The following is a 55,543-nucleotide window of genomic DNA, read 5'->3' on the forward strand; positions in this document are numbered from 1 at the left end:
GTACGAGGGTGCCGGACCGTTGCCCGGCTTCAGCACCTCGCGGACGAGCAGCCGCATCGACCACGGGTCGGTGACGTTGTGGTGCGCCACGAGCAGCAACTCGGTGCCCGCCAGGTAGGCCCAGAGCAGGCAGCGCGCGTCGGGCGGGTAGCGTCCGGCCGCCGCCGCCGACCACACGTCCTCGACGATCCGCAGCGGAACCGGCCCCTCCCCCAGCACCGGGTGCCGGGCGACCACCGCGTCGAGCGCCTGCCGCAGCGCGGCCGAGTCGGGTTCCGCCGGCAGCCGGATCCCGCCCAGCGCGACGAACCGGTCGGCGTCCGCCGGCCCGCCCGCCCAGGACAGGATGCGCTGCCCGAACGGCTGGTCATTCACGTCGTCCTCCTCCGGTGGCCTTCCCGGCCGGTTCGTTGGACACCCGTTCGCGCGATGCGGGCGACCGCGGGGGCACCGCGGGACCGGGAATCGGGGTGGCCTCGTCGGGCACGTCACGGCGCAGCCGCAGCGGTGAGAAGTAGAGCCACAGGCCGGACGCCCAGACGCCGGCCGCCGCGATCCAGAGCGTCGGCCGGACCCCGAGCCAGTCGCCCAGCAGGCCGCCGGTGAGGGCACCCACCGGCATCACCCCGAAGATCACCCACCGGACGGAGGCCGTCATCCGTCCCAGCAGCTCGGGTGGGCACGCCGCTTGCCGGTAGCTGACAGCGGCCGCGTTGTAGACGGCGAAGAGCGCGCCCAGCCCGGCCATGCCCACCGCGTAGGCCACCGGGCCCCAACCGGGCCGGGCGGCCGGTACGAGCAGCACCGTCCAGCCGAGTGCCAGCGGCGCGACCCAGATGATCCGTGCGGTGCCCACCAGGCGCGCCAGCCGCGCGGAGAGCAGGCCGCCGCCGATCCCGCCCAGTGTGGTGAGCGCCAGCACCAGCCCGACCATCTGCTCGCTCAGGCGCAGGTCCCGCACCAGGTAGAGGACCCCCAGGGCGAAGATCATCTGACTGAACAGGTTGAGCGACGCCGACGCCGCCACCAGCCTCGGCATGATCGGATGGCGGAACACGAAGGACAATCCCGCGCCGAGTTCCCGGCGGAAGTCCCGCCGCCGCACCGCAGCCGGTGCTTCCTCCGGACGGCGGATGAAGAGCAGGGACACCGCGTTGACCAGGTAGGCGAGCGCGTCGATGCCCGCCGTGCGCGCCACCCCGAGCGCCGAGGCGAGGACACCGCCGGCGCTGTAGCCGGCGATCTGCGAGACCGAGTACGTGGTGGCCAGCTTGCCGTTGGCGTCGAGCAGCTGGTTGCCGGCGACGACCGCCGGCAGGAAACTCTGGTGCGCGGTCTCGTACAGCACTGTGCACACGCTCGACAGCAGCGCCACGACCCAGAGGTGCGCCATCGTGACCCAGCCGGCCCAGGCGCCGACCGCGACGGTCGCCACCAGCCCGGCCCGGACGAGGTGACAGACCACCATGACCCGGCGTTTGCGCATCCGGTCCACCCACACCCCGGCGGGCAGGGACAGGAACAGGTAGGCCACCATCCGGGTGGCGCTGAGGATGCCGACCTCCACGGCGGAGGCGTCCAGGACGGTGACCGCGAGCAGCGGGATGACCAGCAGCGAAACGGCGTCACCGACCTCGCTCAGCGTCCGGCCCGACCAGAGCACCAGGAAGTCGCGGTTGCGCCACAGGCTCGCGCTCATCGCGCCTCCTCGGCGGCACGCCGCAGCAGGCCGCTCATGGTGACCAGGAACCGCTCGGCGTCGGCTCGTCCGTACCCGTCGCGCATCACGCGCAGGGTGAGCTGCACGGACGGGTACGCCCTGGCGACCAGGTAGAAGCTGGCCCCGCTGTAGGCGCGCGGTGCGAGCCATTCGAGGCGTTCGGGAAGGAGCTCGGTCGGGCCGGGGTCGGCGTCGTCCGGCGCCGGGATGAAGGTGAAGTAGCTGCCGTGGTCGAAGTCCTGGGGCGTCACGGCGAACGGGTCGAAGACGCCGTGTCGCATCGCGCGTACCGCCGCGAGGTTCACCTCCTGGGCCGACTGGCCCAGCGGGCGTTCGGGATCGCCGGCGGCCGTCATGGGCACCCACTGGGTCATCGACGACACCAGCCGTCGTACCGAGGGGTCGAGGCGGTTCGCGGCGAGCTGCCACAGCAGCTGCTCCGGGGTCGCGGTGGTGACGGCCAGCGCCCGCGCGTAGACCGCGAGCAGCAGGTTCGGCAGGGTCACCCGCAGGTGCTGCGCGGCGCGGCGGGCCGCGCCGTACGGGACACCGGTGTGGAAGAGCGCCCGCAGCAGGGGTCCCCGGGACGCCGTTCGCCGCGGTGCGGCGGCGAGGGTCTGCCGGCGGTACTCGCCGGCCGCGGTCAGCCGCTCCCGGAACGCGGCGCTGCGCTGCCGCTCGGCCAGCTCACGTGGTGCGGGCGCGTCGCCGAGAGGTTCGCCGCGCAGCAGGGCCTGGAAGTCGGACTCCAGGATCCGGAGCGCGGCGCCGTCGGCGGCGATGTGGTGGATCAGCAGGTGGACCTGCGGTGGCCCGTCGTCGGGTGTGTGGACCCAGGCCCGCCAGGCCGGCTGAGCGGTCAGGTCGAACGGTTCCCGGGCGGAGGCCGCCGTGCACTCCACGACGGGGTCGCGGAGCACCACCTGGCGTACATTGCCGGGCTCTTGGGCGGGGCGGTAGACGGTGCGCAGCGACTCGTGTCGCTCCGCCAGCGCGGCGAGGGCGTGCCGGGCCTGCTCCTCGGTGGCGGCGGCCGACATCGGCCACACCGCCTCCAGGTTGGACTCCCACAGCTGCTCGGGTGGGCGCACCGCGAGGGCGTTCCACATGGACAACTGGCCCATGGTGAGCGGGTAGGCGCCCTGAATCCGCATGAGGTCCTCCGATGTGCGGGGGGTGGCCACCTCGCGGTGGCCACCCGTCGTTTTCTGCCGCTGTCTCAGCTGGCGCAGTCGCCCTTACGCATCGCCCGCACCTCCTCTCGTCAGTGCCGTCGATCTCCTCCGGTGATGAGGGTGGACCGGAGGCCGATCGCCGAGGTGGTGTAGTCGGGGTCAGGTCCAGCTGACGCCGCGCTTGCCGACGCTGCGCATGGCTCTCCTCCCCTCCTGCGGGGCGGCCCCGTGTCCGCCCGGTGACCTCAGCGTCGGCCGCCGCCGGCCTCCGCGACAGGGCTGCCGGCGATCGAGGTCGTTCGAGGTTGTTCGACCGGCGCCTGGCTCGTCCCCGGTGCGTCGGCGCGCCGGCGGGGCCACAGCGGGGTGAGGGCGAGGACCAGCAGCGCGCCCGAGAGCCCGCTGAACCCGATGACGGTGGTGGCCGGCCAGCGGTCAGCGGCCACACCCGCCAGCACCATCGCCATCCCCTGGAATCCGGCCAGGCCGGTGATGGCCACGCCGAACGCGCGTCCCCGGTACTGCGCCGGCACGGCCCGGCCGAACAACGCGTTCAGTGGGATGGCGAAGGCGCTCGCCGCGCCGGCCAGGAGCAGCAGCGACAGGACCAGCCAGAGCGGCGGGACGAGCCAGACCACGGTCAGCGCCCCGGCGGAGAGGACCGCCAGCGGCAGGATCAGTCGCGCCCGCGCGGCCGGCGGGCAGAGCCGGGTGAGGGCCACGCCGCCGAGTGCCATGCCCGTCGGGGCCGCCGCCAGCAGCAGTCCGACGGTGCCGGGGCCGCCGTCGTACTGGCCGGCCAGCGGCGCCATCAGTCCCTCGGCCGCGTAGGTGAAGGAGCTGGCCGTCCAGAGGACGAGGACGTAGGCGCGCAGCCGTGGATCGGCGAAGATGACGCGCAGCCCGGCGGCTCGGCCGGGAGAGCCCGGAGTCGGCGCCGGCCGCGGCGCGGGACGGCGACGCACCCCGATCATGATCAGCAGGGCGGAGAACAGGAAGGTGCCGGCGTCCACCAGCAGCGCGCCGCGCAGCGACAGCAGCGCCACCAGGCTTCCGCCGGCGGCGAAGCCCACCACCTGCACGATCTGGGCGCAGATGTTGTCCACGCCGTTGGCCACCGGGTAGCGGTCGCCGTCGAGCACCTCGGGCATCAACGCCGCCCGCGCGGCGACGAACGGCGGCCGCAGCAGGTTGACCGCGAAGAGCAGCACCACCAGGGCGGGTGCGGCGAGGCCCGGCAGCGCCGCGAGCGGGATGAGCGCCGCGCGCGCGAGGTCGCACCCGATCAGGACCCGCCGCCGCGGGAACCGGTCGGCCAGGCCGGAGAGCAGCGGCCCGCCGGTGAGCCAGGCCAGGTAGGAGCTGGCGTACGCGGCCGCCGCCAGCGCCGCCGAGCCGGTGCCGGTGTAGACGAGGTAGGCGACGGTCACCGCCGTGAGCTGGTCACCGGCGAGGGAGAGCAGGTAGGCCCCGAACAGGTAGCGGTACTCGCGCACCGCGAAGACCTCTTTGTACGTCGCGGCCCGCTCGCTCATCCCGGCCCCCGTCCTGCCCGCCGCCGGCTGCCCTGACGGCAGTCGGTGCCGACCGTAGCCGGGCGCTCACCTGCTGAGCGGGGCTCGCACGTTCGGGGTCGTTCGGATCCGTTCGGGCGGGCTTCACGAGGTCAGGGTCGGCCGATGGCCGCTCTGCGCCCTGCCGGGGCGCGGCGCTGCTCGCCCGGTTCGCGGTCGACGACGCACTGGGCGTGGTGGCGGTTTCCGGCGGGAGGGCGGGGCCGGTCGAAGGAGGGGCCCCGAGTGGTGCCGGGTTGGGCGCACTGCCGCGCCCGACCCGGCGATCAGCGGCGGTAGATGGTCAGCTCGGACATGTTGGTGTAGCTCAGTGCCGCGAAGTCCAGCGACTGGCCGGGGTTCACGGCACCGCCCGGGGCGTTGTCCTGCTCCCAGTTGGCGTGGCGGAACTCCGGGTCACCGATGGTCTGGAAGAACTGCTGGAAGTTGATGTCGCCCTCGCCGAAGGGCACCATCTCGTGGCCGTTGGCCAGGGCGCTGTTGCGGTTGCCGTCCTTGGCGTGGAAGAGCGGGAACCGCTTGCTCTGGTTGACGACGTTGAGGATCGGGTCGAAGAGGTCGGTGCGCTCGCGGCCGTGCCGGTCGACGTACTTCTGGTGCTTGAACCGGGCCACGTAGGCCCAGTAGATGTCGAGTTCGAAGAAGACGTAGCGCGGGTCGGTCCTGCGGAAGAAGTACTCCAGGCGTCGGGTGCCGGACGACCGGGTGGGGCGGCCGTTGGCGTCCAGCGGTCCCGCGTCGAGCAGGAAGGAGTACGCGGCGTCGTGGTTGTGGGTGTAGAGGCGCAGCCCGCGCTTGCGGGCCTGGCGGCCCAGGTCGTTCCAGACGTCGGCGGCGGCGTCCCAGTCGGAGGCGTAGCTGGAGTTCGTGGGGTCGCTGCCGGTGCCGAGGTTCTTCATGCCGAGCGTCTCGGCGATGTCCATCTGCTCCTCGAAGGTGGCCGGGTTGATGGAGACGTGGCAGCCGTTGGCGACCAACCCGTTGTCGTCGAGGATCTTGCGAATCTCGGCCGGGGTGATCTGCCGGCCGAGGATCGAGCTGTGCTGGGTGTAGCCGGCGAACTCGATCTCCTTGTAGCCGAGTTCGGCGAGCCGGGCGAGGACCCGTTCGAAGCCGTACGGGACGCCACTGTCGTCCGGGGCGGCGGTGATCCGGTCCCGGACGCTGTAGAGGATGATGCCCCGGTTGCGGGCCGGGATCAGCGGCTCGGCCCGGAGCTGGCCGTGGGCGATCGCCGGTTGGTCGGTCTGGAGCACATTCATACCGGCCGCGCCGAGCGCCGCCGCGGCGCCGGCCGAGGCGGCGAGGATGCCGCGACGGGTGAGCTTGCGGCGTACCGCCGGGTCCGTGGGGAGCTCGGGTTCGGTGGTGGGCATGGTCGTCCTCTCCGGCGGCCTGGCCGCCTGCTGGATCGTTTCAATCCCCTCGCCGGCCGTCACCCGCCTCTTCGTTCTGCTGGTGTCGGCCGGATCGGGAACGGGCTCACCGGGGGGGCGCGGAACGTCGTGAGCGGAGCCCCGCCGGCGGGCGCGTCCGTCGCGTATGGGGTCTGACCTGGCGGTCCATGGTCGCCGAATCATGGACCGACTCACGGTAACGGCTACACCACCGGAAGGAAATAGACGCTGATCTCTAACTTTTGCCAAGCTATGCAGAACTTCGGTCCGACCGATGGAAAGCCGCCTGCTCGACGGCCGCGAACCTCCACGGACGGCACCGTGACGCCGTTCCTGCGGCGAGGTGGATGTGCAGGTGGCCGGTCCGCTCGTCGGTGTCGTCTCTCCACCGGCTGCACCTCGGTGCGGGCCGAGACCACCCGGTCGGGGGCTCCCTCGCTGCTCGTGGCGTGGAGGTCGTGTTACTGGTGGCGGGGTGGTCCTGCTACCGCCGCACCCGTCGCGTCGACCACACGCCTGGCTTCCGGGATCGACAGGACGAGCCCTCGTCGCGCACGGTGAGCTTCAGCCTGTGGGCCCTAGGATCAGGAAGATGCGTAAGGTAAGGCTGACGGTTCGGCCGGCGGTCCCGGCCGATGTTCCGGCTCTGGTGGAGTTGCGCCTGGCCAACGCCGAGGCGCACCGCGTTCTCGACCCTGCCGTCTACCGCATCCCCCCGCGTGACGCGGTCCGTCGTCACTTCACGGCCGTGCTGGCCGACGAGTCGGGACCGGACGGGATCCTCGTCGCCGAGGCTCCCGACGGCCGGGTCGTCGGGATGGTCGAGGTGCTGCGGCACTCCGACCCGCCGGAGCACCAGATCCTGAATCCTGAACCGTCGGCACAGGTACACACGGTTGTGCTGCCCGACGTCAGGGGGCTGGGGGTGGGATCGGCGTTGCTGAGGGCGGCCGAGCGGTGGGCCGCGGACCGCGGGATCAGGTACCTCTCGGCCGGTATCCACCACCGAAATGCCGACGCCGTGCGCTTCTACAGCCGACAGGGCTTCACCGACGGCGGCATCTCCCTGGGCCGGCGCCTGGGCTGATCGCGTACCCGGCGGACAGCTGCGCGCGGCGTCGCGCTCTGCGCCTGGCGAGTGAAAGGCGTCATCGCAGTGCGGCGAGCAGCCAACGTTCGCGCTCGGCGCTCAGCCCGGCCCGCCGCGTACGGTCGAGCCCCCGCTCCCACTCCCAGGCCAGCGTGTCCGCGACCAGCTCACGACGCGTCCTGTGCCGCAGCCCGGCGCGGACGGCGGCCTCGCCGCTGCGGGCGGACCAGCCCTCCCATCCCGGCTCCACCAGCCACATCGGCAGCGACTCCGGGCCCATGTACTCCGCCACGCCCTGCTCCCGCAGCCAGCCCGGATCGGCGGTGACGACGGGTCCGGTGTGCCCTGCCTCGGCCCGGCACAGCTCGATCCACTCGGCGAAGGGAACGACCGGACCCACGGCGTTGTAGGTGCCGGTGACCCCGTCGCGAGCCGAGTCGAGCAGCCAGGCGGCGAGGTCGCGGACGTCGATGACCTGCGTCGGCAGATCGGGGGTGGCCGGGACCAGCATCGGACCGTCCGGGTCCCGCGCGGCGCGGGCCGGCCAGTAGCCGGACCGGTCGCTGTGGTCTCCGGGTCCGCCGATCAGTCCGGCCCGCGCGATCAGCAGCCGGTCGCCGACGGCGGCCACCGAAGCCTGCTCGCACGCCGCCTTGGCCTCGCCGTACTGCTCGCGGGTGACGACGTCCCGCTCCGTCGGCGGCATCAGCTCCGCGGACTCGTCCGCGCCAGGCGTGGCGTGGGAGGCGTAGACGTTGCCGGAGGAGACGTACGTCCAGTGCCGGGCACGGTCGGCGAGCGCCCGCAGCGCGCCCCGGACGAAACCCGGCTGCCAGGACACCTCCACCACGGCGTCCCACTCCTGGTCGAGCAGTTCGTCGTAGGCGCCGGCCTCGCGCCGGTCGGCGCGCACGAGGGTCGTCCCGTCGGCCGCCTGCCCGCTCTCGCCCCGGGCGAGGCAGGTCACCGCGTCTCCCCGCTCCACCGCCTGCCGGGCCACCTCGCGGCCGAGCCAGGCCGTGCCGCCGAGTACCAAGATGTCCATGCCGGCACTGAAACACGCTCGGCGGGCTCGCCACCAGGCCGGTTAGCCAGCGGCAGAAGATCTACGCTGCCGGCGAAATCCCGTCGCCGACGTCCTCTTCCATCCGACCGGCGGCGACAGTCACGTGCCGCAGGACGATCGGCGGGACGGTCGCCGGTTGACTTCAACGCCGGTTGAGGTCGAAGACTCCTTGTTGCCGCGATGCGATGAGTCATACAGGAGAGTGATCGGTATGCGGGTGGTGCGGGTGACCCGGTTCGGCGGTCCCGAGGTGCTGGTGCTCGGCGAGGCACCCGATCCGGTGGCCGGCGAGGGCCAGGTCGTGATCGACGTGTCAGTCGCGGGGATCACCTTCGTGGAGACGCAGATCCGGCGGGCTGCCGACAGGTGGCACGACCGACCCGAGCCGCCCTACGTGCCCGGCGGTGTGGTGGGCGGCCGGGTGCGGTCGGTCGGCGCCGGTGTCGATGCAGGTTGGTCGGGACGGCGCGTGTTGGGCCGCACCGGCCAGACCGGCGGATTCGCCGAGCAGGCGGTAGCCGCGGTCGAGGACCTCCTCCCGGTGCCGGACGGGCTGGGCCTGCCCGAGGCCTGCGCGCTGCACCCGGACGGCAGCACCGCGCTCGGGCTGGTGGAGGGAGCCCGGATCCGTCCCGGCGAGTGGGTACTCGTCGAGGCGGCGGGGGGCGGTGTCGGCACTCTGCTGGTGCAACTGGCCCGGTCGGCCGGTGCCCGGGTCGTCGGGGCGGCCCGTGGCGCCCGGAAGCTCGACCTGGTCCGGGAGTTGGGCGCGGATGCGGCGGTCGACTACTCCGAGCCGGGGTGGACGAAGCAGGTGATCGAGGCGACCGGCGGCGCCGGCCCCGATGTGGTCTTCGACGGCGTCGGCGGGGAGATCGGTCGAGCCGCGTTCGAGGTGACGGCGGAGGGCGGACGTTTCTCGGTGCACGGGGCGGCCAGCGGCCGGGCCACGACCGTCGATCCGGCCGAGGCCGAGCGGCGTGGGGTACAGGTGCTCGGAATCGAGCAGCTCTTCGACTTCGGGCCGCACAAGCACCGGTGGGCCGAGCAGGTGATCGCACGAGCGGCGGCCGGTGGGGTGCGGCCGGTCATCGGGCAGACCTTTCCTCTGGAGCTCGCCGCCGAAGCGCACGCCGTGATCGAGGCGCGCAGCGCTCTGGGTAAGACCCTGCTCGCGATCTGACGGCACCCGTACCGGCCGCCGGGGCCGGTCGTGGAAGGGCCGGGCGGCGCTCGCCCGATCGCGGCGAGGGGCGGAACGCCGTCGGCGTTCCGCCCCTGCCTCGTCCCTGGTCTACCGTGCCCTACGGCGGCGGAACGCTCGCCGGGCCCAGAGGTACGACAACAGCGAGATCACCGCGCACCAGGCCACGGCGATGAGCGCGCTGGCGCCGATTCCCGAGCCGAGCAGCAGCCCGCGCAGCGTCTCGGTGACCGGAGTGAACGGCTGGTAGTCGGCGAACCACCGCAGGACGGTCGGCATGGTGTCGGTGGGCACGAAGCCGCTGCCCAGGAACGGCAGCAGGATCAGGAACATGGGCAGGTTGCTGGCGGTCTCGACGCTGTCGCTGACGAGACCGAGCGCGACCGAGAGCCAGGTCAGCGCGAACCCGGCCGCGAGCAGCAGGCCGGCGACGCCGAGCCACTCGAGCGGGGTTGCGGTGGGGCGGAACCCGATGGCCAGCGCGACGCCGAGCAGAACAGCCATGCAGAGCATCGTCTGCGCCAGGCTGCCGAGGACGTGTCCGGTCAGGACGGACGCGCGGGAGATGGCCATGGTGCGGAAGCGATCGACGATTCCCTCCGTCATGTCCATCGCCACGGAGATGGCGGTGCCCTGGGCCGCCCCGGACGCCGCGAAGAGCAGGAGGCCGGGGACCAGGTAGTTGATGTACGCGCCGCGGTCACCGCCGCCGCCGGGAAGCCCGGCGCCGAGCGTCTCTCCGAAGACGTAGACGAAGAGCAGCATGAGCACGACGGGCATTCCGATCAGCATCCCGGTCAGCGAGGGGTATCGCTGCATGTGGCGGAGCTGCCGGCGGAACATGGTCGCCGAGTCGGTCAGGGTGTAGGCGAGGCTGGTCATCGGTGTCCCCCAGGGGTCGCGTCGGGCGCGGCGGCGGTTACGGGCGTGCCGGTGAAGGCGAAGAAGACGTCGTCCAGGTCGGGTGTGTGGATGGAGAGCCGGTCGACCTCGACGCGCGCGTCGTCGAGTCGATCGAGCACGGTGCGCAGCGAACGCACGTCGCCGTCGCTGGGGACCTGGAGGGTCAGGGCCTCGTCGTCGATGTGCGCGGCGGCGAGCGCTCGGGCGGCGGCGTGCAGCGCGGCGGGGTCGGTGAAGCGCAGCAGGATGTGCCCACCGGGTATGCGGCTCTTGAGTTCGTCGGGTGTGCCCTCGACGACGATGCGGCCGTGGTCGAGGACCGCGATCCGGTCGGCGAGTTCGTCGGCCTCGTCGAGGTACTGGGTGGTGAGGAAGACCGTGACGCCGTCGGCGACGAGTCCGCGGATGATCTGCCACATCGCGTGCCGGCTGCGGGGGTCGAGCCCGGTGGTGGGCTCGTCGAGGAAGATCAGCCGTGGCTCGCCGACGAGGGTCATCGCCAGGTCGAGACGGCGCCGCATGCCGCCGGAGTAGACGGAGGCGGGCTTGCGGGCCATCTCGCCGAGGTCGAAGCGCTCGATGAGCTGGGCGATGCGGCGCCTGCCGTTGATCCGGCCGAGGTGGTGCAGGTCGGCCATCAACGTGAGGTTCTCCTCGCCGGTGAGGAGGTTGTCGACGGCGGAGAATTGGCCGGTCACGCCGATCGCCGCCCGCACCGCGTCGGGCTCCTTGGCGAGGTCGTGCCCGGCCACCCGGATCGAGCCGCCGCCGGCGGGCACCAGGGTGGACAGGATGCGGACCATGGTGGTCTTGCCCGCGCCGTTGGGCCCGAGCAGCGAGAAGACCGTTCCCTCGGTGACCACGAGGTCGATGCCGTCGAGGACGACCTTGTCGCCGAACGACTTGCGGAGGCCGGAGACCGAGATGGCCGGCCGCGTGGCGGTGGTGACCGTCATTGCTCCTCCATTGATCAGTGGTTTCGGAAGTGGGCGCGTGCCATCGCCGGTCGGGCCGTGCGGGCTGGACCGGGTTGTGCGGGCGCGGGTCATCGCCAGTCGGGGCGTCAGCCCGCGACCGGATCACACGGTGGTGGGGGGTCGCTCAGGCGCGGTGGATCAGGATGTCGCCGAAGGCGGTGCGGGCACGCACCTCCGCCTTCTCGTCCGTGTCGGCGGGCCCGGCGGTGGCGTTCAGGTCGTTGCGAACCTTGCCGTAGTGGGTGTGCAGGTCGAGCCGGGCCGCGGTGCCGCGGCGGATGCCGACCTCGATCCGCCCGGCCGCGGTGCGCAGCGTCGCCGATCCTCGGACCAGCTCACCGACGCGGATGTCACCGTTGGCGGTGTTGGCCGTGACGGACGCGGCGGCGTGTTCGGCGGCGACCTGGCCGTTGGCGGAGTTGATCCGGAGCTCGCCCCCGGCTTCGCCGATCCAGGTGTCGCCGTTGCCGTTCTTCAGTACCGCCCGCCCGCCCACGGCGCGGACGCTGAGCTTGCCGGAGGCGGTGGTGACCTCGGCGTCGCCCGCCACGGTCTCGGCGATGGCCGCGCCGAAGCCGGTGTGGAGGCGAAGCGCGCCGGTGTCCTCGACCTGAAGGTCACCGGCGCCGGTCTTGAGCCGGCAGTCGGCCAGCGGCCCGGAGCAGTTGACGGCGCCGACGCCGAGCTTCCCGTCGACGCCGGAGCCGGCCGGCAGGTCGATGGTGACGTCGATGGAGCCGATCTTGTTGAAGATGCCGAAGCCGGACTGCTTGGGGCCGCGTACCACGAGGCGGCCGGAGGTGTACTCGACTCGGGTCTGTGCGGCCGCGCGCACGTCGCGGTCGTCGGACTCGTCGGCGGGCCGCACGTGCACGACGGTGTCGGCCCGCTGGCCGGCGGTGATCCGTACGTCGCCGGCGACGAGTTCGACCGACGCCGAGATGGGTCCGGGGGTGTCGAACGAGGGCATGGTGCTCCCCTTTCGGGTAGTCGGTGGGCCGGTGCGTCAGCGCACCCAGCCGGTGAAGCGCTGCCCCCCGGTCACGGGGGCGGAGCGCCGGGGGTTGTCGGGTCCGGGTCGCTGGTGAGGGGCGTCGAGCGCGGCGGCGGCGGCTCGGATCAGCCAGGTGTTGATCGAGACGCCGGCGCCGGCGGCCGCGTGCTCGACGCGCGCCTTGAGGTGTTCGGGCAGGCGGAGGCTGATCCGTACGGTCGCCTCGTCCTCGCCGTCGGTGGGTGGCTGCGGCAGCGGGTTGGGCGGGGGCGCCGCCGGCGACTCGGTCTCGTCGGCCCACTGCTCGGCGGGGGGTGGCGTCACCACGAAGCTCGGTTCGCGGTTGCGCAGACGCAGGTCCACCGAGCCGGGCGCGAGATCGCGGGTGATCTCGGTGGCCGCTTCGGAGAGCGCGTCCAGCAGGGCGAGCCGGATGGCCGACTCCAGCGGCGCGACGAGGCGCTGACCGAGTTCCTGGGCGTCTTCACCGCCGGCCGCTGCCGCCACCGCGAGATCCCGCCGGACCGCTTCCACATACACACCAAGCTCCATGACGCCAGTATGGCATCACAGTGACGCCATAGGCAATGCCAATGACGCCAAGTGACGCCACTGCTGTTCGATCAATCACTCCCGAACAGCTTGTCGCCGACCCGGCGCCTTCTCCGCGCCCTGACAGCACGACCGGCACCTCGGGAAGCCCGTGCGGCCCACCCGTCGGCGATTGGCCGAGCGCGTGGGCCGCGGTCCAGCTGACGCACCCTCAGTCGGCAGGGTGCGCGGCGGGGACGGCATGCTCGGCAGCCCGGCTGACCTGCTCCCAGCTCGCCCAGGTCTCCATTCGCCGCCGCGAGATGTCGAAGGCCAGGTCGTACACCATGCTGCCGAGCAGGAGCCGCAGCGGCGGCTGGTCGCTGTCGACCAGCTTCAACAGCGCCTCGGCGGCCAGTCGCGGTTCGCTGTCGATGGAGCCTTCGGCCCACTGGCGCTCCAGTTCGGCGCGGAGTGGGCCGTAGTCCTCCCTGGGGGTCGTGGCGGTCATGCTGGTGTACAGGTCGGTCCAGTAGCCGCCGGGCTGCACGATGCTGACGGTGACCCCGAAGGTCGCCGCCTCCATCGCGAGGGCCTCGCTCATGCCCTCCAACGCGAACTTGCTCGCGCTGTACAGCCCGGTGCTCGGGAAGCCACCGAGCGCGGCGATGCTGGAGATCTGCACGATATGGCCGGCCCGCTGAGCCCGGAGGTGCGGTAGCACGGCCTGGCTGACCCAGAGCGCGCCGAAGAGGTTGACCTCGAACTGCGCTCGCGCCTCGGCTTCGGTGAACTCTTCGATCATGCCCATGGACATGGCGCCGGCGTTGTTGACGACGATGTCGAGCCGTCCGAAGTGTTCGACCGCGGTGTCCACGGCGGCGAAGACCGCCGTCCGGTCCGTCACGTCGAGGGGCAGGGCGAGGAGCCTGTCACCGTGGCGCTCGTCGAAGTCGTGGCGGCTGACGGTCCGGGCGGCGGCGGCCACCCGGTCACCGCGTTCGAGCGCGGCGATGGCGAACGCGCGGCCCAGGCCGCGGCTGGCGCCGGTGATGAACCAGGTACGCGCAGTGGTGCCGGATGAGGTGCGCATGGTCGATCTCCATCCCTGAGACGAGACGGTCCGTCTCGTTATGGGATGACGATAGGGATGGGCCGCCTCGTCGTCAAGACGATACGGTCCGTCTCGCCTTTGGTAGGTTGTGCGCATGACGACGCAGCACAGAGCGACGCCCAACGCGGGCCGCCGGAGAGAGGCCTCCCGACGCGCCATCCTCACCGCGGCGTTCGACCTGCTCCAGGACGTCGGCTACGCGAAACTCAGCATCGAGGGCATCGCCACTCGCGCCGGCGTCGGCAAGCAGACCATCTACCGCTGGTGGCCGTCGAAGGGCGCGGTCATCTTCGACGCCTTCCTGATGCTCAGCGAGGGCAGCGACGGCGAACCTCCGGCACTGCCCGACACCGGGGACCTGGAGGCAGACCTGACCGCGGTGCTGCGCGCCACGATCGAGGAGTTGAACGATCCCCGCTACGACCAGCCGATGCGCGCGCTGGCCACCGAGATCGCGCACGATCCCGAGCTGGCCGCCGCCTACGTCGAACGACTGGACGGGCCACTGAAGGAGGCCAAGCGACGACGGCTGCGCAGCGCCCAGCAAGCCGGGCAGCTCGCCGAGGATCTCGACCTCGACGTGGCCGTGGAGATGATCTGGGGACCCGTGCTCAACCGGTGGCTGCACCGCAGTGGCCCCCTCACCACCCAGTACACCGACCGCGTCGTGGCCACCGCGCTCAACGGCCTGCGCCCCCGCCCCCGCGGCCATTGAGCCGGGCTCGATCGGGTCGACGTCGAGCGCGTGACGGCCGCCGGCCAGATTAGTACAGCGCTCGGTGTACTATCGGCGGGTGCAGACGCTGACCCACGGGGAAGTCCTCGCCCGATTCGGCCACGCCCTCTCCGACCCGATCCGCGCGCGCCTGCTGCTGGCCCTCGGGGAAGGCCCCGGCTATCCCGCCGAACTCGCCGAACTCCTGAGCACCACGCGGCAGAACCTGTCGAACCACCTCGCCTGCCTGCGTGGCTGCGGTCTCGTCGTCGCCGTACCCGAGGGCCGGCGTGCCCGTTACGAGCTGGCCGACGCCCGCCTGGCCCACGCGCTGGCTGATCTGCTCGGCCTGGTGCTCGCGGTCGATCCGGCCGCCTGCCCCGACTCCGACCGGAAGGGCTGCTGCTGATGGCGGCGCCACCGCGCCCGCTGCCCCTGCTCGGGACGGATCCGGCCCGCCGAGCGGTGCTGGCGCGCCGGATCCGGCTGTTCGTCGCCGCGACCATCACCTACAACGTCATCGAGGCCGTCGTCGCGCTCACCGCCGGCGCCCTGGCCTCCTCCACCGCCCTGGTCGGGTTCGGCCTCGACTCGGTCATCGAGGTGTCCTCCGCGGCGGCCGTCGCATGGCAGTTCGCCGGTCATGACCCGGAGGCCCGCGAGAAGACAGCCCTCCGCGTCATCGCGCTGTCGTTCTTCGCCCTGGCCGCCTACGTCACCGTGGAATCGGTGCGGGCGCTGCTGAGCGGGGCCGAGGCGGAACACTCCAGCGTCGGTCTCGTACTCGCCGCGCTGTCGCTGCTGATCATGCCGCTGCTCTCCTACGCGCAACGGCGGGCCGGCAGGGAACTTGGCTCCCGGTCGGCGGTGGCCGACTCGAGACAGACGCTGCTCTGCACCTACCTCTCCGCGGTGCTCCTCGTCGGCCTCGGCCTGAACAGCCTCTTCGGCTGGTCCTGGGCCGACCCGCTCGCCGCGCTCGTCATCGCGGCCGTCGCCGTCAAGGAGGGGCGGGAAGCGTGGCGGGGTGACGCCTGCTGCGTGACGCCCCGTCCCGAGACCGCGGGCAGCGGGGACTCCGCTGGCTGCCAGCCGGGATGCCGCTGCTGCTCGACCTCGTAGCCGCCGGCCGCGCGCGTCGCGGCGGACGGGTTCACCGGCGCGGGAGCAGCCCGCGTTCGGCCATGAAGGCCCGCAACGTCTCGGAGTCCTCGGCGGACATCAAGCGGCGGGGGATCACGGTCGCCGGCATCTTGCCGACGTACACGATCCAGAACTCCGGGGTGTCCTTCACCTGGACGACCCCGTCCCAGGCGATACCGCCGGACTCCGAACCGCTCCGCATCATGATGTTGTCGTCGGTGATGTCGTAGGCGCCGGCGACGGCGTAGCGACCGGAGCGGCGCCGGGCGCGCAACCGTACCCACGGCGAGTACAGCATCGACAGCAACCCAGCCACGATCAACGCGGTGCACAGCGGCACGATCCGGTCGCCCCACGCAGACCCGCGCGAGGCGGCGAGAGCGATCGCCCCGACCGCCGCCAGCACCGCGCCGATGTATCCGTACTTGCGCAGCCGCACGCTGCTGAGCGCCGCTGCCACGCGGCCCGGGTAGGCGGGGTCGGCCGGGACGTCGAAACGGATGTGCACGCCAGAACGATAGTGCCCCCCATGACGAGCACCGCCGAGGCCGCCTTGAAAAGGAGTTTCCGGGATGGTGTCGTATCAGGGCGTGGCCGTTCGTGGAACCAGTGTGCGGCCGGCTCGGCCGCGGGCACGAGGAGTCGGGAACGGCCCTCGTCCGGGACTGGGAGGAGACGACCATGACGGAGTACCTGATCACCTTCAACGACGAGTGGGTGCCCGAACACACGGCGGAGCAGATACGCGAGAAGGGCGTGGCCGGCCGGGCCGTGATCGCGGAGATGCGAGCCGAGGGTGTCCTGATCTTCAGCAACGGTGGGCTCGACCGGTCCACCGCGGTGTGCAGTGTCGAGGCGGTGGACGGCGAACCCGTCTTCACCGACGGCCCGTACGTCGAGACCAAGGAGCACCTCGGCGGCTTCGCCGTCGTGGACGTGCCCGACGACGAGGCGGCCCGGTACTGGGCCGGCAGGCTCGCGACCGCGCTCGACTGGCCGCAGGAGGTGCACCGGTTCCGAGGCCCCGGGGAGGCCCGGAGCAGCTCCGGAAACGGGTGAGCGTGGTGCCGAGACCCCTGCCGTCCGCCGAGTGACCGCCCGAGCCGTGACCGGTCCCGCCGTCGAGCAGGCGATCACCCGTCTCCACCAGGAGGAGTGGGCGCGGATGGTCGCCGGGCTCGCACGCCGTTTCGGCGACCTCGACGTCGCCGAGGAGGCGGCGGCGGAGGCGTTCGTGGCGGCTGCCCAGCGATGGCCGCGTGAGGGAGTACCACCCAACCCCGGCGGTTGGCTCGCCACCACCGCGACCCGCAAGGCGATCGATTATCTCCGTCGCGAGTCGCAGCGCGACGCCAAACACCAGGCGGCCCGGATCGTGTACGACGACACCCCACCCGCGCCGACCGGCCCGGTCGCGGACGACCGGCTCAGGCTGATCTTCACCTGCTGCCACCCGGCGCTCGCGTCGGAGGCCCGGGTGGCGCTCACCCTCCGCCTGCTCGGCGGCCTCACCGTCGCCGAGATCGCCCGCGCCTTCCTGGTGCCGGAGACCACGATGGCGCGACGGATCACGCGCGCCAAGGCGAAGATCAGAGCCGCGCGCATCCCCTACCGGGTGCCGTCGGCCGATGACCTCCGCGAGCGGCTCGCGGGCGTGCTCGCGGTCGTCTACCTCATCTTCAACGAGGGCTACCTCGCCGGCGAAGGCGACGACCCGCTCCGCGTCGACCTCACCGAAGAGGCGATCCGCCTCGGCCGCCTGCTCCGCACTCTCCTCCCCGGCAACGGCGAGGTCGTCGGTCTGCTGGCGCTGATGCTCCTCACCGACGCCCGACGGCCGGCGCGGGTGTCCCGCACCGGGGAGCTGGTCACCCTCGACGAGCAGGATCGTGGCGCATGGGACCGCACCCTCATCACCGAGGGCACGGCGCTGGTCCGCGAGCGGATCGAGGCGGTGGCCGCCGGCGGGGACCCACCCGGGCGATACCAGCTGCAGGCCGCGATCAACATGGTCCACACGGATGCCCCCTCCGCCCGGGACACCGACTGGTCCACCATCGCCGCCCTCTACGGACGCCTGGTGCTGCTCGACCCCTCGCCGATCGTACGACTCAACCGGGCGGTCGCCGTCGCCGAAGTCGACGGGCCCGAGGTCGGGCTCGCCGAGACCGACCGGCTCGCCGAAGCCCTCGACGGCTACCACGCCTTCCACGCCGCGCGCGCCGACCTGCTGCGGCGACTCGGGCGTAGCGGCGAGTCGCGAGCGGCGTACGACCGGGCCATCGGTCTCGCCGGCAACCCCGCGGAGCGGGCCTACCTCACCCGCCGCCGCGACCAGCTCGCCGGCTGACCGGCACGTGCCGCCCGCCGATCCGGCGCCGTCCGCGGCAGAAGCGCGACCGGCATCGGCGTTCCGCCGGTACCCACATCGCTGCACCGCGCTTCGGCGCCTCGGCCGATGAGTTGCTTGCCGCCGCCCAACGGCCAATTCCATCTGCGACGGGCGTGCCGACCTGCATGGCTGCACCTGCACTTCTTCGAGATGGCCGGCTTCGACCCGGAGCAGTCATACGGCTCGTGCCTGGTCCTCACCTCGGACATCGAAGGACTCCACCGGGCCTTCGCCGCCGGAATGCGCGCGACGTACGGGAAGGTCCTGGTGTCCGGAACGCCACGGATGACCCGGCCCCGGCCGCGGAGAAACGCCGACGGGGTGACGGGGTTCAGCGTCGTCGATCCCGGCGGCAACTGGATCCGCGTCGTCCAGCAGGGCGACCCCGAACCCGCGCCCGCGGGGCGTCTGGCCACGGCTCTGGCGAACGCCGTCGTACGGGCCGACTCGAGGGGCGATGTCCGGCAGGCCGTCCTGGTGCGCCGAGCGCGACGGTGAGTCCCTCGTCGGCCGCCACGACAACACCGTCGAACTGCGTCCGTGCGGCGGCCACGGAAACGGTTCGGTCGTCGCCCGGCCAGAAGTGGGTGAGCATGAGCCGGTCGAGCACCAGCCGGTGGCCGTCCCAGTCGACGGCGAAACCGCTGCACGCGCGTCCCGGCTCCGGAACGGTGGCGCAACTGCCGAGCACGGTGACCTGTCGCACCGGCACATGGTGGCAGACCTCGCGGGCGCCTCCACGTGTCGCGCCGGCGGTTCGGCAGGGGTTGGCCTCGGGTGTGCCCGGCCAACCCCTGCCGGCGACTCGCCTGCCGGGTCAGGTCGCCAGGGCGGTGGCGAGCCGGCGGGCCTCGGTCACCAGCCGGCTACCGCCGCCGCGCGCCACCACGTCGGGCAGCCCCGGGACCTCGATGCGTACGCCGGTCGCGCCGGCCGTCTCGGCGGCCAGGGTGAGCAGGTCGGCTGTGCCGCGCGCGGGCGTCGGCGCGGCCAGCAACGGCGGCACCGCCGCGGCGAGCAGCCGCCACACAGTCAGCCGGGCCCCGGCCGCGACCGCGTCCCGCAGCGGCGGCACCGCCCGGGTCAGGGTCACCTGGCCGTCGGCCGCCAGCGCGCCGAGCTGACCGCCGACACCCGGGGCGTCCAGGTCACCGGCGGCGAGCGTCAGCAGCGCGTCGACTGCGGCGGCCCGGTCCACCTCGTGCCGGGCGCACAACCCGTAGGCCAGCGCCAGGTCGAGCGCGGGGCTGCCGGCGCCGGTGCACTCGGCCAGCATCGGCAGGACGGTGGCGCCCTCCCGGAGGTTCTCCTGCGCGGCCATGGCGATCCCGGGTAGCAGGTGGGCGGCGACGAGGCCCCGGTGTCCCGGCAACAGCGCCGGCCACAGGTCGCGGTGGCCGGCGTGCCGCTGCCCGATCTGGGGCGCGGGCACGGTGAGCAGCCCGAGCGGGTCCGCGACGCCGTCCGGGGGGACGCCAGCGACAAGGGTGCGCCGCAGGGGTAACCGGTCGTAGCCGTAGTAGTAGCTGCTCCCCCGGTCTCGTCGGCCGATCGTCACCACCTGCTGCACCGGCGCCGGCAGGGCGTCCCCGCGCAGCCAGCTGGCGAGTTCGTCGCCCGCCGGCGTGCCGAGCGCGGCAGCGCGGACCGCCAGCGTCTCGTCGACGCCGGCCGGTAGCCGCAGCAGGGCCTGGGTGAGGTCCCACCGCCAGACCGGGCGGTCGCCGAGGAAGGCCAGCCGTTCGTAGAGCGCAGTCGGGTCGATGGCCCCGGTGCTCGACGTCGGGGCGGCCAGGAGTCCCGGGTCGTGCCGACCGTCCAGCCGCTGCCCGATCTCCGCGAGCCGGGCGCAGTACACCAACGTGAGCGCGGACTGCCGGGGCGGCTCCACGGCCGGGCGGCCCCGGAAGGGACGCGGCGCTCGGGTCAGCGAGTCGCTGAGGATGCCGGACCATTGGTCGCGGCGGGTGGCCGCCTCGGCCGGCGCGGCAGCGGCGAGCAGGACGCCGTGCAGCTGGACCGGCAGGTTGTACACCGCCCACGGGTGGTCGTAGGCACCCACCTGCTCGCGCTGCAGCAGGGGCAGCAGCACGGCGGCCATCCGGTCGCGGTCGGTGGTGGCCAGCCGGACCAGCCCGTCGAGGACGCGCTCCACCGCGGGCGAGGACCGCCGGTGCGCGAGCAGCGCGGACACCTCTTCGATCAGTTCGTCCACATCGGTGATCGGAGGTGGCGCGGGCGCGGGCGGGACCGGCGACGGCAGTTCGTCGCGGGCCGTCGTCACGGTGACCGTGGCGACAGGCTGGTGACCGTGCCGCTGCGCCAGGGCCACCGCCCGGTCGCGCAGGTCGGCCGCGGGGTGCTCGGCGCCCACGGCGAGGACCTCGGCGATCTGCGCGGCCCGGTCCGGCCGCTGCCGGGCAACCCGGTCGAGCCAGGTCAGCTGCGTCCGGACGAGACCCTTTTCCGGTCTGGTGAGAACGGTCCGGGCGGCGTCGAGGATAGCCTCCAGCTCGACGGTCTCCCCGAGGCCCTGCAAGGTCCGCTGGGCCAGCGTGGCCACCGGGCCGGGCGCATCGGCGAGCAACCGCAGGTACGGGGCCGACCGGCTCAACGCCTCCGCCGGGGTGGGCGCCAGCAGGTCGTGCAGGGCCAGGAACGGTCGCAACGCGACCGGCCGGTCTCCGCGCAGCAGCCGTCCGAGCACCCCGTCCAGCAGCACCGACCGGTCGATCCGCCCCTCCTCGGCGAGGGCGGCGAGCGCCTGCGGCACCAGCTGCCGCTCGTAGGGGGACGTCAGCCCGATTCCGTCGACCTCGAAGAGCCGGGGCAGCAGCACGTCGAGGAACGGGTCGACGCGGAGCCGGTCGGCCAGCGGGGCGAGTTCCCGCGGGTTGTTCCGCCACCACATCGCGTACGCCCAACCGGAGACGAACGCATCCGTCGTCGGCGGCGCGGCCCGCTCGGCCAGCAGCATGGCCTCGACGAAGAGCCAGTTCTCCCACGGCCGGGTTCGTTGCAGCCGGTCGGCCAGCTTGTACGCGAGGTCGGCCAGCCAGGTGACGCCCCGCTGCCGGGCCATGACGATCACCGGTTCGCAGTCGGCGTCGCGCAGGATGACCGACCGGCGGCCGAGCAGCGCCGCGGCCTTCGTGGCGGTGCTGAACGTGCCCACGGCGGCCACCGCCAGAGCGGTAGCTTCCTTCCCCGACCACCAGTTGTCGCGTCGGCGCCGCACGTGAGCCATGAGCTCGTCGCCGAGCGTCCGCCGGGCCGGTTCGTCCAGCCCGGACAGCATCGACTGGACGACGGGGACGTCGCCGCGGCTCAGAGGGCCGAAGATCTTGTTCACGCCGGCACCTCCGCCGGCGCCGTCGCCAGGGACACCGCGAGGGCGTGCTTGCACGGTCCACGTTGTCCCTGGTGCCGCGCCCACCATCGACAGGAGCAGGTGAGGCTCCCGTCGGGCAGCCGGCGTACCCGGTACTCCTCGTCGCCGCTGCGAACCGTGGCGTGCTCGCCGTCGCGGCGGACGGCGCCCTGCTCGATCAGCGTCCGTGCGCCGACCAGGCGCGGGTTGTCCCGCTCGGCCCGGCCCGCGTCGTACGGCATCACCCGGTGGAAGTACGCGCCCTCGGCGACGTCGTAACCGACCCGCCCGGCCGTACCGAGCTGAGCCAGGGCGGCGCGAACCCGATCGTCGGGCAGTCCTGCCGCGTCGGCCAGCGCGGCGACGTCGATCGTCGGGTCCCAGGAGAGCAGGGCGCCCACCATCTGCGCGTCGTCGATCACCTCGTCGGCGGCGAGCGCGAGCAGAGCGGCTCCCTCACCGGAGAAGCCCCGGTACGGCTCGGGAGAGAGGGTCAGCGACAGCCGCGTCGCCCCGGTGTCCAGCTCCCACGTGCTCGGGGCGGCCGGCGAGCCGGCGCGTACCGCAGGCCCGTACACCCGCAGGGTGCGGGCGTGCCGCACCAGTCCGCGCAGCGCCGCGAGCCGTCCCGCGCCGGCCAGGCAGACGGCGCCCGGTGCGGGCCGGGAGGTCAGCCGGAGGGTACGCCCGGCCGGCAGCGCCCACAGCACCGAGCGGTCGCCGGCGCCGGGCAGCCGGCGCAGGAACGCGGCCGCCTCGGCGGCGGGAATCTCGGCGCGGGGTTCGAACCCGGCGGTGAGCACGTGCACCTCGGCGAAGCCGCGCAGCCAGCGTCCCGGCAGCGGCACCTTCCGCTCGACCACCGCCCCGTCGATGGTGGAGACGGTGAGGTCGTCCGGGCCGACGGCCATGTGCAGGGGCTCGATCCCCCCGACCCGGGCGAGCGCCTCCCGCAGCGGCGGGTTGACGTCGACGTTGGTGCTCCCGTGCCCGACGATGTCGCCGTCGAAGCCGGTCGGACCCACATCCATCCGGGCGTAGACACCGCAGCAACCGGAGAAGGACTCGAAGCGCAGCCGGTCCCGACTGCCGGTGACCACCGGGTCGAGGCTGGCCGGACTGACCGGCTGGTGGTAGCGGGTGCGGGCCACCTCGGCGACGGCGAGGAGGCCGGCGGCGGCCGCCCCGGGGGCGGTGAGGAACCCGGAGAAGAAACGCGGATTGGCCTCCGGGCCGCCGCAGGTCTGCAGGTCGAGGCCGGCGGCGCCGAGCGCGGACGGCTGAAGGTATCGGTACGTCTGGACGGCGTTCACGGGGCACACCGTAGGGCGACCGACCGACATCGCGTTCGAGGAACAGCAGGGGCCGGGCTGCCGGTACGGATCAGCGCTGGTGGAGAGCGCGGGAGGTGGCCCGCGCCCGGGGCAGGGCCCGGACGCGGGGCTGTCGTCACCGGACCCGGGCTCCCGCGGCGACGGCGTACGGCAGCGCCCTGCGGGCGCACCGGCGCGGTTGGCGCCAGGCGGGAACGGTGGCGCGGACGGCGGCTACGACTACTCTCCCTCGTCGTAGCCGACGGACTCGCTCACCGCTCGCCACTTGGCGTCGGACGCCGCGAGGTTCTCGGCCGCGGCTCGTGCGACCGCGACCGCGTCGGATCCGAGCAGCAGGCGCAGCGGCGGGTCCGGGGCCTCGGTGATGTCCATGATGACCTGTGCGACCCGTGCGGGATCGCCCGGCTGCCTGCCGTTCGCGGCCCGCATCCGGGCGACAGTGGGTTCGATGACGGGCTTGTAGGGGTCGCTGATGGGATGCATGGTCATCGAGGAGCCGGCCCAGTTCGTCCGCATACCGCCGGGCTCGGCGACCGTGACCTTGATCCCGAAGGAGGCCACCTCCTTGGCGAGAACCTCGGAGAACCCGCCGACGGCCCACTTGGACGCCTGGTAGGGACCCAGGCCCGGGCCGCCCACCCGGCCACCGACGGAGGAGATCTGGATGATGTGGCCGTGGCCCTGTTCGCGCAGGACGGGCAGCGCGGCGCGGGTCATGTTGACCACGCCGTAGAAGTTCGCGTCGACCTGAGCGCGGAACTCGTCCTCGGGCATGTCCTCGATGGAAGCCACGTCGGCGTAACCGGCGTTGTTCACCACGACGTCCAGGTGTCCGAACGCCTCGACCGCCTCCCGTACGACACCGCGCGCGGCGGCGGGATCGGTCACGTCTAGCGCCAGCGCACGGACCCGCTCGCCGTGGCGTTCGACGAGGTCGTTGAGCTGCTCGGGACGTCTGGTGGTCGCCACCAGACAGTTACCGGCCGCCAGGACCGCCTCGGCGAGCTCGCGGCCCAGCCCTTGCGAGCTTCCCGTGATCAACCACGTCCTGCTCATCGGGTACCCCTTCCTCGTGACCGAAGTCCCGTCGACAGCGGCGATCGGGGCACACGCGGGAGTCGTGAACTCGAACCGGTCACCGGAGCACGCTTGCCGGTTGGTCGCAGATCCACGGGACTCCCCCATGCCCCTTCCTCAGCTGCGGCGTCTACGGTCGTAGACTCGGCTGAGCTCGCTAGTCTACGCACGTAGACGTGACGGTGGATCCGCAATGACCCGGCGCCGGCCCACGACGGCACGAGGCCGGCCGCGAGGCGGTCCCGAGCTCGACGGCGGAGGCGCCCACGACGTCTCGGTACGCCGCCGGGATGCGAGAGATCGCCGGGCGTGTGCCGGGGCGTCCCGATGCCCGTCGACCCCGGATCTACGAGCGGTGAGGTCTGGTCATTCCGCGCGGTGCACCTGCGGCTCGGGCCCCTCGAGAGGAGTCCGCCCGGGTGCGCGCATCCCGTCGAGCAGGATGGTGACGACCCGCCGCCACCCGTCGGGTCCCGCGTCGACACCGAGGCAGTGGTCGGTGTCCAGAGCCGCGCGCGAGCAGATCAGGATGTCAGCCCAGGTCACGTCCGCACGCAGGGAACCAGCCGCGTGCGCCCGATCGGTCAGCCGGATGACGACGTCCTGGAGCGCGATGGTCCGCTGCGCGAGCTCGGGCGACGACGGGCCGTCGCAGGCCGCGGTGACCTCGGCGAGCCCGCGGCTGTCCCGGTGCGCCCCGGCCAGATCCATCACGAACTCGGTCAGCCCGTCCCACGGGTCCGGTCGCTTGAGGCACACCTCCGCGGTGTCCAACAACTCGTCGTAGAGGCCGAGCACGACGTAGTCGAGCAGCGCCTCCTTGGTGCCGAAGCGCCGGTAGAGCGTGCCCACCCCGACGCCCGCCGCCTTCGCGATGTCGAGGGACGAGACGTCGAGCCCGCGGGCCGCGATCGCCTCGCGCGTCGCGATGATCAGTTGGCGTCGGTTGTGCCGCGCGTCCGCCCGGGTGCCCGGCACGGGGTCCAGGTCAGGCATCCTGGAAGCGTACCACAAGCGGACGGCATCCGTCCGATTACCCTCCGAGCACGGCACCCAGGTAGACCGATCGTCGCGGCGGCTCGCCCCGGCCGCCTCGGTCCCTTGCTCGCCCTGAGCGGCGGCGGGTGCGCACGTCGGCTCCCGGCCGAGAAAGGGCGGGAGCCGACGTGGCGACGCCGGTCAGCCCGCCGCCCCTTCACGGCAGCGGGCTCAATGCACAGCCACCGGCACGGCGTCGAAGGCGTCACCGTTCCCCTGGACCGGTGTGTGCTTCGGAGCGCCCGCGTTCACCATGATCGCGGAGATCAACGCCGCCGCCAGCACGAAGGCAGCGGCCAGCCAGTACGCGACCGAGTACCCGTGCACGAGCGCCTGGTGCTGCGCTTGGACCTGCGCCGGACCGGCGTGGGAAACCAGGTAGCCGGCGGCCGAGCTGGTCGCGACGGTGTTGAGCAACGCGGTGCCGATCGAGCCGCCGACCTGCTGCGACGAATTGATCATCGCAGAGGCGATACCGGCGTCTCTGGGCTCGACGCCGTGGGTGGCGATGCTCATCGCCGGCATGACGGCGGTACCGATGCCGAGTCCGACGACGGCCTCGGCGACCGCGATCTCCAGGAAACCGCTGTCGGCGTCGAGCAGCGCAAGCAGCACGAGTCCCAGCGCGGTCACCAGGTAGCCGCCGACCATGATCGGTCGCGGGGCGATGCGGTGCGCGAGGCGGGCGCCGATCTGCGTGGCGCCGACGGCCTGCGGCACCGCCATCGGCATGAACGCCAGACCCGCCATGACCGGCGACCACTCCTTGACCTGCTGGAAATAGAAACTCAGCAGGAGGAACATGCCGAACATGCTGACGATCGCGAGGCCGACCGACAGGTAGGCGGCCGCCCGGTTGCGTTCCGTCAGCACCCGCAGCGGCAGCAGCGGGGAGCTGACCCGGGACTGCACCAGGACGAAGGCCGCCAGCAGCAGCACGCCGACGACCAACGATCCGATGGTCGGGCCCGCCGCCCAACCGTGGCTCTCGGCGGTGCCGAACCCGTAGACCACGGCGACCAGTCCGAGGCTGGCCAGCAGGACACCGGGTATGTCCAGCCGGGAGCGGTGCCGTTCGGCGATGTCGTGCACGGTGGGGATCGCGCCCAGGATCCCGACGACCGCGATGGGGACGAGGACGAACATCGCGTAGCGCCAGTTCAGGTACTGGGTGAGCAGACCGCCGGCGATCAGGCCGATGGTGCCGCCGGCGATCGACACGGCGCTGAACACGCCGAAGGCCTTCGCCCGCTCCCGCGGCTGACTGAACGACAGGGAGATCAGGGAGAAGGCGGCCGGCGCGAGCAGAGCCGCGAAGACACCCTGGAGGGCACGGGCGACGAGCAGCATCAGCGCGTTGACCGCGAGGCCACCGATCGCCGAGGCGAACGCGAAACCGGCCAGGGCGAACAGAAAGACGCGCTTGCGTCCGACCATGTCGCCGATCCGGCCGCCGACGAGCAGGAGGCCACCGAAGGCCAGACCGTAGGCGGTGACCACCCACTGTCGGCCCCCGTCGGAGAGGTGCAGCTCCTGCTGGGCCGAAGGGAGCGCGATGTTCATCACCGCCCCGTCGAGGACGACCATGAGCTGTGCGATGGAGATGAACAAGAGCGCTTTCCACCGTTGTTCATCCGGTGCGTGAGAACGAGTGGACATGAGGTTGTTCCTTCGAGGAGGGATGATCGGCTGCCGTCCCGTGCGCATCGCACGGAAGGCGCCGCCGTTCATGCGGCGGTGAGGCCGCCGTCGATCGCGAGCGCAGCACCGGTGACGAACGGGGCTTCGTCGCTGAGCAGGAAGGCCGCGAACGCGGCGATCTCGTCGGGCCGCCCGATACGCCCCACCGGGTGCATCGCGTTGGCGGCGCGGAGTGCCTCCTCCGGGTTCGGGCCCATGTTGGCACGCAGCAGCGGGGTGTCGACGCCACCGGTGACGAGCGCGTTGATCCGCGTTCCGGTCGCCGCCACGTCCAGTGCCGCCGAGCGGGTGAGCCCGACGACACCGTGCTTGGCGGCGCTGTAGGCGGCCAGCCCGGCGGACCCGGTGACACCGACGTTGGAGGCGTTGTTCACGATGGCGCCTCCGCCGGACGCCTGGAGCGCGGGGATCTGGTACTTCAGTCCGAAGAAGACGCTGCTGAGGTTGAGCGTCAGCTCGGCGCTCCACGCGGCGCCGTCGATCTCGGTCACCGAGCCCGGCGCGGTGGCCGCGCCCACGTTGTTGAAGGCACCGTCCAGCCGGCCGTAGTGGTCGACCGTCCGCCGGACGAGCTGCTCCACCTCGGTCTCCACAGTCACGTCGGCCGGCACGAACAACACGTCGTGCCCGGCGGAGCGCAGCTCGGCGGCGAAGGCATCGCCGGCTTCCTTGCCTCGGGCGGCCAGGACGACCTTCGCCCCCTCCGCGGCGACCCGCTTCACAACGGCCCGCCCCATGCCGGAGGTGGCACCGGTGACCAACACGACCTTGTCCTCGAAACGCATGGACACGACTAGCTCTCATTCTGGTCTGGTCGGGCATTTGAGTGGGATGTCTTCCGAAGGCGGGCGCGAGCCGGCCGCGGAGCGATGGGCTCCGTGGTCGCGGTGCGCGTCGGCGTTTCGGCAGGGTTCAGCGCCGCGGGAGAGCAGAAACGACCCGGGACGGGGCCATCGACTCGTGGCGCCGAAACCGATGGCGCAAGCGGACGACCGTCGTCCGCCTTGGGAAACATACTCCAAAGGGACGATGGTCGTCCGCTTTTCGCGGCCGCCCACCAGGTGACCCTGGCCACCCGCCGACCGGGAACAAAGGCCGACGCGGGTCGCGACCCTCAGAGGGCCCCCGCCGCCGGCATCAACCCGCTACTGGAGAACACCCCGCGGCTGGCGGCTGCGCTCGTAGTGCCGTCGAGCCTTCATGCGGTTGCCGCAGATCGCCATCGAGCACCAGCGGGCACTGTTGGACCTGCTGTGGTCGAGCAGGAACCGCCGGCACTCCGGGTTGGCACAGGGTCGCAGGCGACCGGGGCTCGACACCCGCAGCGCGTCCCACGCGAGCACCGCCCGGGCGGCCGCCGAGCGCCCACGGGGCAGGTCGAGGGTCCAGCCGATCCCGTCGCCGGCGATCGTCGGCCGGTAGCGCACCCCGTCGACGAACCGGGCGAGGGAGTTCACGGCTCCGTCGCCGCGGACGAGTCCCTGTAGCGCCTGTCGCGCGTCGAGCAGGGCGCGCCACTCGTCCTCGGCGGGCGGCTGACCGTGTGCGGTGAGCCACTCCCGTCCGGCCTCGACGTCGATCAGGTCGTCGCGAGGCACCCCGTCCACCACGGGGGTGGTGTTGAGCAGATCGAGCAGCAGGGCCTCGTCCGCCTCGTCGGTCTTCGGCACGATCCTCACCCTAACCTCCAAGCGCAGCTTGACAGGTTATACGAGCCGTGCTTTCGTCTAACCGCCTACACAAGTTTTGGGGGTTAGTCATGCCTGTCGTTCACCACCGCTACGCCACCGTCCGGGGTCAGCGGCTCTTCTACCGGGAAGCCGGCCCGGCCGACGGGCCCACGATCGTGCTGCTGCACGGCTTTCCGACCAGCTCCTTCATGTTCCGGAACCTGATCCCCGCCCTGGCCGACCGGTACCGCGTCATCGCCCCGGACCACCTCGGGTTCGGGCTCTCCGCCGCCCCGCCGGCCGACGAGTTCGACTACACCTTCGACGCCCTGGCCGACCTCACCGCTGGTCTGCTCGACCAGCTCGAGGTCCGGCGCTACGCGATGTACGTGCAGGACTACGGCGCCCCGATCGGCTGGCGCCTGGCGATCGCCGACCCGGGCGCGATCACCGCGATCATCAGCCAGAACGGCAATGGCTACGACGCGGGGTTCGTCCCCGACTTCTGGCAGACCGTGTGGAGCTACCACCGGGAGCAAACCCCCGAATCCGAGGCCGGCATCCGGACCGCGTTGACGCTCGAGACGACCAAGTGGCAGTACCTCACCGGCGTACCGGACGAGACGCTGGTCAGCCCGGACACCTGGCACCACGACTTCGCACTGCTGTCCCGGCCGGGCAACGACGCCATCCAGCTCGCGCTGTTCCGCGACTACGCGACCAACCCGCCGCTCTACCCGGCGCTGCACGAATACCTGCGTCGCCACCTCCCGCCCGTGCTCGCGGTCTGGGGCAGGAACGACCCGATCTTCGGACCCGAGGGCGCCCGCGCCTTCGCCGCCGACGTCCCGGACGCCGAGATCCACCTGCTCGACGGCGGCCACTTCCTGCTGGAGAGCGCCGGGGCCGAGGTCGCCGAACTGATCCGTGACTTCATGACCCGTGTGCCGAACGGACGCTGAGGCCTGCGACCTCGCGCCGAACAAGGGATACCACCCGGGACTTCGCTTCGCCACGCCGATGCGGCTAACCATTTCATAACGTTTTGTCCGCTTTCTCGTTCCCTTCTGAGGACGGATGGCTGTTGCCGCCGTCAACTGACTCGAACGGGGGAAGCGGTGGGTTCTGTCCTGCGAAAATTCACTACGGCGTCGGTCGCGACGCTGGTCGGCGCGGTGGCCAGTGTGGGCGTGGGAGCGCCGGCACTGGCCCAGCCCGGCAGCGCCAGCGCCAGGGGTGTGGTCGTCGACCTGTCGGCGGACGTCCTTGGTGTGGCGGTGGTCAGCGCCGACGCGGTCATCGGGTCGGCGACGGCGCCGCCGGACGGCGGCACGGACACCTCCACACTGGTCACCGTCGCCCTGCCCGGCGCGCTGGGGGTGAGCGCGAGCGGCACGGTCGACGAGGTGACCGCCACGCGTTCACCCGGAGTGTCGTCGGCGCTGTCCCGGGTCAGCGGTCTCAACCTGAACGTGCTCGGCATCGACGTCATCGACACCGCGGAGGCGACGGCGAGCGTGTCGTGTCCGTTCGAAGGCCCGCAGAGCGCCGACACGACGTTGGTCGATCTGGAGTTGTTCGGCCAGGCGGTGGCGCTGGTGGCCAACGGTCCCAGTGTGGACGCCAGCGCGGCGGTGACCGTGCCCGGGCTCCTCGGAGCGACTCTCAACGCCTCCTTGACGCGCACGGAGACCACCACCGCCGCGGGTGCGGCGGCGGCCGCCGTGCGGGCCTCTCTCACCTTGAGCGGCTCGGTCCTCGGCCAGCCGGTGGTCATTCCGGTCGGCACGGTGATCGTGGCGGAGGCGACGTGTGAGCGTCCGGACGCGATCCAGCCGCCGACCGCTGCGTCGATCAATCCGGATGAGGGTCCGCAGTCCGGTGGGCAGACGGTGACGATCACCGGCAGCGGCTTCGTCCCCGGGAACACCACAGTCACCTTCGACGGCACACCCGCCACCAACGTGGTCGTCGCCCCCGGCGGCACCTCGCTGACCGCGGTCACCCCGCCCGGCGCCGTCGGCCCCGCCTCCGTCGTGGTGACCACCCCCGGAGGATCCGCAGCACCGCTGAACTACACCTACCTCGCCGACGGCAGCGACGCCGTCATCACCGACCTCACACCCACCACCGGACCGACCTCCGGCGGCACCACAGTGACCATCACCGGCACCGGCTTCACCGGCGCCACCGGAGTCACCTTCGACGGCGTACCCGGCACCAACTTCACCGTGAACCCGGCCGGCACCACCATCACCGTGGTCACGCCACCCAACGCCGCCGGACCAGCCGTCGTCGAACTGGTCTTCCCCGCCGGCGAAACCACCGCACCCACCTTCACCTACGTCGCCGCCCCGCCGACCGTCAGCGCCATCAACCCGGGCCAGGGCCCGACCGCCGGCGGCACCACGGTGACCGTCGGTGGCTCTGGTTTCGTCCCCGGGCAGACCACGGTGACGATCTGCGGGCGGACCATTCCGGCGGATGAGGTCAGCGTGGCCGCGGACGGACGTTCGTTGACGTTCCGCACCCCGGCCTGCCGGGCAGGTGACACGACCGTCGTCGTGACCACCCCGGGCGGCTCGTCGAGCCCGGTGACCTTCCGGTACGTCGGTCAGATCCTGCCCGTGACCGGTAACGCGATCGGGACACCGCTCACCGCGGGCGCGATGCTGGTGATCATCGGCGGCTTCCTGATGCTGCTGCACCGCCGCCGCCGCAGCGTGGCGTAACACCTCGTCGTTCGACGAACAGGAGCCGTCTGGGCGGGGCTGTGAGGCCTCGCCCAGACGGCTTTCTGCACGCTTGGTCAGCGCGCCGTCCGCAGAATCCGGTTCACCGTGACTTCGCTCGCAATGCCCGTCAGCGCCCCGAATCGGGTCGATCGAAAACCGCGTGCGAGGCTGATCGGTGATCAAGTACTGGATGCAGATCGATCGTGCCGGGCTGACGCACCAGCTGGCTTGACAGCGGCCATCCAGGCCGGGCTATCGGCTGGCGGCGGGGTTGACGGTGGCCAGGAAGCGCCGGACGCACTCGGCGTAGGCGTCGGGCTGGTCGTGGTGAACGACATGTCCGGCGGGCAGTTCGACGAGCGCGGCCGACAGTTTCTCTGCCATGTCTCGGGCATGCCCTGCCGACAATTCGTCGCTGCGGGTGCCTCTGATCAGCAGGGTCGGGCATCGCACGTTCAGCCAGTCGTGCCAATGGTCACCGGTGAGTGCTTGCTGGGACCGGACCGTGTCGGCCGGGTCGAAGGAGAACCCCCATCCATTCGCTCGCTGCCTGAAGGTTCGCTCCAGGTACGGTGCGGCGTTGCCCAGCGCGTCGACGAGCCCGTCTCGGGTCGCGGCGCGCTCGGGCAGACCCTGCGCGAAGGTGAGGTCGATGTCGCAGACCGCTCCGATGTCCTCGACGACGAGCGCGGTGACGCGGTCGGGATGCCGGGCGGCGAACTGGTAGGCGTTCACGCCGCCCAGGGAATGACCGAGCAGTGCGACCTCCGCCAGCCCGAGATGGTCGAGGAGAGCCATGACATCGCCCACGTAGCCGCCGCGGTCGTAGTCGGTTGCCCGATCGGACTCGCCATGCCCCCGCTGGTCAAGCGCGATCACACGCCATCGGGAACCCAGCCGCTCGGCCAGCGGAGCGAAGTCCGCGCCCTCGCTGAAGTGCCCGTGCAGAGCGATCAGAACCGGGTCCGGTCCGCCGAAATCGAGATAGGAGAGCCGACGCCCGTTCACTGTGAGGCTACCCCGCACATGATCGTTCATGACCGGCGAGCCTACGTGCCCACTCATCTCCTGGCGGCTTCGCGTCCGCCCGTGCTCATCACCTGACAGTCACCCATGTCGCCACGGAGAGACTGCGCCACAGCCCGAACCGGTAGGTCCAGGTGACGTCGGAGTATCAGGGCGAAGTGCGGGACGGCGGTGACCGGTCGGCGAAGGTTCACAACAGGGATGGACGAGCCACGAGTTCGTGACACGGTCAGTTCACACCGGATTCCGAGCATGATCGGGTGAAGATCCAGTTCAGAGAACGTCTTTCCGGTGTAGGGCGACTCGGGGCGGTAGCCGTCGCCGTCGTCGCCGGCGTCGCCGCCGTGAGCGCGCTCTCGGCCGTACTGCCGGCGCAGCAGGAGGCCATCGCGGCGAGCGCCACGAACGGCGACGACATCCGGATGAACCAGATCCAGTTCATGGGCGCCCACAACGCCTTCCACCGCGAGATGCAGGGCGCGGAGCTCGTCGAGTCGATGAACATCGACCCCGGCTACCCGTCCTGGGGCTGGTACTCGCACGCCTCCATTCCGGACCTGCTGGGCCGGCAGAACATGCGCGGCATCGAGCTGGACCTACTGCCCGACCCGCAGGGCGGCCTCTACCGCAACCCGCTCGCCCGCCAGCGCGCCGGCCTGGGACCGATCGACGATCCGGCGATGGCCGCGCCGGGCATGAAGGTGCTGCACGTCGCCGACCAGGACTACAACAGCACCTGCCGCACCTTCGTCGTCTGCATGCAGCAGGTGCGGAGCTGGTCGCGGGCCAACCCGGACCACGCGCCGATCGTGCTTCAGCTCGAGCTGAAGCAGACCGACGACCGGTGGGAGAAGCTCGGTGGCGCGGTCAGCCCGGCGTGGGACCGTCCGCTGCTCGACGACATCGACGAGGAGATCCGTTCGGTCTTCACCGAGAACGAGCTGATCACCGCTGACGACCTGCGCAAGCCCGGCCTCACGCTGGAGCAGTCGGTGCTGAAGAACGGCTGGCCGACCCTCAGGTGGGCCCGCGGCAAGGTGATGTTCTTCTTCGACAACGGCGGGCCCGGCGCGATCCGCGACATGTACCTTGACGGCCACCCCAGCCTCGCCGGCCGGGCGGTCTTCACCCGCGGCAACCCCGGCGACCCGGACGCCGCCATCACCATGGTGAACGACCCGCGGGGCGCGAACGCGGCGACCATCACCGACCTGGTCAAGCGCGGTTACATCGTGCGTACCCGGTCGGACGAGCCGCTGAGCACGGTGAAGAACGAGGAGGTCAGCCGGCTGGACGTCGCGCTCTCCAGCGGCGCGCAGATGGTCACGACCGACTTCCCGACGGTGGGCATGGCCGCCCGGTACGACAGCGACTTCGTCGGTGAACTCCCCGGTGGGGTCTCGGTACGTTGCAACCCGGTCTCCGCGCCGCGCAACTGCCATGACGGCAAGCTCGAGCGCTAGCCCTCGCACTCCCGGCCGGGCGCCGGTGGCTTCGAGCCACCGGCGCCCGGCACTGCTCCTCACGCCACCGAGCCGCCGTGGCAGAGCAGCTTGAGCTGGTCGAGGGTGAGTTCCTGGGTACGGTCGGCGGCCTTGCCGCTGATCCAGCCGTACACCCGCCGGTTCGGCAGTTCGGCAGGAGTTCCCGGGGTCACGTCGACGCCTTCGGACCGTACGATCTTCTCGATCATCCGGGACAGCTCGGTGGGGCCCGCGCCGCCGTACCCGACGCTGTACCCGGCGCCCTGCCGCTCGGGCAGGATGTGCAGGTTGCCCCGGTCGCTGCGCACCCAGAGCATGTCCGCTTCCCGGTCGATGACGAGGGCGTCGAGGCGTTCGCCCTCGGCCAGGGAGAGCGGCGCGTAGGTGAGGTGTCGCCAGCTCTCGTGGTTGCCGCCGACCGTGCGGTGGTGGTGCGCGGCGACGGGGAGCCAGGTCAGCGGATCCCGGTACGTCTGCCAGCAGGTGCAGGCGTCGCCGTCCACAGCGGAGGGCGAGTCGGGGTCGTCACGGACGCAGGGGTGCCACAGGTTCGGCGCGTCGTTCGGGCCGACGAGGGTGACGTGGAGGGCGTCGGCGTCGCAGGGGACGAGCCGGTCGAGCCACTCCGCCGCGTACCGGCTGGCGGCGGCGTCGAACCTCTGTGCGGCGTTGATGGCGCTTCCCGGGCCGATCGGAGGTTCGATGTGCAGGACGAAGTTCCAGTAGCCCCTTGCCGGGTCGTGCGTCAGGTGCAGGTCGCGCTCGTACTGGTACGTCATCGAGGGCCTTCTCCTTCCTGACCGGCGCAGGCCGGAAGAGTGATCAGCACGGCACAGACAGTAGTTCGAGCGGGTGGGATCAGCCACCGCTGGAAGCGAAGTCCCATCACGCGATGGCCGCCGCAACCGGGGTGTCGCCGGTCGGGGACGGCGCGGTGCGGGAAAGGCCTGCGGGCCGATGCGTCGAGGCCGATCCAGCCTGGTTGGATTCAGCCGCCGAGGCCGAGCTGGGGGTACAGGGCAGCGGGCGCGGCGACCGCTCCTCGGGGTCGGACGACCTCGACCGCCTTACCGAAGTCGGTGTAGCCCAGGGACGCGGCCGGCGCGCCGTTGGCCTCCGGGATCACGAAACTGACGAGCCGCCCCTCGGCATCCAGCGTGGCGCGGAACGGCTGGTTACGCGCGGCGTCGGGAAACGTCCCGCCCGGACCGGGCCGGAAGTTGATCCCGTTTCCGACCCGCATTCTGGTCACGTCGAGCGTCCCGGCGACCTGAGAACCCTCGATCCGTGCGGTGCTGACCGCGTCGACGAGGCGGGCCGAGCCGCCCGGGTCGTTCTTGCCCGGCGCGAAGCTCAGGGCGAAGCCCGCCGGCACGCGGGTGGGGTCGAGGGACATCCATTCCTCGCCGACACCGGAAAGATCCATGTTGGTCTTCAGGTAAACGTCGTCGCCGATCACCCGGATCTCGGCGACCTGGCCGGACGCCGAGACCGTGCTGACGGCGCGCTTGTTGAGGGTGTCGACGTACGACCGGGTCGTGACGATGCCCGCGATATCGGTATCGACGCGGAAGCTGGTCTCGTCGATGAACTTCGTACCCGACCGCAGCAGGTCCACGGCCTCCAGGGTCGCCCCGGCGTCGGCGCTCGTGGCCGGCACGGGAACCGGTTCGTCTCCGCCGCTCGCGCCGACCGAGCAACCCAGCAGAAGCAGCACTCCGACGGCGATCCCGCCCATCGCGCCCCGTGTCATGGCCGCATGCTAGGCGCGGTCCGCAAGCACGAGACCGCGCTCGGGACGAGCGTGGTGGCCGCGGGAGCGGCGGGCCACCGACGCGGGACGGGGCGGTGATCCTGGCCCGCCCGGGCCGCACGCTGGCCTCGACGGGTCACCTTCACGGGAAGGAGAACGACGCTCGTTCCACGTCGTTCTCGGGAGGTGTCTGGTGGTCACGAACGAGGTAGCCGCCCGGACCGCGTCACCACTGCAGCTCGCCCGCGCGCGGGGCCGGATACGGGGCCGGCTGATCCTGCTGGGACCGGCGTTCGTGGCCGCCGTCGCCTACGTCGACCCGGGCAACTTCGCCACCAACTCCACCGCCGGCGCCCGCTACGGCTACCTGCTGGTCTGGGTCGTGGTGGTGGCGAACCTGATGGCCATGCTGGTCCAGACGCTGACCGCGAAACTCGGGCTGGCCACCGGCCGCAGCCTGCCCGAATTGTGCCGAGAGCGGCTTCCTCGTCCGGTGAACCGGCTGATGTGGGGGCAGGCAGAGCTCGTCGCGATGGCCACCGACCTGGCCGAGGTGATCGGCGGTGCGGTCGCGCTCTACCTGTTGTTCGGCATCCCGCTGCTGCCCGGCGGGCTGATCATCGGCGCCGCCGCCTTCGCGGTGCTCGCGCTCCGCTCCCGCGGCTTCCGCACCTTCGAGATCACCATCGCCGTACTCCTGGGCGTCATCGTCCTCGTCTTCGCCGCCAGCCTGCTCGCCGCCGGCTCCGACCCCGGGTCGACGGTGGCCGGCCTGGTCCCCCGCCTGCAGGGCACCGATAGCATCCTGCTCGCTGCCGGCATCCTCGGCGCCACGGTGATGCCGCACGTCATCTACGTGCACTCCGCCCTCACCGGCAACCGCATCCCGGCCACCAACGACGCCGAACGCAAGACCCTGTTCCGCGGTCAGCGCACCGACGTGCTGCTGGCGCTCGCCGCCGCGGGAACGGTGAACCTCGCCATGCTGCTCATCGCGGCCGTCAGCTTCCACGGGACCGCCACGCCCGACACCGACAGCCTGGAGGGGGTGCACGCCGGGCTCGGCCAGACCGTCGGCACCGCGGCGGCGTTCGGTTTCGCGGTCGCCCTCCTGGTCTCCGGGCTCGCCTCCACCAGCGTCGGCACCTACGCCGGCGAGATCATCATGCAGGGTTTCCTGCGCCGCCGGATTCCCCTGCTGCTGCGCCGGCTGATCACCCTCATCCCGGCCGTGGCCATCCTCGCCATCGGCCTGGACCCGACGCAGGCGCTGGTGCTCTCCCAGGTCGTGCTGAGCTTCGGTATCCCCTTCGCGCTGATCCCCGTGGTCGCCTTCACCCGGCGCCGCGACCTGATGGGCAACCTCGTCAACCACCCGCTCACCACCGCCGCCGCCGCGGTGATCGCCGTCCTGGTCATCGCGCTCAACACGTTCCTGCTCTGGCAGGTCGTCGGCGGCTGACCGCGCCGGACCCGCCCGCCCCGCCGTCGCCGCCACCGCGCCGGCAACGGCGGGGGGTACGCGCCACGGTGCCCGGCCGGATCAGTCCGGCCGGGCACCGCAGCAGGAGTTCCGGACGGTAGCGCCCGGGTTCGTTCAGCCCTGGGTCACCGCGGAGTCGGCAGGCAGGCTGTCCATGAACGAGCTGACCGAGAAGACCGCCCGGCCGGGGCCGGCGGGGCCGTACCCGGGCGGGCTGGTCAGGCCGTTCGCCTCCATGGTCGCGCGGTAGACCTCCAGGAGCCGGATGTGGTATTCGAGCGGCGCGCCCTGCGGGTTGGCCCGGCCGAGCGGAGTGGTCGGCTCCGGGCACCAGGTGGTGAACCGGGGGGTGATCCCGCGGGACATGAAGTACTGCAGCCCCTCGGCCGTCGAGTCGATCGCCTCGTCGACGCTGGTGAAGCCGTGCGGGGCGGCCATCTCGACGCCCGCGACGAAGTTCGGGATGACGTTGCGCGCACCGAAGACCTCGGCGGAGTCGAGGATGCGGCGGTGCCACTCCTCGCGGCCCACGTACCGCTCCTTGCCCGGGCAGTAGAGCTCGAAGAGCCGCTTGTCCCACACCTCGTAGTTCGGGTGGTAGATCCGGATGCCGTAGTCGTGGAAGCGCTGCACGTCGGCCCGGGGCAGCGCCTGCGCGACGACCTTGCCGATCCACCGGCCGGGGAACCGCTCCTCGATCGCCTGGGCGTAGCGGCCGTAGAAGTCGGCCTCGGCCAGCCCGTCGACCTTCGAGGTGATGCTGCCGCCGGTGAGCGTGTACGCCTGTGAGGTACGAGCGGTGTCGTACTTGTCGATGATCGCGAGCGCTTCGAGGACCTCGTCGACCGGCTTGACACCGGTGTACGGGCGGCCGGCCTGCTTGTGCTGGCGCCAGTTGTGGTTGATGTCGCAGTACTGGCACTCCTCCTTGGCGCCGAAGTACTGGCAGACCCGGAAGGCGGTCAGGTAGATGAGGTAGCCCCACTGGATCGTGGGGGCGACCTCCATCACCGACTTGCCGTTGGCGAGGGTGTGCCGGTAGTACTCCGGCATCGGGGGCAGGCCCACCTCGGCGATGGCCCGTCCGTCGAGGAAGAGCATGAGCCGGCCGTCCTCGGCGGGCCGGACGCGGTACGGCGAGTCGGGGTTGGTGCGGACCGACACCACCGTACGGCGCAGTTCGTACGGGCCTCCGGTGAGCACGATCTCCTCCGGCGGCCGGCGCAGCGCGGCGGCGCCCAACTCCGGCAGCGTCCGGTGGTCGAACGAGAAGATGAAGTACGACTTGGGCTTGACGTCACCGCCCTCGTTCTCCGTCAGCGCCGAGTCGTCGAAGGCCAGACCGCCGCGCAGCAGGTCTTCCTTGATCACCGCCTCGCGGGGCACGTGCGGGAACCGGCCCATGAGATCTTCGATGAGATCGGTACGCGATTGCATGGGCCTCTCCTGGGGGGTTGTGCGAAGGGCCTCGTCGGAGGTGGGCGAGGTACTGACTGTTTGAGCCTACTTGCGGCGGAAGCCTGCGGTTTCGGGCACCCAGGGTTGCCGGGCCGGCACCGGCCCGGCAACCCTGCATCGCCGAGGGTCAGCTCTGCTTCGTCTCCCAGAAGATCTTCGAGATCTGCTCGATCTTGGCGAGGAGCTGATCCGCCACGGCCGGGTCGGCGGAGCCCTTCGCGCCGCCGGCGCCGGCCAGCTTGGTGGCCTCGTTGAACAGCGTGTGCAGCTCGGGGTACTTCTCGAAGTGTGGCGGCTTGAAGTAGTCGGTCCAGAGCACCCACAGGTGGTGCTTGACCAGCTCAGCCCGCTGCTCCTTGATGATCAGCGCCCGGGTGCGGAACTCCGCGTCGTCGCTGGCCTGGTACTTCTCGCAGACGGCCTTGATCGACTCGGCCTCGATCCGAGCCTGGGCCGGGTCGTAGACCCCGCAGGGGAGATCACAGTGGGCGCTCACGACGGTGCGTGGACGCAGAAGGTGCGCCAGTCGCATGAAATTCCTTCCGTTGACGATGGTGTCTCTTCGGATCATCGGCCCTGCACCGCTCCTTGATCCACTCCGTGACGCTAGGACCTGAACCTGACTTCATGTCAAGACCGGTCGGGCCGCCACCTCTCACCGTGCGGACGAACTCCATCACGCGGGGACGTCCGTCACCAACCGTGGAACCTCCCGAGCATGATCCGTAGGGTTACGACAGCCACCCGGAGCAGCGCGAGAGCCAGGAGCGTGACCAGCAATGCAGATCGGATTCATCGGGCTCGGCGCGATGGGCAGCGCGATGGTGACCAACCTGCTCGCCGCCGGTCACCCCGTCCGCGTCTGGAACCGCTCGCCGGAGCCGGTGCGGGAGATGACCGATCGCGGCGCCACCGCCGCCGACCTGGCCGAGATCTACGCCTGCGACGTGGTGCTGAGCGCGCTCAGCGACGACGGCGCGGTCGGCGGACTCCTTCTCGACGAGGAGCTGCTCGCCGTCGCCCCTCCCGGCGCCGTGCATGTGAACACCGCCACCATCAGCACCGAACTCGCCGCCCGCGCCCATCAGCGCTACAGCGAGCTGGGCCTGCGTTACGTCGCCGCGCCGGTGCTCGGCAACAGTGAGGTGGCGCGCGCCGGAAACCTGACCGTGCTCGTTGCCGGCGAGGCCGAAGCGATCGCCGTCGTCCAGCCCCTCATCGACGTGATCGGCCGTCGCTCGTGGACGATCGGCGACCAACCGCCGCAGGCGAACCTGCTCAAGATCCTGGTCAACTACCTGATCGCCTGTTCGATCGGGGCGATGGCCGAGGCCACCACCGTCACCGAGGCCGCCGAGCTCGACCCGAAGCTGCTGATCGACATCGTCACCGACCAGCTGTTCACGGGCGTGGTCTTCCCGAACTACGGACGGATGATCGCCGCCCGCGAGTACGAGCCGGTCGCGTTCAAGCTGGCGCTCGGGCACAAGGACGTGAACCTCGCGCTCGACACCGGGCAGGCGCACGGGGTGCCGCTGCCGCTCGGCGCGGTCGTGCGCGACGCGTTCATCGACGCCATGGCGCACGGACAGTCCGACCAACACTGGCTCGCCGTCACCGAGGCCGTACGACGTCGCGCCGGCCTCGATCGCGGGTGAGCCGGCGTACCGGGGAACCGTGCGCCGGGCCGGAGGTGCCGACCGGCGCGGCGCCCCGGCCCGCCCGGCGGCGGGCGTACGAACGGACGCGCGCCGATGACCGGCGAGCGTGACGCGGCCGACGGTTTCGACGTGACGTTCGTCGGCCGGGCCAACATCGACCTGACCGTCCGTGTCCCCCACCGCGCCGGCCCGGGACGCACCGCCGCCGGCTCGGCCCTGACCACGAGCCCGGGCGGCAAGAGCCTCAACCAGGCCGTCGCCACCGCCCGGCTCGGCGGACGCGCTCGCCTGGTCGCCAACGTCGGCGCCGACGCCTGGGGTCACCGGATCCGGGCCGCCCTCACCGCCGTGGGCGTCGACACCCGCCACCTCACGCTCATCCCCGACGTGACCACCGGCGCGGCCATCATCGAAGTCACCCCGGACGGCGAGAGCTACATCACCCTCGCCCCCTCACCCGCGACCGAACTCACCACACACGACGTCCAGCGCGTCACCACCGTCGACACCCGCGCCGTCGTCGTCCAACTCGATCTGCCCCCCGAACCGGTGGCGGCGCTCCTGCGGCACCGTCCCGCGCCGACCGTCATCGGCAACCTCGTGCTCCACGCCGATCTCGATCGCACCGTGCTGCGGCACCTCGACGTCCTCGTGGTCAACCAGCACGAGGCCGACGCCATCCTGGGCGCGGCCACCGGCGACCCGCTCAGGGCCGCCGAGGTTCTGCAGCGCCTCGGGCCGCCCACCGTCGTCGTCACCGCCGGCCCGCGGGGCGCCGCCTACACCCACCCCCACGGGTCCGGAACAGTCCCCGCGCCCACCGTGCCGGTCGTGGACACCACCGGGGCCGGCGACGCGTTCCTCGGATCCCTCGCCCTCGACCTCGCCCGGGGCACGCCACTGCCCGAAGCCGTTCGCGGCGCCGTGCAGGTCGGGTCCCGGGCCGTCGCACACAGCGGCGCGAACACCGCGAGCTGACCTCGGCGGCATGGGGACGCGGAATCACACGCGCGGCCCGAGGAACAGGCCTCCACTTGCGTCGATGATCTGACCGGTGATCCAGCCTGCCCGGTCGGAGGCGAGAAACGCGACGACATCGGCGACGTCGTCGGGGCTGCCGAGCCGGTCGAGGGCCGTCATGCCTGCGATGAGCCCGGCCAGGCCCGGTGCTTCGAACGCCGCCTCATTGGTTGCCGTGCGGGTGGCGCCGGGGGCAACCGCGTTCACGGTGATTCCCCGGGTGCCGAACTGGTTGGCCAAGGTCATGGTCATCGTTTCGACCGCGCCCTTCGTCATGGCGAAGGACGTCTGGGTCGGGTTGGCCATCCGGGTGGCGACGGACGAGATCGTGACGATGCGGCCACCGTCGCTGAGCAGTGGCAGTGCTCGTTGGATGATGAAGTACGGTGCGCGGACGTTGACCGCGTACAAGTGGTCGAAGTCGGCGCGTGTGGTGGCGCCGAGCGGACCGGCGGGTGCCGCCGCGGCGTTGTTGACGAGGACGTCCAGTGGCCGCCCGGCGAGGCCGGCCTCGACTCCCGCGAAGAGGGTCTCGACGTCGTCATCCGGGCCCAGCTCCGCCCGGACGGCGAAGGCGGTTCCACCGGTGCGTTCGATTTCCTCGACGGTCGTGGCCGCACCGTTCTTGTCCGCGCCGAAGTGCACGATGACGGCCGCGCCCTCCGCCGCCAGCCGAGTTGCGATTGCCCGCCCGATACCGCGCGACGCTCCGGTCACGAGCGCCGTCCTACCGATCAGATCCTTCATAGGTCCCGCCTAGGTGTTAGCTGCTACCGAAGTGGTAGTGACTACCAGTGCGGTAGTGTCTATCACATGACCGAGCAGCACTCAACGTTGCGAGCGCAGCGACGAGCCGAGACACAACGCTTGCTCCAGACGCACGCGATCCGACTCTTCACCGAGCGTGGTTACGACGCGACGACCGTAAACGACGTCGCCGGGGCCGCGGGCGTCTCTCCTATGACCGTGTATCGGCACTTCCCCACGAAGGAAGATCTCGTGCTCATCGATCAGTACGGCCAGCTGATCGCCGAACAGATCGCCGCGTCACCCGCCGCACAGCCCCTGGTCCGCCGCATCGGCGGAGCGCTCATCGAATCGGCCAGGACCTTGACCGGCGGCCGCCACGGCGGCGATCTGACCCCGAACGAACAGTTCCTGCTCGCCCGGCTCCGGCTCATGATCTCGACACCGGCGTTGCGCGCCAAGCATCTGGACAACCACTACGCCCTCCAGCAGGCCATCGTCGCCGCCCTCGACGACGACGGCGCTGAACCCGATACGGCGTTCCTCGCCCAAGCGGCGGCCAGCGCCTGCCTGGCCGCCATGCACACGGCACTGGTGCGCTGGGCCGAGGATGACGGCCGCACCGAACTTCCTGACCTGATCGCGAAGGCCTTCGCTGCCGCCTTCGGCGACGACATCGTCGGCACCGACTAGAACGGGACCACCACAACGCAGCGGCCAAGCTAGCCGGATACGAATGCCGTACCGGCGGCTGTTGCCGGGACGCCTTCCAGCCTTCGAAGCAACCGGACGACGGCCCGGTCACGTAGATTGCCGAAGTGCCCCTGATCGACCTCACCACCGTCGTCCAAGCACCCGTGGAACAGGTCTTCGACCTGTCGTTGGACGTCGACGCACACACCGCCTCGATGTCCTCCACCAGGGAAGAGGCGGTAGCCGGGGTCCGATCTGGTCGGACACCTTCGTGTCGGATGCGGCGAACGAAACCACGACCGTGCGGGACGTCATCCATTTCGCCGCCCCGCTCGGGTGGCTCGGATGGCTGGTCACTAAGGTCCTGCTGCACCGGTACCTGCAACGACTGATCGAGGACCGAAACGCCTACCTCGTCCGTACCCTCACCGGCGACCCGGCGCAGAGCTGACCGGGTCCCGGTCCTCACGCGCTCGGAGGCGTCTGCGCGCCGCTGCTCGTGTCTACAGGTTCACCTCAGCCGAATCCGTACCACGGATCGGGCACACAGCGAGCCTTCAGGGCGAGGTTTCATTGCGGTGCCCGTAGCTCGTCGGCGCCGCGGGGTCTGCTGCAGGCTCTGCGCTGACAGCGATGCTGCCGAGCAGGGTGAGCGCCTGCGCCGAGGCCGTGCCGGGTTCGGCGTGGTAGATCACGAGAACCTGGTTGTCGGTCCCGGCGACGATCAGCTTCTCCCGGTGCAGGTCGAGGTCACCGACCTCAGGATGGTGCAGGCGGGTCCGGCTGCCGGCGCGGCGGACGATGTCCTGCCGGGCCCAGAGCCGTCGGAAGCGTTCGCTCTTGATGGAGAGTTCGCCCACGAGCGTCACCATGCGGGGGTCGGCCGTTTCGGTTCCCATGACGGCGCGCAGTTGGCCTACGGCGGCGGCGGTGGCCTGCTCCCAGTCGTCGTGCAGTTCCCGGTCGTGTGGGTCGAGGAACGCTGCGGCCAGTCGGTTGACCCCGGCACGCATGTTCGGCGAGAGAGCTTCGGCCAGTTGGTTCGCGGCTAGCACCGTCAGATAGCGGTCCTCCACGAACGCGGGCATCGGTATCGCGTCGAGCAGCCGGAGGGTACCTTCGGGTACCTTTTCGAGGCGGGCCTGCGGGCTCCGCTTGGGGCGGGCCCGGCTGAGGGCGTAGAGAAACGTCGTCTCGTCCGCGTCGAGCTGCAGAACCCGGGCGAGGGCGTCGAGCACCTGGGCGGACGGGGCACGGTCGCGTCCCTGCTCCAGGCGCAGGTAGTAGTCGGTGCTGATGCCGGCGAGCATCGCGACCTCCTCGCGACGCAATCCCGGCGTGCGGCGATATCCGGTCGTTGCGAGGCCGGCGTCCTCGGGCCGCAACCGTTCGCGTCGCGCACGTAGGAACTCGCCGAGGGCGTTCGTTCGCTCCTCCATGCCCCCACAGTATTGCGGCTGCCGTACCCGGTGACTGTTCCTGATTCTCCCAGGAAATCGGGGACCTGTTCGAGCGGATTCAGCGGGGCGATTCTGGGTCAGTCAACCTCACATGCGGTTGTGCAGATCTCCGGAATGGGATGGACATTATGAAAAGGGTACAGCTCGGCGGTCTCAGCGTGTCCGCGGAAGGGCTGGGCTGCATGGGGATGAGCTCCGTCTACGGCGCAGCCGACTGGGACGAATCCATCGCGACCATCCGGCGGGCACTGGACCTCGGGGTCACGCTGATCGACACGGCCGCCGCCTACGGCATCGGCCACAACGAGGTACTCGTCGGGCGAGCGATTGCCGGCCGGCGCGACGAGGTGCAGCTGGCCACCAAGTTCGGGATGGACTTCACCACCGCCCGCGGCAAGGTCGTCATCAGGAACGACCCCGACGCGATCAAGGCCGCCGCCGACGCCTCGCTGCTGAGGCTGGGCACCGACTACATCGACCTGTTCTACCTTCATCGGGTGAACCCGCAGGTGCCCTTCGAGGACTCGATCGGCGCCCTCGCCGACCTCGTCCAGGAGGGCAAGGTGCGTCATATCGGCCTCTCCGAGGTCACCGGAGAGCAGTTGCGCGCCGCGCACGCGATCCACCCGATCGCCGCGGTCCAGAGCGAGTACTCGCTCTGGACACGCGATCCGGAGACGGTGGTCGCGGAGGCGGCCCGCGCTGGGGGTCGGTCTCGTCGCCTACTCTCCGCTGGGCCGAGGTTTCCTCACCGGCACCGTCAACCCTGCTCGACTCGCTCCGAGTGACGGGCGTCGCCGCCTCGCCCGTTTCACCGACGAGGCAGCGACGGCCAACCAGGTCATCGCCGACGGGGTCAGGCGGATCGCGGAGGGCAAGGGCGTCACATCGGGTCAGGTGGCCATCGCCTGGGTCGCCTCGCGCAGCGGGACGCTGGGCATCCCGGTGGTGCCGATCCCCGGCACCAAGCGGGTGTCGTGGGTGGAACAGAACGCGGCCGCCCTGCAGGTGCAGCTGACAGCGGACGAGCTGGCAGCCCTCGACGAGTTGGCCGGCCAGGTCGTGGGTGCCCGCTACTGACCCGCGCACGCATGCCCGAGGCCGCGGTTGACCAGGACGACGGCGCGGGGACTTGCCGCCCGGCAGTCGCGAAGGTCGCGGGTACACGGGCCCGCCGAGCGGGTCCAGTATCCGCTCCATGACGATCGCCGCTGTCGATGCGACTGCTCCCCCGGGCCGTTCCGGCCGGGCCTTGGCGCATGCGCAGTTCGCCCTGGCCGCCGTCTACGTCGTCGCCATCGGTGTCGCCCTCGGCCGGGCCGCGTCCTTCTCCGGTCACCTCTACCTGCCTCATCAGGGCGACGAGTTCACCGGCAGCGCCGACCTCTGGCCCGGTCTCTGGGCACCGGCGGCGCTGGTGATGATCGTCGTGATCGGCGTGGCGCCGTGGGCCGCCGCAGCGGTGGCACTCGTCGGCGGCACCCGGCTCCTGACGGCCGGGGTGCGGCCCGCCGCGCACCGTCGACGTCTCCTCGTCGGCACGGTTCTCACGACCCTCGTTGCCGCCTCCTCGCTGGCGCCACCGGTCGAGGCGTTGCTCAGCTGGCTCCTCGACTAGTCCGGCGGTCGCTGCAGGAGCTGTCGGGACGACTCGAAGCCCAGCCGCTCGTACACCGGCACTGCCTTGCGGCCGGAACGGACCGTCACGCGAAGCGAACCGAGGTGAGCCGCGTGCTCCGACGCGGCCTCCACGAGCGCGGATCCGATTCCCCGGCCTCGCTGATTCGGCATCACGAAGACGCTCTGAATGTCGGCGGGCAGCCGACGTGGCGCTCCGGGTCTCGGGACGCGAGGGACGAGCGCGACCCAGGCCATGCCGACGACCTCCGGTCGGCGGAGTCGGGCGACGAACGCCAGGTGCGAGTCCTGGTGGGCGGCCCACCACCGCGCGAGCTCCGCCGCGAATGCGTCGACGGACAGCTGTGGTGGCTGCTCGTGGCGGCTGTCCCACCACAACAGCCGGGCCAAGTCTGCGACATCGTCCGCATTCGCCTGGCTGATCTTCACGAGGCGAGTCTGGCACTGTCGCCGCTGCACCGCATCAACCGGCCGAAACACACATGTCGTGGCTACCCGCCGCGGCAGACTCGGTTGCCACCCTCCGTCTCGACGTGATCAGTGCGCCGCTGTCATGGAGTTCCGGTCACCGTTGCGGATCGCCACCGGACGGCCCTGCCTCGGTGGTGTCGACACGGGCGATGAGTTGCTTGAGCCGTCCGATCTCTTCGGCGAGCGCGGTGTTGCCGGCAGCGGTGAGCGTGATCCAGGTACGGCCGCGCCGCCCGGCGTACCCCTTCTCGACCGCGACCAGGCCGGCGGTCTCCAGTACGGCCAGGTGTTGGGAGAGGTTGCCGGCGGTCAGCTCCAGTTGGTTGCGCAGGTAGCCGAACTCCACGCGGCGGGCCTCGTGGGCGATGGTGAGAATGCCCAGCCGGACCCGCTGGTGCACCATGTCGTCGAGGCCGGTGGCGGGATGCGGGGACTCGGTCTCGCCCGGGCCCGGGGTGTCTGCGGGGCCGTTCACTGGGGACGTCGCAGTCGTTGCGCCAGCGCGAACCCGATGCCGCCCAGTAGCAGCAGTCCGCCGTTGATGGTCAGCTGTGGCGCGAAGGCCCAGTTCGGACCCCAGCCGGTCCCCCATCCGAGGTCGATCGGCACCAGCACCACCGCCAGGTAGCCGAGGGCGAACAGCAGCAGCTCGACGCGCCGCTCCAGCCAGGCCAGCACGAGCAGGGCCAGCCCGATCGCGCCGGTGGGGTCGAGCAGCCGGAACAGGAGCTGGACGGAGGAGGGTGGCGGGTCGGGGTAGTACGGGTGGTCGAGGATGCTCCACATTGCCGAGACGGCGGCGGAGAGCACGACGAGGGCGACGCCGGTGAGCACGTACGGCAGCACCCGGGTGCCCAGTCCGCGGGCCCGGGCGACCCGCAGGTACCCGCCGGCGATCACCACGTACGCCAGTACCAGCGCCGTCCACCAGTAGAACTGTGCGGCCTGGTACCAGGCCTTGCAGACCTGGCCGTCCGCCATCGCCTGGCAGTCGCTGAGGACCGGCTGGCTGAACCGGTACACGGGGATCGCCCCGAACGTCACCAGGGCCAGCACCAGCAGCGGCAGCCACGTCACCTGTTGGGCGAGACGAACTCGGCGCGCGAGGTCGCGCGCGTCAGCGAGCAGCCGGCGGGGATCGCCGCCGGCGGGTACCGAGTCAGCAGTCATGCCAATAGGTTTGCACAACAAACCTATTGGCGCTAGTGATCGGTTGGATTAGACAGCGATGTGAGCCCACGTGACCGCCCCTCGCCCCGGGCAGCGGGGGCGAACCCACAAAACGGCGACCGATCGAGGTGCATCCCCGGGTCGTGCCGTGCCCGGCTGACGCGGTCAGGGGTGAGGTGGCGACTCAGCAAGTGGGGCTGCACTTCGTAGGAGCGTGCGCGCGCCGGGCGATGCCCCGCGCTCACCGTCAGCGGCAAGGTCGCGTACGGACCTCTGGTGACCTCTCGGTGGTCACGTCAGGGGCGGCGGGTAGCCGAAGAGGCGGCCCATGCCGGTGACCGCGAGAACACGGGCGGGCGTTCGGGCGGCGGCGGTGATCGTCACCTGCTGTCCGCGCGTCCGGGCACTGCTCCTGACCGCCAGCAACGCGGAGAGCGCGGCACAGTCGAGGAACTGCAACGCCGTGAGGTCGAGGGTGAGGCAGGACACCCAGGACGGAGACAGCAGTCGCTCCAGCTCCTGCCCCAGCTGGTCTGCGGTGGCCAGGTCGGCTTCACCGCTCAGGGTGACGTACCGGGTGCTCGGTGCCAGGTCGTAGTAGTCGTGTCGTAGAACACCGGAACCAATGGTTATGTCCATCGAACGGCTCGGTCCCCGCCCGGCGAAGGACGATTCGTAGGGCCGGATGAGGTAGCACCTTCGATCCGGCGCCGAAGAGGACAAGGCTCGTGTGCGGCGGTGCCGACCCCGACGTGGCGCTCGGGGCGCCGTCTCAGACGTTACTCGCGCCTGCCGGCACCCGCCACCTCATCCCAGCGCCGGGGCTCGCCGGTCGCCCAGGCCCCGTTCGACGTAACCGGCGGCGGCGTCGCCGTCGTCGGTGGGCCGAATCGCGTTCGGCCGACCCGGGTCGCTGGGGCGCCACCAGCGCACCCCAGCGATCCGGCCCTTCAATCAGTCACGGATCGGCAACCGGTAGACACCACCGGATTCGGCGCGGCGTACAGCCACCGACCGTCGGGACTGACCGCCAGCGCGCCCACCGACGGATCGGGCAGGCCGGCTCCGATGTTCACCCAGGTACGACCGCCGTCCGTGCTGCGCAGCACGCCCCGGCCGCTCTGGACCACCCCGCCGTCGAGGATGTCCCGGGCCGCCGGGTACGAGCCGGTGGCGGCGTACAGGTCGTCGCCGGAGGCGGCGATCTGGCTGACCCGCATGGGTAGTCCCTGCTGGCCGGAGCCCAGGCGGTGCGCCACAGTGAAGGTGCGTCCCCCGTCGGTGCTGACCCGGATCTGCGGGCCCCCGGCGACGATTCGGCCCTTGTCGACGTGCAACGCGCTCACCGCGCCGTCGAGCACCTTGACGCGGGTTGCGCCGCCGTCGTCGGAACGCCACAGGCCGTTCTGGTCACCCAGCCACAGTCGCCGGGCGTTCTTCGGGTCACCGGCGACCGCCGAGTACAGCGCCTTGTGGTCGATTTTCTTCCACGACGTGCCGCCGTCGCGGCTGACCAGGATTCCCCGACCGAACAGGTCGACGTAGGGAATGAAGATCTGCCGAGGGTCGGCCGGGTGCACGGCCAGGCCCAGTGGGGTGCCGTCGACCTGGACGACGTCGCTCCAGGTGGCCCCGCCGTCCTGGCTGCGCACCAGGCGGCCGAGGTACAGGGCGTCGGTGTAGAGCTTCCAGACCGTACGGGAATCCGACGGGGAGACCACCAGCCCGGTGACCGTCAGTCCCGTGCGGCCCTCGGCGCCGGAGGTGCCCCATTCCAGCTGGTTCGGGTTCACCGACAGCGGCGCGCTGTACTGGTCGGTGTCGGTGCCGGCGAGCAGCCTCCACCGGTGACGGCGAGCTGGTTGACCGGCTGCCCGGGTACGCCGACGCGGGTGAAGGTTCTGCCGTCGCTGGTGCCGTAGACGCCCACGTTCTCCACGCCGAGGAGCAGCGTGCGCTCGTCGCCCGGCCACTGCGCCACGTCGTACGTCGTCGCCGGGGCCGGCTTCGCGACCCGCGTCCAGGTCCGGCCCCGGTCGCGCGGGTGGCGGCCCGCCCGACCGGGTCGGTGCCGTCCCCGAAGCCACCGAAGCTCATGTTGATCACATCGGCCCGGTTCGGGTTGGCCGGGTCCACCGCGGCCTCGATGGCGGCGAGGATGTCCTCGTTGGAGCCGGATCCGTCCGCGCCGAACACCTTGTACGCGGTCAGGGTGGCGTCCGGCGCGACGCCGGTGACCGCCATCGGGCCGCCCAGCCGGGTCCTCACGCTGCCAGACCCTCGGAGCGCCGGTCAGCGGCACGCTGTCCAGTGGCGCCCCCGCGGCCGCACCGCCTGACGCGCTGCGCCGGCCCGCCGTCCACGGTGCTGATGTGGAGCGTCTCCACGCCGTGCACCGCCCTGACTCCGGGCAGCCGACGTAGGGCGCCGAGCTGACCGGCCGGCACGTCGACCGCCATGCCGGGCAGCAGGACGTGGTACGACCGCCGGTGGGTCAGGGCGACCCGGGCGCGCTCGGCCGCTTCGACCACCCGGTCTTCGACGCCGTCGACGGCGGCGCGGGCCTGGCGTACCCGGTCCGCCGACTGCGCGTCCGCGTTGCCGCGCCCGGACGCGGCAGCGATCGTCGGAGTCGCCTCGAACTCCACGATCACGGTCTGGGTTGGCCGGCCGGTGCGGCCGTCGCCGCACCCGTGGTGAGCAGGGTCAGTGCCAGCATCGGGACGGCCGCTGTGGCGACCGCCCGCCTGGCGCTCATGAACGAAATCAGGGGTACGAAGGGAACTAGCTCTATGCGCGGCAGGCAACGGTTGGGCAACGTCACGGTGGCGCCGTGGCACATCCTGGACAACGCGCTGCCACTCACAGGATGAACACGCAGTGACACCTTCTCGCCACCGTGTCAGATCACCTCGTCCAACTCGGCCTGCATCCGCGCCGCTTCGACGTCACGCGCGACGGCCTGGGCGAGCAGCATCCGCAGAACGAGGACGATGAGCGCGACCCCCAGGATGGCCACGCCGATCCCGCCCATGATGACGGTGACGCCCGGGTCCTCGCGCTGGCCGGGCGCGTTGACGGCCGTGACCGCGAACCACACGAGCGCGGCCGCCACGATCGCGCCGATCAGGACGTCGACGTACCGGAAGGCGGCGTGGGAGAACACGGTTCCGCGTCGCACCATCGTCACCAGCCGCCACACGGAGACCAGCGCGACCTGGACCGACGCCATGCCCAGGATCGTGATCAGGCGCAGCGGGGTCAGCGGGAGCGACCCGTCCTCCGGGTCGGTGGCCAACGCCCACACCATCGACACCTGCACGAACACGGTGCCGGCGACCACCATCGCGAGCACGGCGCGCAGCGCGCGCAGAGTCAGCTTGCCCATGATCCGTCCTCCCATCGCGTTACGATCTGAATCTATCGAGATTCGATAGGACAGGCAAGCGTCGGAGCAGATCCGACCACCAACGGATGCGCTTGACCCTCACGCGGCGTGAGGCCGGAGGGTGGGGCACATGAGTGACCACTACAACGCTTTCGAAATCAGCCCCGTGCCCGATCCCGGCCCGGACGCGGTTGCTCCGGAGCCGTTCCGGGGCATCTACGGGATGCCCGCGTTCGTGACGATCCCGACGAGCGACCTGGCGGCGTCCGTCGACTTCTGGACCCGTGGGCTCGGGTTCTTCGAGCTGTTCAGCATCCCCGGCACGCTCGTGCACCTGCGTCGGTGGGCGTTCCAGGACGTACTCCTCGTCTCGGCGTCCAGCGCCAACGAGCAGGCACCTGCGATGAGCGTCAGTTTCGCGTGCGTGCTCAGCCAGGTCGATTCCCTCGTCGAGGCGTGCCGTGCGTTGCGGCCGAACTCGGTCGACGGCCCACGGGACACCCCGTGGAACACCCGCGACGTGGAGGTGATCACGCCCGAGAACGCACGGATCGTGTTCACCGCGGCGAAGCGTTTCGACCCGGCGAGCCAGGAGGCGCGGAACCTCGAAGCCATCGGGATCACCGCACCGGACACCGGTCGTGGCGACAATGAGGACCATGCCTGATGACACTGACACCGGCGGCCTGACCGTCGGTCAGGTCTCGACACGTCTGGGTGTGACAGTGCGCGCGCTGCACCACTGGGACGAGACCGATCTGGCGCGACCGTCGCTGCGTACGGCTGGCGGATACCGGCTCTACACCGCTGCTGACCTGGAACGCCTGCACCGCGTCGTCGTCTACCGTGAGCTCGGGCTCGGCCTGGGCAGAATTCGAGCCATCCTGGACGACTCGGCAGCGGACGTGCCCGGCGCGCTGCGCGCGCAGCGCCTCCAGGTCGCCGAACGGATCGACCGCCTCCAGCAACTCAGCGCCGGCCTGGATCGGATGATCGACGCCCACGAGCGCGGCCTGCTGCTGACCGTCGAGCAGCAGGCCGCGATCCTGGGCCCGCACTGGGACCCGGACTGGCCCGACCAGGCCCGGCAGCGCTACGGCGACACGGCGCAATGGCAGCAGTACGCCGAACGCTCCGCCCCACGAGGCCCCGATGAGTGGCAGGCCATCGCCGACGCGGTCGCCGAACTCGACAGCGCCCTCGGGGATGCGATGGACGCCGGTGTCACACCCGGCAGCCCGGAGGCGAATCGACTCGTCGAGCGGCACCGCGAAGTCTTCTCGTCCTACTTCCCCCTCACCCGGCAGATGCAGGTCTGCCTCGGCCGCAAGTACGAGGCCGATCCCGCATTCGCCGCCCACTACGACGGCATCCGCGCCGGCCTCGCCGCCTGGTTCCGGCGCATCGTCGACGCCAGCGCACGTGCCCACGACATCGACCCCGACACCGCGACCTGGCAGTAGACCGTCGTCCCACGGCCGGCCGCGGCAGCAGCATCTCCCGGACGTCGATGTTCGGCCGGGCGGCGGGATCAGATGAATCCGGGTTTGGTCAGGCGCCAGGCCGCGCCGACCAGCCCGGCGTGGGAGAGCGCCAGCGGCGTGTTCCCCAGGTGCGCGCCCGTGCGAGGGTCGACCTGCTCAGCGAGCAACCCGAGGTCGTTGGCGCGGGTGACGGTACGTTCGAACAGTTCCTCGGCCCGCTTCATCTCACCGGCCATCGCCAGGCACTCGACCAGCCAGAATGTGCACACCACGAAACCGGCGGGATCGTCCGGCCAGCGGCGGACCAGCCCGTCGGCCGTCAACCGCGACGCGATGGCCTCGATGGTGGCTCGCATCCGAGGGTCGGTCGGGGACACCATCCCCGTCGACGGCAGGACGAGCACTGAGGCGTCCAGCTCGGGCGAGCCGATGGCGCCGGTGTAGGCACCGACTTGTTCGTTCCAACCGTCCCGCAGCACCGCCGTCCGGATCTCGTCGCGGACGGCAGCCCATCGCGCGGGATCAGCCTGTTCGCCGAGCAACGGCGCGAGCTTGATCGCGCTGTCCAGCGCACCCCAGCACAACGCCTTGGACGCCAGGTAGTGCCGTCCCGGGCCGCGGTCCTCCCACATGCCGGCGTCCGGCTCCCGCCACTGGGTGGCCTGCTCGGCGAGACCGATGAGCAGCGCCTGCGTCTCCGGTGAAAGTTCGCCGAGTTGTTCGCGGATCAGGTGGGTGCCGAGCAGCACCCCTCCGGGTACGTCCTGCTGCCGTTGCCGCCACGCGTCGTTGCCCACCCGGACCGGGCGGCTGCCGGCGTACCCGCGCAGGTGGTCGAGGGAGTACTCGGAGAGGTCCCGCTCGCCCGCCACGCCGTACATGATCGGGACCGGTCGGTCGCCCGAGTTCCCCGCCGAGCGGGCGGCCCAGTCGAAGAGCCGTCCGGTGTCCTCCTGGCAGGCGGCCACCCACAGGGCTCGCATGGTGACGACGAAGTCCCGCAGCCAGGCGTACCGGTAGTCGTAGTTGTCCGTGCCGCCGAGCCGTTCCGGCAGTGACGTGGTGACGGCGGCGACCACGGCCCCGCTCGGCCGGTACGTCAGGCCCTGCAGGACCAGGCCGCTCTGCTGCACCAGGTCGGGGTAGCGGCCGCGGTACTGGTGCTGCCCCCGCATCGCCCGCCAGGCCTCGACGGTGTCGGCGAGCGCCGGCACCGGGTCCAGCTCCCGCGGCGGTGGGCCGTACGCCGGCGCGTACGCCAGGTCGAAGCCGAGCACCTGACCGGCGGCGACGTCGAACTCGGCGTACGCCCGGCCCTGCACGCAGGCGAGTGGCACCGGGCCGCGCAGCGCCAGGGCCAGCGGGCCGGCGCCGACCAGCACCTGGTTGTCGCGGCAGTGCAGGTACGGAACGATGAGCCCGTACTCCGGCCTGGGCACGAACTCGCAGCGCATGCGGACCCTGCCGGTGAGCCCTTCGACCACCCGGACCAGCACCGCCGGTGAGTTGCGGCCCAGTTCGTGCCCGCGTGCTCCGGGCTCGGCGGCGAGCGCCTCGGTCACGGCGACGCTGCCACCGCCGGTGTGGTGCACGGTCCGCAGTACCAGGGAACCGTCGACGTACGCCCGTTCGGTCCGTACGCGCGGCTCGGCCGCGGCCGGGCCGCGCGTCCAGTGCCCGGCCTCGGGGTCGAGGAGTCGACCGAACACGGACGGGGCGCCGAAGCGGCCCGGGCACCACCAGTCGATCGAGCCGCCCCGGGTGACGAGCGCGGCCGAGGCGCAGTCGGAGAGCAGACCGTAGTCGGCGATCGCAGACTCGGACACCGGGGGCGATTACCCGATTATGGGCGGCCATACCTCGCCGAGGGGCTGACGGGGTGCCGGCTAGGGCTGATCTTCGGGGAGGGTGTACCGGCGCAGTCGGACCGGTTCGCCTGCCGGGCCGGTCCAGGGGGCGACGGTCGTGTGCGTGTGCCGCCAGCCAGTGCGTTCGTAGAGGGCGATGGCGGAGGTTGACAGCTGGTGGTCGACGATCTCCAGGTTCAACGAGAACCGGTGTTCGGCGGCCCATTGACGAACACGGGTCAGCAGCCGCGCCCCGACGGCGTGTCCGCGGGCCGCGGGCGCGACGAAGAGGCGGCTGACCTCGGCGACCGGTGCGGAGGCGGGATTCGTGGCGAGGTCCGCGCGGTGGACCGCGACGTGGCCGAGGATGCGGCCCTGTGCGGTCTCTGCCACCCAGGCGTTCAGGGCGTTCGACGGCGACAGCCAATCTTCTGGATTCGCCGGCCAGTTGAGCGGGTACCGGTCGAGACGATGCACTTCTGCGAGGACCGCGACGCAGTACGGGAGGTCGGGCCGTGTGCGGTCGCGGATTCCGACGGTGTTCACGGTGGGAATTGTCGTCCAGGCGTCGGTATCGACGTGCCAGGCGGGTTCCGGGGCGGGGTGCCGGCTGGGACCCGAACCGACAGCTCAGGTGGGGGCACCTACTCCCATGGCGGCGACAAGGCCACGATCAGGGGACCTGCTCGGGCTGCTTCACGTCGCGAACCTGAACCAGAACCTCTTCCGCATGACTCGATCCACCACCGCGCACCCGGACCCGCGCCACATCTGGACGCGATGACGTCGCACCGCACCGGTCCGGGCGGCGACGGGCCGTTCGGCGGGACCGGTCCACCCGAAGCTGCGATTGGCGAACCATCCGTGCCGTGGCCTGATACGGGTGGGAGGTCGTCATGCCGGTCAATGGTGAGGTACCGAAGCTTCCACCGCGCTGGTTCATCCGGCTGGCCTGGAAGGTGCACCGCGGCTTGTATCGCGCGTTCCGTGGTCGGGTCGGACTCTGGCCGCCGCGCACCGACCGTTGGGGCACGTTGCGGCTGACCACCACCGGGCGCCGCAGCGGCCAACAGCGCAGCGTCATCGTCGCGTACCTGGAGGACGGGCCGAATCTGTTCACGCTGGCGATGAATGGCTGGGGCGAGGGTGAGCCGGCCTGGTGGCTGAACCTGCAGACCCATCCTGATGCGACAGTCGACCTGGTCGACGGCCGGCGGCTGGTACGCGGGCACGCCGCAGCGGGTGACGAGCGGGTGCGGCTGTGGGCCCGCTGGCGTGAGATCGACCCGAAGATCGACGCCTTCGCGACGCTGCGCCCGTCCGAGACCGCTGTGGTGGTCCTGGCACCCCGGCCCGGCGCGGTCAGCTGACAGTTCGGCGGTCGGGCCTTGTGGTCTAGCCGTAGCACCGACGGTTCCCTACTCTCCACCGTCATGGGGAACCTTGCCGCAGCGGGCTTCGGCGCCCTCGCCAGCCTCGTCGTCGTGGCGCTCGGCGCGTGGCTTCAGGCGCAACGGGAGCGCCGGCATTGGCTCCGTGACCAGAAGCTGCGTGGGGCGGTCGACTACATCACCAGCACGCGGTACCTACTCAGCCAGTACCGGAAGGTCGGCGAGCTGGGCATGGATCAGGACGACCGCCGAGAGTGGCGGAACCGGATGCAAACCGCTCGCTCGACTCTCAGCCTCCTGTGCGGCGCTCGTACGGTGTCGCTGGCGAACGACGTCGCGAGGGATCTCTACGCTCTCGGCCCGGACTCGGACGAGGCGCGGAAGGCAGCGGCGGAGAAGGCCTTCCAACACCTGGTCTGGCAGCTGCGGAAGGAACTCGGCTCACCTCA

55 protein-coding genes and 4 pseudogenes (1 of these 59 cut by a window edge) are annotated in these 55,543 nt (G+C 71.4%); 22 read left to right on the forward strand and 37 right to left on the reverse strand.

Annotation, left to right across the window (positions count from 1 at the left end; all coding sequences use genetic code 11):
- The 5 genes and pseudogenes from E1211_RS05935 to E1211_RS05955 form a co-directional block, all read right to left on the reverse strand.
- Positions 1-375, reverse strand: a pseudogene (locus E1211_RS05935) (hypothetical protein); the annotation flags it as partial.
- Entirely contained in the window at positions 368-1,699 is a 1,332-nt protein-coding gene (locus E1211_RS05940; RefSeq protein ID WP_132346212.1) for an MFS transporter, read from the reverse strand. The gene E1211_RS05940 and the pseudogene E1211_RS05935, both read right to left, overlap by 8 nt.
- Positions 1,696-2,874, reverse strand: a complete 1,179-nt coding sequence (locus E1211_RS05945; protein WP_132346214.1) for a condensation domain-containing protein — start codon at positions 2,872-2,874, stop codon at positions 1,696-1,698. The genes E1211_RS05940 and E1211_RS05945 overlap by 4 nt, the downstream gene beginning before the upstream one ends.
- Positions 2,875-3,140: 266 nt before the next feature.
- Positions 3,141-4,430, reverse strand: a complete 1,290-nt coding sequence (locus tag E1211_RS05950) for an MFS transporter (RefSeq protein ID WP_132346216.1) — start codon at positions 4,428-4,430, stop codon at positions 3,141-3,143.
- 305 nt (positions 4,431-4,735) lie between these two features.
- Complete coding sequence (locus tag E1211_RS05955; RefSeq protein WP_132346218.1) at positions 4,736-5,845, reverse strand: sugar phosphate isomerase/epimerase; 1,110 nt, start codon at positions 5,843-5,845, stop codon at positions 4,736-4,738.
- A 613-nt stretch (positions 5,846-6,458) separates the two neighbouring features.
- On the opposite strand from E1211_RS05955, the gene E1211_RS05960 reads away from it, so the two are divergent.
- Positions 6,459-6,953 carry a GNAT family N-acetyltransferase gene (locus tag E1211_RS05960; RefSeq protein ID WP_132346220.1) on the forward strand — a complete coding sequence of 165 codons (495 nt, stop codon included), beginning with the start codon at positions 6,459-6,461 and terminating at the stop codon, positions 6,951-6,953.
- A 61-nt stretch (positions 6,954-7,014) separates the two neighbouring features.
- On the opposite strand, the gene E1211_RS05965 is transcribed toward E1211_RS05960, so the two are convergent.
- On the reverse strand, positions 7,015-8,001 hold the full coding sequence (locus tag E1211_RS05965; protein WP_132346222.1) for an NAD-dependent epimerase/dehydratase family protein: 987 nt from the start codon (positions 7,999-8,001) through the stop codon (positions 7,015-7,017).
- 232 nt (positions 8,002-8,233) lie between these two features.
- Here E1211_RS05965 and E1211_RS05970 point away from each other — a divergent pair, with 232 nt between their 5' ends.
- Complete coding sequence (locus E1211_RS05970) at positions 8,234-9,205, forward strand: zinc-binding dehydrogenase (protein ID WP_132346224.1); 972 nt, start codon at positions 8,234-8,236, stop codon at positions 9,203-9,205.
- Between the two features lie 111 nt (positions 9,206-9,316).
- On the opposite strand, the gene E1211_RS05975 is transcribed toward E1211_RS05970, so the two are convergent.
- The 5 genes from E1211_RS05975 to E1211_RS05995 form a co-directional block, all read right to left on the reverse strand.
- Positions 9,317-10,108 (reverse strand): ABC transporter permease, encoded by a 792-nt coding sequence (locus E1211_RS05975; protein WP_132346226.1) that lies wholly within the window; start codon positions 10,106-10,108, stop codon positions 9,317-9,319.
- The gene (locus E1211_RS05980; RefSeq protein WP_132346228.1) at positions 10,105-11,085 is read right to left on the reverse strand and encodes an ATP-binding cassette domain-containing protein; all 981 of its coding nucleotides are present in this window, start codon (positions 11,083-11,085) and stop codon (positions 10,105-10,107) included. Before E1211_RS05980 ends, E1211_RS05975 begins: the two co-directional genes overlap by 4 nt.
- 145 nt (positions 11,086-11,230) lie before the next feature.
- Positions 11,231-12,076 (reverse strand): DUF4097 family beta strand repeat-containing protein, encoded by an 846-nt coding sequence (locus E1211_RS05985; RefSeq protein ID WP_132346230.1) that lies wholly within the window; start codon positions 12,074-12,076, stop codon positions 11,231-11,233.
- A gap of 36 nt (positions 12,077-12,112) precedes the next feature.
- Positions 12,113-12,652: a toxin-antitoxin system HicB family antitoxin gene (locus E1211_RS05990; protein WP_132346232.1), complete on the reverse strand. Its 540-nt coding sequence runs from the start codon at positions 12,650-12,652 to the stop codon at positions 12,113-12,115.
- Between the two features lie 211 nt (positions 12,653-12,863).
- Entirely contained in the window at positions 12,864-13,724 is an 861-nt protein-coding gene (locus tag E1211_RS05995) for an SDR family oxidoreductase (protein ID WP_132346234.1), read from the reverse strand.
- A 115-nt stretch (positions 13,725-13,839) separates the two neighbouring features.
- Here E1211_RS05995 and E1211_RS06000 point away from each other — a divergent pair, with 115 nt between their 5' ends.
- The 3 genes from E1211_RS06000 (at position 13,840) to E1211_RS06010 (ending at position 15,582) form a co-directional block, all read left to right on the forward strand.
- Positions 13,840-14,460, forward strand: a complete 621-nt coding sequence (locus E1211_RS06000; RefSeq protein ID WP_132346236.1) for a TetR/AcrR family transcriptional regulator — start codon at positions 13,840-13,842, stop codon at positions 14,458-14,460.
- Positions 14,461-14,539: 79 nt separating this feature from the next.
- Positions 14,540-14,869, forward strand: a complete 330-nt coding sequence (locus E1211_RS06005; RefSeq protein WP_132346238.1) for a helix-turn-helix transcriptional regulator — start codon at positions 14,540-14,542, stop codon at positions 14,867-14,869.
- On the forward strand, positions 14,869-15,582 hold the full coding sequence (locus E1211_RS06010) for a cation transporter (protein ID WP_132346240.1): 714 nt from the start codon (positions 14,869-14,871) through the stop codon (positions 15,580-15,582). The genes E1211_RS06005 and E1211_RS06010 overlap by 1 nt, the downstream gene beginning before the upstream one ends.
- Before the next feature lie 31 nt (positions 15,583-15,613).
- On the opposite strand, the gene E1211_RS06015 is transcribed toward E1211_RS06010, so the two are convergent.
- Positions 15,614-16,111: a YcxB family protein gene (locus E1211_RS06015; protein ID WP_132346242.1), complete on the reverse strand. Its 498-nt coding sequence runs from the start codon at positions 16,109-16,111 to the stop codon at positions 15,614-15,616.
- 173 nt (positions 16,112-16,284) lie between these two features.
- Between E1211_RS06015 and E1211_RS06020 the strand changes: the two genes are divergently transcribed.
- The 3 genes and pseudogenes from E1211_RS06020 to E1211_RS06030 all read left to right on the forward strand — a co-directional run.
- Positions 16,285-16,662: a YciI family protein gene (locus tag E1211_RS06020; protein WP_132346244.1), complete on the forward strand. Its 378-nt coding sequence runs from the start codon at positions 16,285-16,287 to the stop codon at positions 16,660-16,662.
- Positions 16,663-16,768: 106 nt separating this feature from the next.
- Positions 16,769-17,953, forward strand: coding sequence for an RNA polymerase sigma factor (locus tag E1211_RS06025; RefSeq protein ID WP_132346335.1), 1,185 nt, complete (start codon positions 16,769-16,771; stop codon positions 17,951-17,953).
- 171 nt (positions 17,954-18,124) lie between these two features.
- Positions 18,125-18,475, forward strand: a pseudogene (locus E1211_RS06030) (VOC family protein); the annotation flags it as partial.
- Between the two features lie 337 nt (positions 18,476-18,812).
- Here E1211_RS06030 and E1211_RS06040 read toward each other — a convergent pair.
- From E1211_RS06040 to E1211_RS06070, 7 genes are all read right to left on the reverse strand, one after another.
- On the reverse strand, positions 18,813-21,347 hold the full coding sequence (locus E1211_RS06040) for a DUF6493 family protein (protein WP_243709365.1): 2,535 nt from the start codon (positions 21,345-21,347) through the stop codon (positions 18,813-18,815).
- Positions 21,344-22,678 (reverse strand): SWIM zinc finger family protein, encoded by a 1,335-nt coding sequence (locus E1211_RS06045; RefSeq protein ID WP_132346246.1) that lies wholly within the window; start codon positions 22,676-22,678, stop codon positions 21,344-21,346. The genes E1211_RS06040 and E1211_RS06045 overlap by 4 nt, the downstream gene beginning before the upstream one ends.
- A gap of 240 nt (positions 22,679-22,918) precedes the next feature.
- Positions 22,919-23,755 (reverse strand): oxidoreductase, encoded by an 837-nt coding sequence (locus tag E1211_RS06050; RefSeq protein ID WP_132346248.1) that lies wholly within the window; start codon positions 23,753-23,755, stop codon positions 22,919-22,921.
- A gap of 387 nt (positions 23,756-24,142) precedes the next feature.
- Positions 24,143-24,772: a TetR/AcrR family transcriptional regulator gene (locus E1211_RS06055; RefSeq protein WP_132346250.1), complete on the reverse strand. Its 630-nt coding sequence runs from the start codon at positions 24,770-24,772 to the stop codon at positions 24,143-24,145.
- A gap of 213 nt (positions 24,773-24,985) precedes the next feature.
- Positions 24,986-26,425 (reverse strand): MFS transporter, encoded by a 1,440-nt coding sequence (locus E1211_RS06060; RefSeq protein ID WP_243709366.1) that lies wholly within the window; start codon positions 26,423-26,425, stop codon positions 24,986-24,988.
- 116 nt (positions 26,426-26,541) lie between these two features.
- On the reverse strand, positions 26,542-27,300 hold the full coding sequence (locus E1211_RS06065) for an SDR family NAD(P)-dependent oxidoreductase (RefSeq protein WP_207915270.1): 759 nt from the start codon (positions 27,298-27,300) through the stop codon (positions 26,542-26,544).
- Positions 27,301-27,660: 360 nt separating this feature from the next.
- The gene (locus tag E1211_RS06070) at positions 27,661-28,185 is read right to left on the reverse strand and encodes a CGNR zinc finger domain-containing protein (protein WP_243709367.1); all 525 of its coding nucleotides are present in this window, start codon (positions 28,183-28,185) and stop codon (positions 27,661-27,663) included.
- Between the two features lie 89 nt (positions 28,186-28,274).
- Between E1211_RS06070 and E1211_RS06075 the strand changes: the two genes are divergently transcribed.
- Positions 28,275-29,147 carry an alpha/beta fold hydrolase gene (locus E1211_RS06075; RefSeq protein WP_132346256.1) on the forward strand — a complete coding sequence of 291 codons (873 nt, stop codon included), beginning with the start codon at positions 28,275-28,277 and terminating at the stop codon, positions 29,145-29,147.
- A gap of 213 nt (positions 29,148-29,360) precedes the next feature.
- Entirely contained in the window at positions 29,361-30,917 is a 1,557-nt protein-coding gene (locus tag E1211_RS06080) for an IPT/TIG domain-containing protein (RefSeq protein ID WP_132346259.1), read from the forward strand.
- A 255-nt stretch (positions 30,918-31,172) separates the two neighbouring features.
- Here the strand turns inward: E1211_RS06080 and E1211_RS06085 are convergent, their stop codons facing one another.
- Positions 31,173-31,958, reverse strand: a complete 786-nt coding sequence (locus E1211_RS06085) for an alpha/beta fold hydrolase (protein ID WP_132346261.1) — start codon at positions 31,956-31,958, stop codon at positions 31,173-31,175.
- Positions 31,959-32,290: 332 nt separating this feature from the next.
- Here E1211_RS06085 and E1211_RS06090 point away from each other — a divergent pair, with 332 nt between their 5' ends.
- On the forward strand, positions 32,291-33,409 hold the full coding sequence (locus E1211_RS06090; protein ID WP_207915266.1) for a phosphatidylinositol-specific phospholipase C1-like protein: 1,119 nt from the start codon (positions 32,291-32,293) through the stop codon (positions 33,407-33,409).
- 59 nt (positions 33,410-33,468) lie between these two features.
- Here the strand turns inward: E1211_RS06090 and E1211_RS06095 are convergent, their stop codons facing one another.
- Positions 33,469-34,209: a hypothetical protein gene (locus E1211_RS06095; RefSeq protein WP_132346263.1), complete on the reverse strand. Its 741-nt coding sequence runs from the start codon at positions 34,207-34,209 to the stop codon at positions 33,469-33,471.
- A 209-nt stretch (positions 34,210-34,418) separates the two neighbouring features.
- Positions 34,419-35,183: a hypothetical protein gene (locus tag E1211_RS06100; RefSeq protein ID WP_132346265.1), complete on the reverse strand. Its 765-nt coding sequence runs from the start codon at positions 35,181-35,183 to the stop codon at positions 34,419-34,421.
- 193 nt (positions 35,184-35,376) lie between these two features.
- On the opposite strand from E1211_RS06100, the gene E1211_RS06105 reads away from it, so the two are divergent.
- A complete protein-coding gene (locus E1211_RS06105; RefSeq protein ID WP_132346267.1) occupies positions 35,377-36,645 on the forward strand; it encodes an Nramp family divalent metal transporter in 1,269 nt (422 codons plus the stop codon).
- A gap of 135 nt (positions 36,646-36,780) precedes the next feature.
- Here the strand turns inward: E1211_RS06105 and E1211_RS06110 are convergent, their stop codons facing one another.
- Both E1211_RS06110 and sodN read right to left on the reverse strand, forming a co-directional pair.
- Entirely contained in the window at positions 36,781-38,103 is a 1,323-nt protein-coding gene (locus tag E1211_RS06110; protein ID WP_132346269.1) for a radical SAM protein, read from the reverse strand.
- Between the two features lie 148 nt (positions 38,104-38,251).
- On the reverse strand, positions 38,252-38,656 hold the full coding sequence (gene sodN / locus E1211_RS06115; protein WP_132346271.1) for a superoxide dismutase, Ni: 405 nt from the start codon (positions 38,654-38,656) through the stop codon (positions 38,252-38,254).
- Positions 38,657-38,903: 247 nt separating this feature from the next.
- Between sodN and E1211_RS06120 the strand changes: the two genes are divergently transcribed.
- The gene (locus E1211_RS06120; protein WP_132346273.1) at positions 38,904-39,782 is read left to right on the forward strand and encodes an NAD(P)-dependent oxidoreductase; all 879 of its coding nucleotides are present in this window, start codon (positions 38,904-38,906) and stop codon (positions 39,780-39,782) included.
- A 96-nt stretch (positions 39,783-39,878) separates the two neighbouring features.
- Entirely contained in the window at positions 39,879-40,763 is an 885-nt protein-coding gene (locus E1211_RS06125) for a ribokinase (protein ID WP_132346275.1), read from the forward strand.
- A 24-nt stretch (positions 40,764-40,787) separates the two neighbouring features.
- Here E1211_RS06125 and E1211_RS06130 read toward each other — a convergent pair whose 3' ends face one another.
- On the reverse strand, positions 40,788-41,552 hold the full coding sequence (locus E1211_RS06130) for an SDR family NAD(P)-dependent oxidoreductase (RefSeq protein ID WP_132346277.1): 765 nt from the start codon (positions 41,550-41,552) through the stop codon (positions 40,788-40,790).
- 66 nt (positions 41,553-41,618) lie between these two features.
- On the opposite strand from E1211_RS06130, the gene E1211_RS06135 reads away from it, so the two are divergent.
- Positions 41,619-42,245 carry a TetR/AcrR family transcriptional regulator gene (locus tag E1211_RS06135; protein ID WP_132346279.1) on the forward strand — a complete coding sequence of 209 codons (627 nt, stop codon included), beginning with the start codon at positions 41,619-41,621 and terminating at the stop codon, positions 42,243-42,245.
- A 301-nt stretch (positions 42,246-42,546) separates the two neighbouring features.
- Positions 42,547-42,696: a hypothetical protein gene (locus E1211_RS32935; RefSeq protein ID WP_207915268.1), complete on the forward strand. Its 150-nt coding sequence runs from the start codon at positions 42,547-42,549 to the stop codon at positions 42,694-42,696.
- A 106-nt stretch (positions 42,697-42,802) separates the two neighbouring features.
- Here the strand turns inward: E1211_RS32935 and E1211_RS06145 are convergent, their stop codons facing one another.
- The gene (locus tag E1211_RS06145) at positions 42,803-43,684 is read right to left on the reverse strand and encodes a helix-turn-helix domain-containing protein (protein WP_132346281.1); all 882 of its coding nucleotides are present in this window, start codon (positions 43,682-43,684) and stop codon (positions 42,803-42,805) included.
- 209 nt (positions 43,685-43,893) lie between these two features.
- On the opposite strand from E1211_RS06145, the pseudogene E1211_RS06150 reads away from it, so the two are divergent.
- A pseudogene (locus E1211_RS06150) lies at positions 43,894-44,785 on the forward strand (aldo/keto reductase).
- 118 nt (positions 44,786-44,903) lie between these two features.
- Positions 44,904-45,323, forward strand: coding sequence for a hypothetical protein (locus E1211_RS06155; protein WP_132346283.1), 420 nt, complete (start codon positions 44,904-44,906; stop codon positions 45,321-45,323).
- Here E1211_RS06155 and E1211_RS06160 read toward each other — a convergent pair.
- The 9 genes and pseudogenes from E1211_RS06160 to E1211_RS06190 form a co-directional block, all read right to left on the reverse strand.
- Entirely contained in the window at positions 45,320-45,772 is a 453-nt protein-coding gene (locus E1211_RS06160; RefSeq protein WP_165947183.1) for a GNAT family N-acetyltransferase, read from the reverse strand. The two genes, E1211_RS06155 and E1211_RS06160, sit on opposite strands and share 4 nt — an antisense overlap.
- 136 nt (positions 45,773-45,908) lie before the next feature.
- The gene (locus E1211_RS06165) at positions 45,909-46,217 is read right to left on the reverse strand and encodes a transcriptional regulator (RefSeq protein WP_132346343.1); all 309 of its coding nucleotides are present in this window, start codon (positions 46,215-46,217) and stop codon (positions 45,909-45,911) included.
- A gap of 68 nt (positions 46,218-46,285) precedes the next feature.
- A complete protein-coding gene (locus tag E1211_RS06170; protein ID WP_132346287.1) occupies positions 46,286-46,984 on the reverse strand; it encodes a hypothetical protein in 699 nt (232 codons plus the stop codon).
- Positions 46,985-47,275: 291 nt separating this feature from the next.
- Positions 47,276-47,623 (reverse strand): STAS domain-containing protein, encoded by a 348-nt coding sequence (locus tag E1211_RS06175; RefSeq protein WP_132346289.1) that lies wholly within the window; start codon positions 47,621-47,623, stop codon positions 47,276-47,278.
- 311 nt (positions 47,624-47,934) lie between these two features.
- Positions 47,935-48,777 (reverse strand): hypothetical protein, encoded by an 843-nt coding sequence (locus E1211_RS33260; RefSeq protein ID WP_243709368.1) that lies wholly within the window; start codon positions 48,775-48,777, stop codon positions 47,935-47,937.
- Entirely contained in the window at positions 48,774-48,965 is a 192-nt protein-coding gene (locus E1211_RS33265) for a hypothetical protein (RefSeq protein ID WP_243709369.1), read from the reverse strand. Before E1211_RS33265 ends, E1211_RS33260 begins: the two co-directional genes overlap by 4 nt.
- A 101-nt stretch (positions 48,966-49,066) precedes the next feature.
- Positions 49,067-49,228 (reverse strand): annotated as a pseudogene (locus tag E1211_RS33855) (S8 family serine peptidase); the annotation flags it as partial.
- 20 nt (positions 49,229-49,248) lie between these two features.
- Positions 49,249-49,632, reverse strand: a complete 384-nt coding sequence (locus E1211_RS06185; RefSeq protein WP_132346291.1) for a hypothetical protein — start codon at positions 49,630-49,632, stop codon at positions 49,249-49,251.
- A 254-nt stretch (positions 49,633-49,886) separates the two neighbouring features.
- Entirely contained in the window at positions 49,887-50,372 is a 486-nt protein-coding gene (locus E1211_RS06190; RefSeq protein ID WP_132346293.1) for a DUF2975 domain-containing protein, read from the reverse strand.
- A gap of 130 nt (positions 50,373-50,502) precedes the next feature.
- Between E1211_RS06190 and E1211_RS06195 the strand changes: the two genes are divergently transcribed.
- Both E1211_RS06195 and E1211_RS06200 read left to right on the forward strand, forming a co-directional pair.
- Positions 50,503-51,039, forward strand: coding sequence for a VOC family protein (locus E1211_RS06195; protein ID WP_132346295.1), 537 nt, complete (start codon positions 50,503-50,505; stop codon positions 51,037-51,039).
- Positions 51,032-51,835, forward strand: a complete 804-nt coding sequence (locus tag E1211_RS06200; RefSeq protein WP_132346297.1) for a MerR family transcriptional regulator — start codon at positions 51,032-51,034, stop codon at positions 51,833-51,835. Before E1211_RS06195 ends, E1211_RS06200 begins: the two co-directional genes overlap by 8 nt.
- A 68-nt stretch (positions 51,836-51,903) precedes the next feature.
- Here E1211_RS06200 and E1211_RS06205 read toward each other — a convergent pair whose 3' ends face one another.
- Both E1211_RS06205 and E1211_RS06210 read right to left on the reverse strand, forming a co-directional pair.
- A complete protein-coding gene (locus E1211_RS06205; protein WP_132346299.1) occupies positions 51,904-53,682 on the reverse strand; it encodes a glycoside hydrolase family 15 protein in 1,779 nt (592 codons plus the stop codon).
- Positions 53,683-53,742: 60 nt separating this feature from the next.
- Positions 53,743-54,249 carry a GNAT family N-acetyltransferase gene (locus tag E1211_RS06210; protein ID WP_132346301.1) on the reverse strand — a complete coding sequence of 169 codons (507 nt, stop codon included), beginning with the start codon at positions 54,247-54,249 and terminating at the stop codon, positions 53,743-53,745.
- Between the two features lie 350 nt (positions 54,250-54,599).
- Here E1211_RS06210 and E1211_RS06215 point away from each other — a divergent pair, with 350 nt between their 5' ends.
- A complete protein-coding gene (locus tag E1211_RS06215) occupies positions 54,600-55,073 on the forward strand; it encodes a nitroreductase/quinone reductase family protein (RefSeq protein WP_132346303.1) in 474 nt (157 codons plus the stop codon).
- Positions 55,074-55,136: 63 nt separating this feature from the next.
- Positions 55,137-55,543, forward strand: partial view of a hypothetical protein gene (locus tag E1211_RS06220; protein ID WP_132346305.1) — the 5' portion only. Its footprint extends 13 nt past the window's final position; only the first 407 of its 420 coding nucleotides appear in the window; it begins with the start codon at positions 55,137-55,139; its stop codon lies beyond the right edge, outside the window.

The sequence above is a fragment of the Micromonospora sp. 15K316 genome (genome assembly GCF_004348525.1).
GTDB lineage: Bacteria > Actinomycetota > Actinomycetes > Mycobacteriales > Micromonosporaceae > Micromonospora.

What these genes read in the sequence shown, in the direction of transcription:
- E1211_RS05940 (WP_132346212.1), bottom strand. Translation starts at nt 1,699, where the DNA reads ATGAGCGCGAGCCTGTGGCGCAACCGCGACTTCCTGGTGCTCTGGTCG.
- E1211_RS05945 (WP_132346214.1), bottom strand. Translation starts at nt 2,874, where the DNA reads ATGCGGATTCAGGGCGCCTACCCGCTCACCATGGGCCAGTTGTCCATG.
- E1211_RS05950 (WP_132346216.1), bottom strand. Translation starts at nt 4,430, where the DNA reads ATGAGCGAGCGGGCCGCGACGTACAAAGAGGTCTTCGCGGTGCGCGAG.
- E1211_RS05955 (WP_132346218.1), bottom strand. Translation starts at nt 5,845, where the DNA reads ATGCCCACCACCGAACCCGAGCTCCCCACGGACCCGGCGGTACGCCGC.
- E1211_RS05960 (WP_132346220.1), top strand. Translation starts at nt 6,459, where the DNA reads ATGCGTAAGGTAAGGCTGACGGTTCGGCCGGCGGTCCCGGCCGATGTT.
- E1211_RS05965 (WP_132346222.1), bottom strand. Translation starts at nt 8,001, where the DNA reads ATGGACATCTTGGTACTCGGCGGCACGGCCTGGCTCGGCCGCGAGGTG.
- E1211_RS05970 (WP_132346224.1), top strand. Translation starts at nt 8,234, where the DNA reads ATGCGGGTGGTGCGGGTGACCCGGTTCGGCGGTCCCGAGGTGCTGGTG.
- E1211_RS05975 (WP_132346226.1), bottom strand. Translation starts at nt 10,108, where the DNA reads ATGACCAGCCTCGCCTACACCCTGACCGACTCGGCGACCATGTTCCGC.
- E1211_RS05980 (WP_132346228.1), bottom strand. Translation starts at nt 11,085, where the DNA reads ATGACGGTCACCACCGCCACGCGGCCGGCCATCTCGGTCTCCGGCCTC.
- E1211_RS05985 (WP_132346230.1), bottom strand. Translation starts at nt 12,076, where the DNA reads ATGCCCTCGTTCGACACCCCCGGACCCATCTCGGCGTCGGTCGAACTC.
- E1211_RS05990 (WP_132346232.1), bottom strand. Translation starts at nt 12,652, where the DNA reads ATGGAGCTTGGTGTGTATGTGGAAGCGGTCCGGCGGGATCTCGCGGTG.
- E1211_RS05995 (WP_132346234.1), bottom strand. Translation starts at nt 13,724, where the DNA reads ATGCGCACCTCATCCGGCACCACTGCGCGTACCTGGTTCATCACCGGC.
- E1211_RS06000 (WP_132346236.1), top strand. Translation starts at nt 13,840, where the DNA reads ATGACGACGCAGCACAGAGCGACGCCCAACGCGGGCCGCCGGAGAGAG.
- E1211_RS06010 (WP_132346240.1), top strand. Translation starts at nt 14,869, where the DNA reads ATGGCGGCGCCACCGCGCCCGCTGCCCCTGCTCGGGACGGATCCGGCC.
- E1211_RS06020 (WP_132346244.1), top strand. Translation starts at nt 16,285, where the DNA reads ATGACGGAGTACCTGATCACCTTCAACGACGAGTGGGTGCCCGAACAC.
- E1211_RS06025 (WP_132346335.1), top strand. Translation starts at nt 16,769, where the DNA reads ATGGTCGCCGGGCTCGCACGCCGTTTCGGCGACCTCGACGTCGCCGAG.
- E1211_RS06050 (WP_132346248.1), bottom strand. Translation starts at nt 23,755, where the DNA reads ATGAGCAGGACGTGGTTGATCACGGGAAGCTCGCAAGGGCTGGGCCGC.
- E1211_RS06055 (WP_132346250.1), bottom strand. Translation starts at nt 24,772, where the DNA reads ATGCCTGACCTGGACCCCGTGCCGGGCACCCGGGCGGACGCGCGGCAC.
- E1211_RS06065 (WP_207915270.1), bottom strand. Translation starts at nt 27,300, where the DNA reads ATGCGTTTCGAGGACAAGGTCGTGTTGGTCACCGGTGCCACCTCCGGC.
- E1211_RS06075 (WP_132346256.1), top strand. Translation starts at nt 28,275, where the DNA reads ATGCCTGTCGTTCACCACCGCTACGCCACCGTCCGGGGTCAGCGGCTC.
- E1211_RS06085 (WP_132346261.1), bottom strand. Translation starts at nt 31,958, where the DNA reads ATGAACGATCATGTGCGGGGTAGCCTCACAGTGAACGGGCGTCGGCTC.
- E1211_RS06095 (WP_132346263.1), bottom strand. Translation starts at nt 34,209, where the DNA reads ATGACGTACCAGTACGAGCGCGACCTGCACCTGACGCACGACCCGGCA.
- E1211_RS06100 (WP_132346265.1), bottom strand. Translation starts at nt 35,183, where the DNA reads ATGACACGGGGCGCGATGGGCGGGATCGCCGTCGGAGTGCTGCTTCTG.
- E1211_RS06110 (WP_132346269.1), bottom strand. Translation starts at nt 38,103, where the DNA reads ATGCAATCGCGTACCGATCTCATCGAAGATCTCATGGGCCGGTTCCCG.
- sodN (WP_132346271.1), bottom strand. Translation starts at nt 38,656, where the DNA reads ATGCGACTGGCGCACCTTCTGCGTCCACGCACCGTCGTGAGCGCCCAC.
- E1211_RS06120 (WP_132346273.1), top strand. Translation starts at nt 38,904, where the DNA reads ATGCAGATCGGATTCATCGGGCTCGGCGCGATGGGCAGCGCGATGGTG.
- E1211_RS06125 (WP_132346275.1), top strand. Translation starts at nt 39,879, where the DNA reads ATGACCGGCGAGCGTGACGCGGCCGACGGTTTCGACGTGACGTTCGTC.
- E1211_RS06130 (WP_132346277.1), bottom strand. Translation starts at nt 41,552, where the DNA reads ATGAAGGATCTGATCGGTAGGACGGCGCTCGTGACCGGAGCGTCGCGC.
- E1211_RS06135 (WP_132346279.1), top strand. Translation starts at nt 41,619, where the DNA reads ATGACCGAGCAGCACTCAACGTTGCGAGCGCAGCGACGAGCCGAGACA.
- E1211_RS06145 (WP_132346281.1), bottom strand. Translation starts at nt 43,684, where the DNA reads ATGGAGGAGCGAACGAACGCCCTCGGCGAGTTCCTACGTGCGCGACGC.
- E1211_RS06155 (WP_132346283.1), top strand. Translation starts at nt 44,904, where the DNA reads ATGACGATCGCCGCTGTCGATGCGACTGCTCCCCCGGGCCGTTCCGGC.
- E1211_RS06165 (WP_132346343.1), bottom strand. Translation starts at nt 46,217, where the DNA reads ATGGTGCACCAGCGGGTCCGGCTGGGCATTCTCACCATCGCCCACGAG.
- E1211_RS06170 (WP_132346287.1), bottom strand. Translation starts at nt 46,984, where the DNA reads ATGACTGCTGACTCGGTACCCGCCGGCGGCGATCCCCGCCGGCTGCTC.
- E1211_RS06175 (WP_132346289.1), bottom strand. Translation starts at nt 47,623, where the DNA reads ATGGACATAACCATTGGTTCCGGTGTTCTACGACACGACTACTACGAC.
- E1211_RS06190 (WP_132346293.1), bottom strand. Translation starts at nt 50,372, where the DNA reads ATGGGCAAGCTGACTCTGCGCGCGCTGCGCGCCGTGCTCGCGATGGTG.
- E1211_RS06195 (WP_132346295.1), top strand. Translation starts at nt 50,503, where the DNA reads ATGAGTGACCACTACAACGCTTTCGAAATCAGCCCCGTGCCCGATCCC.
- E1211_RS06200 (WP_132346297.1), top strand. Translation starts at nt 51,032, where the DNA reads ATGCCTGATGACACTGACACCGGCGGCCTGACCGTCGGTCAGGTCTCG.
- E1211_RS06215 (WP_132346303.1), top strand. Translation starts at nt 54,600, where the DNA reads ATGCCGGTCAATGGTGAGGTACCGAAGCTTCCACCGCGCTGGTTCATC.